Origin of the sequence: Dysgonomonas sp. PF1-14 (genome assembly GCF_029892965.1) — a bacterium.
GTDB lineage: Bacteria > Bacteroidota > Bacteroidia > Bacteroidales > Dysgonomonadaceae > Dysgonomonas.
Genome location: NZ_JARXWN010000014.1, coordinates 57672 through 115342, shown reverse-complemented (window position 1 = coordinate 115342; position 57671 = coordinate 57672). Strand labels below are relative to the sequence as shown.

At 40.1% G+C, this 57671-nt stretch carries 57 protein-coding genes, 1 tRNA gene, 5 pseudogenes and 1 riboswitch (2 of these 64 cut by a window edge); of the genes and pseudogenes, 34 read left to right on the top strand and 29 right to left on the bottom strand.

Annotation, left to right across the window (positions count from 1 at the left end):
- The 4 genes from M2448_RS15815 to M2448_RS15800 form a co-directional block, all read left to right on the top strand.
- Window positions 1-479: the 3' portion of a hypothetical protein gene (locus M2448_RS15815; protein WP_280647083.1), read on the top strand. It extends 520 nt beyond the left edge of the window; 479 of the gene's 999 nt are visible here — the last part of the coding sequence; its start codon lies off the left edge, out of view; the stop codon is at window positions 477-479.
- Between the two features lie 596 nt (window positions 480-1075).
- Window positions 1076-1381 carry a DUF3408 domain-containing protein gene (locus M2448_RS15810; protein WP_280647082.1) on the top strand — a complete coding sequence of 102 codons (306 nt, stop codon included), beginning with the start codon at window positions 1076-1078 and terminating at the stop codon, window positions 1379-1381.
- Between the two features lie 125 nt (window positions 1382-1506).
- Complete coding sequence (locus M2448_RS15805; RefSeq protein WP_280647088.1) at window positions 1507-1668, top strand: helix-turn-helix domain-containing protein; 162 nt, start codon at window positions 1507-1509, stop codon at window positions 1666-1668.
- A gap of 2 nt (window positions 1669-1670) precedes the next feature.
- On the top strand, window positions 1671-1970 hold the full coding sequence (locus M2448_RS15800) for a helix-turn-helix domain-containing protein (RefSeq protein ID WP_280647081.1): 300 nt from the start codon (window positions 1671-1673) through the stop codon (window positions 1968-1970).
- A gap of 422 nt (window positions 1971-2392) precedes the next feature.
- On the opposite strand, the gene M2448_RS15795 is transcribed toward M2448_RS15800, so the two are convergent.
- From M2448_RS15795 to M2448_RS15785, 3 genes are all read right to left on the bottom strand, one after another.
- Window positions 2393-2764 (bottom strand): hypothetical protein, encoded by a 372-nt coding sequence (locus tag M2448_RS15795; protein ID WP_280647080.1) that lies wholly within the window; start codon window positions 2762-2764, stop codon window positions 2393-2395.
- Entirely contained in the window at window positions 2761-4005 is a 1245-nt protein-coding gene (locus M2448_RS15790) for a site-specific integrase (RefSeq protein WP_280647079.1), read from the bottom strand. The genes M2448_RS15795 and M2448_RS15790 overlap by 4 nt, the downstream gene beginning before the upstream one ends.
- A 219-nt stretch (window positions 4006-4224) precedes the next feature.
- Window positions 4225-5250 (bottom strand): site-specific integrase, encoded by a 1026-nt coding sequence (locus M2448_RS15785; protein WP_348523305.1) that lies wholly within the window; start codon window positions 5248-5250, stop codon window positions 4225-4227.
- A gap of 861 nt (window positions 5251-6111) precedes the next feature.
- Here M2448_RS15785 and M2448_RS15780 point away from each other — a divergent pair.
- The 9 genes from M2448_RS15780 to M2448_RS15740 all read left to right on the top strand — a co-directional run bounded on the left by M2448_RS15780 (window position 6112) and on the right by M2448_RS15740 (window position 15122).
- Window positions 6112-6642, top strand: a complete 531-nt coding sequence (locus M2448_RS15780) for a dihydrofolate reductase family protein (protein WP_163304798.1) — start codon at window positions 6112-6114, stop codon at window positions 6640-6642.
- Window positions 6643-6721: 79 nt separating this feature from the next.
- Window positions 6722-6790, top strand: a riboswitch (Fluoride riboswitch).
- A gap of 157 nt (window positions 6791-6947) precedes the next feature.
- The gene (eno, locus tag M2448_RS15775; protein ID WP_163304796.1) at window positions 6948-8228 is read left to right on the top strand and encodes a phosphopyruvate hydratase; all 1281 of its coding nucleotides are present in this window, start codon (window positions 6948-6950) and stop codon (window positions 8226-8228) included.
- A 91-nt stretch (window positions 8229-8319) separates the two neighbouring features.
- Entirely contained in the window at window positions 8320-9570 is a 1251-nt protein-coding gene (locus M2448_RS15770) for a voltage-gated chloride channel family protein (protein ID WP_163304882.1), read from the top strand.
- Between the two features lie 7 nt (window positions 9571-9577).
- Window positions 9578-9931 carry a DUF190 domain-containing protein gene (locus M2448_RS15765; RefSeq protein ID WP_163304794.1) on the top strand — a complete coding sequence of 118 codons (354 nt, stop codon included), beginning with the start codon at window positions 9578-9580 and terminating at the stop codon, window positions 9929-9931.
- Between the two features lie 114 nt (window positions 9932-10045).
- Window positions 10046-10873 carry an RteC domain-containing protein gene (locus tag M2448_RS15760; RefSeq protein WP_163304792.1) on the top strand — a complete coding sequence of 276 codons (828 nt, stop codon included), beginning with the start codon at window positions 10046-10048 and terminating at the stop codon, window positions 10871-10873.
- 427 nt (window positions 10874-11300) lie between these two features.
- Window positions 11301-11660, top strand: a complete 360-nt coding sequence (locus M2448_RS15755; protein ID WP_163304790.1) for a helix-turn-helix domain-containing protein — start codon at window positions 11301-11303, stop codon at window positions 11658-11660.
- Window positions 11623-13668 (top strand): bifunctional DNA primase/helicase, encoded by a 2046-nt coding sequence (locus M2448_RS15750; RefSeq protein WP_163304788.1) that lies wholly within the window; start codon window positions 11623-11625, stop codon window positions 13666-13668. Before M2448_RS15755 ends, M2448_RS15750 begins: the two co-directional genes overlap by 38 nt.
- A gap of 13 nt (window positions 13669-13681) precedes the next feature.
- On the top strand, window positions 13682-13993 hold the full coding sequence (locus M2448_RS15745) for a helix-turn-helix domain-containing protein (protein ID WP_163304786.1): 312 nt from the start codon (window positions 13682-13684) through the stop codon (window positions 13991-13993).
- A 148-nt stretch (window positions 13994-14141) separates the two neighbouring features.
- On the top strand, window positions 14142-15122 hold the full coding sequence (locus M2448_RS15740) for a PDDEXK nuclease domain-containing protein (RefSeq protein WP_163304784.1): 981 nt from the start codon (window positions 14142-14144) through the stop codon (window positions 15120-15122).
- Window positions 15123-15164: 42 nt separating this feature from the next.
- Here M2448_RS15740 and M2448_RS15735 read toward each other — a convergent pair.
- The 11 genes and pseudogenes from M2448_RS15735 to M2448_RS15685 all read right to left on the bottom strand — a co-directional run.
- Window positions 15165-16319 (bottom strand): annotated as a pseudogene (locus tag M2448_RS15735) (DNA methylase); the annotation flags it as partial.
- A 112-nt stretch (window positions 16320-16431) separates the two neighbouring features.
- The gene (locus M2448_RS15730) at window positions 16432-18246 is read right to left on the bottom strand and encodes a reverse transcriptase domain-containing protein (RefSeq protein WP_280647078.1); all 1815 of its coding nucleotides are present in this window, start codon (window positions 18244-18246) and stop codon (window positions 16432-16434) included.
- 610 nt (window positions 18247-18856) lie between these two features.
- Window positions 18857-23326, bottom strand: a pseudogene (locus M2448_RS15725) (N-6 DNA methylase); the annotation flags it as partial.
- Window positions 23313-23759, bottom strand: coding sequence for a DUF1896 family protein (locus tag M2448_RS15720; RefSeq protein WP_163304780.1), 447 nt, complete (start codon window positions 23757-23759; stop codon window positions 23313-23315). The gene M2448_RS15720 and the pseudogene M2448_RS15725, both read right to left, overlap by 14 nt.
- A 165-nt stretch (window positions 23760-23924) precedes the next feature.
- On the bottom strand, window positions 23925-24260 hold the full coding sequence (locus tag M2448_RS15715) for a hypothetical protein (protein ID WP_163304778.1): 336 nt from the start codon (window positions 24258-24260) through the stop codon (window positions 23925-23927).
- Window positions 24257-26347, bottom strand: coding sequence for a type IA DNA topoisomerase (locus M2448_RS15710; protein WP_280647077.1), 2091 nt, complete (start codon window positions 26345-26347; stop codon window positions 24257-24259). The genes M2448_RS15715 and M2448_RS15710 overlap by 4 nt, the downstream gene beginning before the upstream one ends.
- A 29-nt stretch (window positions 26348-26376) precedes the next feature.
- A complete protein-coding gene (locus M2448_RS15705; RefSeq protein ID WP_163304774.1) occupies window positions 26377-27870 on the bottom strand; it encodes a DUF3945 domain-containing protein in 1494 nt (497 codons plus the stop codon).
- Window positions 27871-28054: 184 nt separating this feature from the next.
- A pseudogene (locus M2448_RS15700) lies at window positions 28055-28708 on the bottom strand (TraM recognition domain-containing protein); the annotation flags it as partial.
- A gap of 98 nt (window positions 28709-28806) precedes the next feature.
- The gene (gene ltrA / locus M2448_RS15695) at window positions 28807-30468 is read right to left on the bottom strand and encodes a group II intron reverse transcriptase/maturase (protein WP_280647075.1); all 1662 of its coding nucleotides are present in this window, start codon (window positions 30466-30468) and stop codon (window positions 28807-28809) included.
- Between the two features lie 241 nt (window positions 30469-30709).
- The gene (locus tag M2448_RS15690) at window positions 30710-30913 is read right to left on the bottom strand and encodes a hypothetical protein (RefSeq protein WP_280647074.1); all 204 of its coding nucleotides are present in this window, start codon (window positions 30911-30913) and stop codon (window positions 30710-30712) included.
- Window positions 30914-31114: 201 nt separating this feature from the next.
- Window positions 31115-32482: pseudogene (locus M2448_RS15685) on the bottom strand (YWFCY domain-containing protein); the annotation flags it as partial.
- 197 nt (window positions 32483-32679) lie between these two features.
- Between M2448_RS15685 and M2448_RS15680 the strand changes: the two are divergent.
- Window positions 32680-33345, top strand: a complete 666-nt coding sequence (locus M2448_RS15680; protein ID WP_163304765.1) for a hypothetical protein — start codon at window positions 32680-32682, stop codon at window positions 33343-33345.
- A 7-nt stretch (window positions 33346-33352) separates the two neighbouring features.
- On the top strand, window positions 33353-34306 hold the full coding sequence (locus M2448_RS15675; protein WP_163304763.1) for a hypothetical protein: 954 nt from the start codon (window positions 33353-33355) through the stop codon (window positions 34304-34306).
- Window positions 34307-34322: 16 nt separating this feature from the next.
- Here the strand turns inward: M2448_RS15675 and mobB are convergent, their stop codons facing one another.
- On the bottom strand, window positions 34323-35585 hold the full coding sequence (gene mobB, locus M2448_RS15670; protein ID WP_163304761.1) for a conjugal transfer protein MobB: 1263 nt from the start codon (window positions 35583-35585) through the stop codon (window positions 34323-34325).
- Complete coding sequence (gene mobA, locus M2448_RS15665; RefSeq protein WP_163304759.1) at window positions 35570-36007, bottom strand: conjugal transfer protein MobA; 438 nt, start codon at window positions 36005-36007, stop codon at window positions 35570-35572. The genes mobB and mobA overlap by 16 nt, the downstream gene beginning before the upstream one ends.
- Window positions 36008-36684: 677 nt before the next feature.
- Here mobA and M2448_RS15660 point away from each other — a divergent pair.
- The 19 genes and pseudogenes from M2448_RS15660 (at window position 36685) to M2448_RS15570 (ending at window position 50369) form a co-directional block, all read left to right on the top strand.
- Window positions 36685-37437, top strand: a complete 753-nt coding sequence (locus tag M2448_RS15660) for a ParA family protein (protein WP_163304757.1) — start codon at window positions 36685-36687, stop codon at window positions 37435-37437.
- A gap of 6 nt (window positions 37438-37443) precedes the next feature.
- On the top strand, window positions 37444-37911 hold the full coding sequence (locus tag M2448_RS15655; RefSeq protein WP_163304755.1) for a DUF3408 domain-containing protein: 468 nt from the start codon (window positions 37444-37446) through the stop codon (window positions 37909-37911).
- An 11-nt stretch (window positions 37912-37922) separates the two neighbouring features.
- Window positions 37923-38345 (top strand): DUF3408 domain-containing protein, encoded by a 423-nt coding sequence (locus M2448_RS15650; protein ID WP_163304753.1) that lies wholly within the window; start codon window positions 37923-37925, stop codon window positions 38343-38345.
- A gap of 6 nt (window positions 38346-38351) precedes the next feature.
- Complete coding sequence (locus M2448_RS15645; RefSeq protein WP_163304751.1) at window positions 38352-39110, top strand: DUF4122 family protein; 759 nt, start codon at window positions 38352-38354, stop codon at window positions 39108-39110.
- Window positions 39111-39265: 155 nt separating this feature from the next.
- Window positions 39266-39568 (top strand): DUF4134 domain-containing protein, encoded by a 303-nt coding sequence (locus M2448_RS15640; protein ID WP_163304749.1) that lies wholly within the window; start codon window positions 39266-39268, stop codon window positions 39566-39568.
- 22 nt (window positions 39569-39590) lie between these two features.
- On the top strand, window positions 39591-39923 hold the full coding sequence (locus tag M2448_RS15635) for a DUF4133 domain-containing protein (RefSeq protein WP_146266202.1): 333 nt from the start codon (window positions 39591-39593) through the stop codon (window positions 39921-39923).
- Complete coding sequence (locus tag M2448_RS15630; RefSeq protein WP_163304747.1) at window positions 39916-42411, top strand: TraG family conjugative transposon ATPase; 2496 nt, start codon at window positions 39916-39918, stop codon at window positions 42409-42411. The genes M2448_RS15635 and M2448_RS15630 overlap by 8 nt, the downstream gene beginning before the upstream one ends.
- 4 nt (window positions 42412-42415) lie before the next feature.
- Window positions 42416-42718 carry a DUF3876 domain-containing protein gene (locus M2448_RS15625; protein WP_163304745.1) on the top strand — a complete coding sequence of 101 codons (303 nt, stop codon included), beginning with the start codon at window positions 42416-42418 and terminating at the stop codon, window positions 42716-42718.
- Between the two features lie 37 nt (window positions 42719-42755).
- The gene (locus M2448_RS15620) at window positions 42756-43376 is read left to right on the top strand and encodes a DUF4141 domain-containing protein (RefSeq protein ID WP_163304743.1); all 621 of its coding nucleotides are present in this window, start codon (window positions 42756-42758) and stop codon (window positions 43374-43376) included.
- A 20-nt stretch (window positions 43377-43396) separates the two neighbouring features.
- Window positions 43397-44383 carry a conjugative transposon protein TraJ gene (traJ, locus tag M2448_RS15615; RefSeq protein ID WP_163304741.1) on the top strand — a complete coding sequence of 329 codons (987 nt, stop codon included), beginning with the start codon at window positions 43397-43399 and terminating at the stop codon, window positions 44381-44383.
- A 24-nt stretch (window positions 44384-44407) separates the two neighbouring features.
- On the top strand, window positions 44408-45031 hold the full coding sequence (gene traK, locus M2448_RS15610; RefSeq protein ID WP_163304739.1) for a conjugative transposon protein TraK: 624 nt from the start codon (window positions 44408-44410) through the stop codon (window positions 45029-45031).
- Window positions 45032-45034: 3 nt separating this feature from the next.
- The gene (locus M2448_RS15605; protein ID WP_163304737.1) at window positions 45035-45313 is read left to right on the top strand and encodes a TraL conjugative transposon family protein; all 279 of its coding nucleotides are present in this window, start codon (window positions 45035-45037) and stop codon (window positions 45311-45313) included.
- Window positions 45306-46619: a conjugative transposon protein TraM gene (gene traM, locus M2448_RS15600; protein WP_163304735.1), complete on the top strand. Its 1314-nt coding sequence runs from the start codon at window positions 45306-45308 to the stop codon at window positions 46617-46619. Before M2448_RS15605 ends, traM begins: the two co-directional genes overlap by 8 nt.
- Before the next feature lie 70 nt (window positions 46620-46689).
- A complete protein-coding gene (gene traN / locus M2448_RS15595) occupies window positions 46690-47625 on the top strand; it encodes a conjugative transposon protein TraN (RefSeq protein ID WP_163304733.1) in 936 nt (311 codons plus the stop codon).
- A 2-nt stretch (window positions 47626-47627) separates the two neighbouring features.
- Window positions 47628-48212 (top strand): conjugal transfer protein TraO, encoded by a 585-nt coding sequence (locus tag M2448_RS15590; protein WP_163304731.1) that lies wholly within the window; start codon window positions 47628-47630, stop codon window positions 48210-48212.
- A 4-nt stretch (window positions 48213-48216) separates the two neighbouring features.
- Window positions 48217-48687 carry a DNA N-6-adenine-methyltransferase gene (locus M2448_RS15585; protein ID WP_163304729.1) on the top strand — a complete coding sequence of 157 codons (471 nt, stop codon included), beginning with the start codon at window positions 48217-48219 and terminating at the stop codon, window positions 48685-48687.
- 13 nt (window positions 48688-48700) lie between these two features.
- Window positions 48701-49129, top strand: a pseudogene (locus M2448_RS15580) (DUF3872 domain-containing protein); the annotation flags it as partial.
- Between the two features lie 197 nt (window positions 49130-49326).
- The gene (locus M2448_RS15575; RefSeq protein ID WP_163304725.1) at window positions 49327-49929 is read left to right on the top strand and encodes a M23 family metallopeptidase; all 603 of its coding nucleotides are present in this window, start codon (window positions 49327-49329) and stop codon (window positions 49927-49929) included.
- The gene (locus tag M2448_RS15570; protein WP_163304723.1) at window positions 49926-50369 is read left to right on the top strand and encodes a PH domain-containing protein; all 444 of its coding nucleotides are present in this window, start codon (window positions 49926-49928) and stop codon (window positions 50367-50369) included. Before M2448_RS15575 ends, M2448_RS15570 begins: the two co-directional genes overlap by 4 nt.
- Window positions 50370-50514: 145 nt before the next feature.
- Here M2448_RS15570 and M2448_RS15565 read toward each other — a convergent pair whose 3' ends face one another.
- The 13 genes from M2448_RS15565 to ilvA form a co-directional block, all read right to left on the bottom strand.
- A complete protein-coding gene (locus M2448_RS15565) occupies window positions 50515-50700 on the bottom strand; it encodes an NADH-quinone oxidoreductase subunit F (protein ID WP_163304721.1) in 186 nt (61 codons plus the stop codon).
- An 8-nt stretch (window positions 50701-50708) separates the two neighbouring features.
- Window positions 50709-51389 carry a hypothetical protein gene (locus M2448_RS15560; protein ID WP_163304719.1) on the bottom strand — a complete coding sequence of 227 codons (681 nt, stop codon included), beginning with the start codon at window positions 51387-51389 and terminating at the stop codon, window positions 50709-50711.
- Between the two features lie 4 nt (window positions 51390-51393).
- On the bottom strand, window positions 51394-51618 hold the full coding sequence (locus tag M2448_RS15555; protein WP_163304717.1) for a DUF3873 family protein: 225 nt from the start codon (window positions 51616-51618) through the stop codon (window positions 51394-51396).
- Between the two features lie 2 nt (window positions 51619-51620).
- On the bottom strand, window positions 51621-52103 hold the full coding sequence (locus tag M2448_RS15550; protein ID WP_163304709.1) for a hypothetical protein: 483 nt from the start codon (window positions 52101-52103) through the stop codon (window positions 51621-51623).
- A 12-nt stretch (window positions 52104-52115) separates the two neighbouring features.
- Entirely contained in the window at window positions 52116-52709 is a 594-nt protein-coding gene (locus M2448_RS15545; protein WP_163304707.1) for a hypothetical protein, read from the bottom strand.
- 46 nt (window positions 52710-52755) lie between these two features.
- Window positions 52756-53748: a fusion protein gene (locus M2448_RS15540; RefSeq protein WP_280647073.1), complete on the bottom strand. Its 993-nt coding sequence runs from the start codon at window positions 53746-53748 to the stop codon at window positions 52756-52758.
- 19 nt (window positions 53749-53767) lie between these two features.
- Window positions 53768-54004: a hypothetical protein gene (locus M2448_RS15535; protein WP_185155664.1), complete on the bottom strand. Its 237-nt coding sequence runs from the start codon at window positions 54002-54004 to the stop codon at window positions 53768-53770.
- A 421-nt stretch (window positions 54005-54425) separates the two neighbouring features.
- On the bottom strand, window positions 54426-54953 hold the full coding sequence (locus M2448_RS15530) for a hypothetical protein (RefSeq protein WP_163304705.1): 528 nt from the start codon (window positions 54951-54953) through the stop codon (window positions 54426-54428).
- Between the two features lie 22 nt (window positions 54954-54975).
- On the bottom strand, window positions 54976-55395 hold the full coding sequence (locus tag M2448_RS15525; RefSeq protein ID WP_163304703.1) for a virulence RhuM family protein: 420 nt from the start codon (window positions 55393-55395) through the stop codon (window positions 54976-54978).
- A 6-nt stretch (window positions 55396-55401) separates the two neighbouring features.
- A complete protein-coding gene (locus M2448_RS15520) occupies window positions 55402-55932 on the bottom strand; it encodes an ORF6N domain-containing protein (RefSeq protein ID WP_163304701.1) in 531 nt (176 codons plus the stop codon).
- Between the two features lie 11 nt (window positions 55933-55943).
- Window positions 55944-57176 (bottom strand): site-specific integrase, encoded by a 1233-nt coding sequence (locus tag M2448_RS15515; RefSeq protein WP_163304699.1) that lies wholly within the window; start codon window positions 57174-57176, stop codon window positions 55944-55946.
- Window positions 57177-57446: 270 nt separating this feature from the next.
- Window positions 57447-57531 (bottom strand) — tRNA-Ser (locus M2448_RS15510).
- 127 nt (window positions 57532-57658) lie between these two features.
- Window positions 57659-57671, bottom strand: partial view of a threonine ammonia-lyase IlvA gene (ilvA, locus tag M2448_RS15505; protein ID WP_280647072.1) — the 3' portion only. 1250 nt of this gene lie beyond the right edge of the window; 13 of the gene's 1263 nt are visible here — the last part of the coding sequence; its start codon lies off the right edge, out of view; its stop codon occupies window positions 57659-57661.

Sequence of the window (57671 nt, the reverse complement as noted above, 5' to 3'; positions counted from 1 at the left end):
ATATCACCCAAGAACCGGAAGCTGGTGAACAAACAGAGACAACCCAATCCGACCGGCAACCTAAGAAACGCTCTTATGAACCGAAACTGAACAGTAAGCAATATACATTGCTCGCTGAATGTGTGGAAGATATAAAACTCTTTCGCAGGAAAGTAAAGACCTCCGAACTAAAGAAGCTGTTGAAAGGAAAGTTAACCGAACCACTGGAAGTTACCAATCAAAAGTCATTGGTTTACTTCTTAGACCTACTAAGCGAAAACAAGTATATCAAAGATACATGGATGTCGGTTGCTGACGGCAACCGGAACTTCCTCTCTTTCCGTACCGAAGGGAATAAACAACGTTATGGAAACGAACCCCATTATATTACTATGCAACAATTCCTGAATTGCCGTAACCGGAATAAACGGGAATCTATCGTTGGACTTGTTGAGATAGAAGACATGATTGATGCAATGGAAGGAAACCGGGATAATTAACCCAAAATATTCCCACTTGGAAATATTTCTCATATTTCTTGAAATTATTTTTGTCACCTTCAAAAATTAGTCTATCTACTGAAATTCAGCAGGTTGATTTGTTCGTATAACTATCTTTATTCACTGGTTTTTGTCAATGCGAGTCATACCACTTTTATAAAATCACTTTGATTATCAAACACATGCCACTCCAACCTGTTAGGTAAAGCTGTTATCTAAACAGCGCAGGCATGGGAGAGTTCATATCTTGCACCCGATTTCGGAAACAGCCGTTATGCAGGGTTGCATCTCCGGCTTATCCTTCCGAAGGATTAAAACAGTATGAACAAAACCAATCGCATCAGGGATGACTGAGCATTCTATTTGAAAAAATAAGGATGTACAATCTCAATAAAACTGGCTTTGTCACAAAATAACATTCCCGGACTGTACAAAGCAAAAATCATAGCTTGTGCATCCTTGTTGATTTTACTATGGGATAAAAACAGAAGTATTACTAAAAATAAAATAGAAAGAATATGAATGACGAACTTGAAAATGCTAAATCAGAAATTGAGGAGAAAGAAATATCCGAAGTTATAGAGAACAGTACATGAATGCCAAGCTCCCGGGCAAAACAGACTCGTAAGAAAGACGAGGATGAATATGCCCGGCGTTTTCTTTCGGTACGAAAAGTAAAGGATTACACCCCGGTATATATTGATGTTAGAATGAAAGAGAAACTACAAACATTGGTTTCATCGTTGCAACACATCGTACCGGATATTACACCGACAATCCTTCTTTCCAATATCCTTGCCGACCATTTATTGGTAAACCGTGAATTAATAACCCGTGCTGCCAACGAAGGGCTAAAGCGTTCTCTTGCCAGTACATTTAGTGATAAAGATATAAAAGAGTAGAAATTATGGAAATAATATGTATAGACCTGATGGCATGGGAAAGGCTTAGGTCACAGATAAGCAGATTAACCTCAGAAGTGAGAGCGTTGAAAGAGTTGTATTGTCCTAATCCCCGTGACGGCTGAATAGATTCGGCTGATGTCTGCCGGATATTAGGTATCTCAAAGCGGACATTGCAAACATGGCGGAATAATGGTAAAATTCCTTTCTCCATGTTAGGAGGTAAAGTATATTTTCACCAGTCGGATATTGATAAACTGCTTCAAGAGGGCGTAAATAACAGGTAATTATGGATAAATATATCGGTTTTGAGTCCGAAGAGTTCAAGGAGCTCGAAGGGCAAATAGAGCAAACTCTTGATGATGTACAAAATGTTCGCAACAAATACCGTCCATCGTTTGCTGATAAACGTTATCTGAGTGGGGAAGAAGTCATGGAGTATCTTCATATATCACCCCGCACGCTTCAGAACCTGCGGGATAACCGAATAATATGTTATACCACAATAGGCGGCAAGATACTTTATCCCGAAAATGAATTGGAACAAGTGCTACATCAAAATTACCGTTCACCGGAATTGCCTTTCTAAAGAAAAGATATGTATATGCAGATTCTGAGGAGAGGGAGTTGAAGTTGAAGTTGCTTTCGCATTAATTCAACACACCACCCACTAAAAGAGTAGGTGGATTGTGCTTCGGCTAAAGCCGACCAAAGTATAAGCGTCTAAAGACGGTGGTATTAACCACAACATTTGGAAAATAAAAACAAGCATTCCTAAATAAAATAGGGGATGCTTGTTTTTTTGATGATATGCGTCATCGTCGGGTCGGTCGTTTTCGTTGCTGGGAGGTTTCAATGCTTCCGTAGAGGGCGGAACAGACAAGTCTTGGGAGCAAAAATACTATCCGCATAGCGGTTGGAGATTTTTGTTTCCAACCCAAAGGACTTTGGACTTGATTGTTCCGACCCGGGAAGCAACTTCTCCCTGCAACGAGAATGACTGATCCGGCGTTAATTGAGTATTTGGGGATTATTTATTCTCCCCAGCATCATAAACCTGTTATCCGTTCTATGGATAACCTTTTCTATTATCCATTCCCTAAGCTTCGCTGCATCAGAGGAAGTTAGCCGGAATGATAACGCTATAATCATTTCCAAATCAAAGACTTCGGGCAAAAGTGTTTTCCCTACTTGTCTGACTTCACCGCAAATAGATGGCTTTACAACCCCGGTCTGAATAATCGACTTGATATTTGCCCGGACTGTCTGTTCATAAACTCCAAACAACCGGGCTATCTGCCAATCTTTTAGACGGATTTCTTTTCCTTCACCGGATTCAATAAGTTTTATTAAGCCTCCAACGGTTATTTCTTCTTGTTTCATAGCATAGCTGTTTTTCTTTTTCCTACTTTTCCTATATTTCTGAAATCTGATTGAGGTCTGTTTGTCTCAACCTGATACTTGCCCCCAATCTTATCTGTCAGGGCAGCCATATCCCGGCTGATCTTCTCATTCGTGATTTTAGCGTATATTTGGGTCGTATGAATATTTGAATGCCCTAGCATTTGGCTAACCGTCTCAATAGGAACTCCTTGCGACAGACAAACTGTGGTAGCCATGGTATGGCGGGCCATATGTGACGAAATCCACTTCGTGATTCCGGCTTGTTTTCCAATGCGCCTTAGTGTGCGATTCATATTTTCCGCATTACTCGGAACGGGGAAAATAAACTTATTCTTCGCCACAAGACGGTATTGTTCGATAAGTTGTTTGGCTACAGGTAACAATTTTACATAAAATGTTGTCCCTGTTTTCTTTCGCTTGGCAATTAACCACATTTCGCCATCAAATGACTTTTGGATATCATCAAAGGTAAGTTTCTTGACATCTACATAGGCAAGACCTGTAAACGCTTGAAAGACGAAAATATCCCGTATCTGCCGTTGCTTGTACCGCCGGAGTTCCACCGTCATAAACCGTTGCAATTCATCTTCAGTCAAATAGCCTCTATCCCGAGTTTGTGCTTTGAAACGGAATCCCGCAAAAGGATTGATATGTACATAGCCTTTACGTTGGGCTATCAGCATAATCTGTTTTAGTTTAGTAATGGAAGTTAGGAGCGTACTTCCTGCCAGCTTCCTTTCCTCAAGCAGATAGAGGTAATAATCTTGAATGAACTGGGGCTCTATCTCTTTGATAGGTATATCAGATAGTTTATACCTGTCCTTAAGGAACATTTCAACACGCTTGCGATTAATCAGGAGTTGCTCATAAAACTCGTCAGCGACAGATAATAGGGTACGGTATTCTTCTCCAAAACCAAGATAGCCATTCTTGACTTTTTCGGCAGTCACAAAATTATCCCTGTCGCAAATACTTTGATACTGTTTGCCGATTTGTGTACGGATGTTATCCAGTTTCTGATTTATCTTCTGTGCTTCGAGGCTTTTGCCTGACGCTTTATTTGCCCCCGTATCCCAAAGGTCGGGTTTGATATTTAGCTTACAGCTAAATTGGGAAATTGAACTATTTACGGTGATCCTTCCCATGATGGGAGCTTTACCGTCCGGTTTCAGATTGTTTCTTTTCAGGTAAAACAAAACCTTAAATGTACTTCTTGCCATAACTCTAATTTTAATGGTTACAAATTTAGTTTACTTAGAGTTATCCTGTACTATGCAAATTTACGCAAACTACTGAACAATAGCACTGTACAAAGAATTGCAAAAAGATATTCAGGTAACGATCTGGTAACTGAAATCACCGCCAACTTTGCTTTTTTATGCTTTTATTCCCAATATTTCAAAAAGAATCATATCTATAACACGCTGATTACATTCTCATTACACCCTTTTGCTTTCCCTCTCAAAAACGGCTGCTGTTTCTTTCAGGTAAGAATTTGTCTTTTGGTTACTCAAAACTGGGAGTAATTGTCCGTTCTTTAGTTTGCCTCTATACTTTTTCAATATCATTGATGGAATTTTCAAGAGAGGTACATTAACTGTTGTACTTGTCTTTTGCCGTTTAGTCATAATCCATAGAGAGCCATCAAACGATTTACGGATATTTTCTTCTTTGAGATTCTTTACATCTATATAAGCAAGTCCAGTGTAGCAGCTAAAAATAAAGATATCCCGTACATGTTCAAGTCTTTCGGAAGTCATATTCTTCTTTATGATTTCGTGAAGTTCATCTTCTGTCAGATAACCGCGATCAACTCTCTTTATCCGAATTTTATAGTTTGCAAACGGATCGCCAACAATCCATCCATTGTTTCGGGCTATAATTACAATTCGTTTAAAGAACTGCATAAATTTCGCCGTCGTGTTTTCGTTGCATCTACAATCAACCCGAAGATACGTTTCAAAGCCTGTAATGAAACTATGATTGATTTCCCTGAGACTAATATCAGAAACCCGATGACGAGTTTCCAGATAATCTTTCAATCGGTTGTATGTCCGTTCGTATTTTTCCAAAGTAGCTTTGGTCTTACCTATGCCAACCATCTTTTTTACTTCTACATTGTGTTCGGCAAAAACGGTCAGTAAGGTTTGCTGTTCGGTAGTGTAGCCAAGAAAAATATTACGGATCTTCTCTCCGGTAACATGCTCTTTTTTTTCGACATCATAATAAGTGGTTGTGAGGGAAGTTCGGATATCATTCAACAGTTGATTTAACCTTAGTATAGTCGTTGATTTTCCTTTTCCTCTTCCGGCATTTGTGTCCCATAATTCAGGCTCAATTTCCAGTTTAGAACTAAATTGTGTCCTTGTTCCGTTAATGGAAAGGCGTACCATAATGGTGCATTTTCCATTCTTGTTTACTTGATTTTTCTTGATGTAGAAAAGAATCTTAAATGAACTACTCATAATTTTTAATTTTTTGCACCTAAATCTCATCGAGACAAAGGTAGGGTAAATAATAAAATTACAAGCTGTTGAGTCGCGGACAATATGCGACAGTTCAAGGACTTATGCGGAAATTGGTTACTATTTTTTCGGCCTGATTTTGAGTAACCTTTTAGTAACCCGACGGTGTCTATTTTTGTCCTTTTCGGGTCTTTCAGGTGACTTAGTTATAAAAGAAAAAGTCCTGTAAAACCTTGATTTTACAGGACTTATCTCCTTTTGTCTGTTAGAAGTCTTTGCTTCTCAGCGGAGAGAGAGGTACATGAACCTTTCTCGGTATGTCTTGCAAATCAATTATTTACATAAGGATAAGAGGTCATAGGTTACGAATTAGCAAAAGGTTGTTGATTCCCTTTTATGACCGCTCTTGGCTGCTATTTGTCTGCCTATCTCTTGGGTTCAAAGATACAACTATTTTTTAATATACAACTATTCTGAATAAGAATCATTTAGGATTAGTGCAAGGTGCAAGTCTATCTATTATATAGATACTTGCACCTTGCACTAAAGATTGACTTGTCCTAAGTTTTATTACCTTAAACATATTCGCTATCTTTGCGGCAGATAAATAGAATTTTGACGGATTTGTCCGTTTAGATATAACATAGCGTTCGCTGAACGTCTCAATGTAGAAAACTGGTAATTTTCATTTGAAAGAGACTGATAGCGCAATGTTCATGCTATACGAAAGTATGGCGTGGGCTTGCCTGTTTCTTTCAAGGGTATACCAGTACCTCTACATTGGAATTGTGTAAGTTCCACGCTTTTTTGCGTGTTATCTGCGAACTGGAAAGAAGTTAATAACACGTAAATATTAGCAACATGAAAAAAATTATTCTCTACATTGCTGCATCGCTTGACCAACGTATTGCCGAGCCGGACGGTAGCTTGGAGTGGCTTATTGAATTTCCAAATCCAGAAAAGACAGATTACGGTTTCAAGAAACTATTAGCTTCAACTGATATTGTTATTATGGGTGGACGTACTTACCGTGAGTTTCTGAATATGGATATAATTTGGCCGTATTCACGCCAAATGACTTATGTTGTTTCGCACCATAATTGGGGTGAAAAAGAAAATATAAAATTCATAACAGAAAACACTATTGAAAGAATTTCCGAACTTCGTAATCAAGAAGGTAAAGATATATTATTGGTAGGTGGTGGTGAATTGACTTCAAAACTTCTTACTTCGAACTTGATTGATGAAATGTATATAACTTACATTCCTGTTATTCTCGGTAAAGGAGTTCCGTTATTTCCGGAACAGTCCAAAGAATCACAATGGGAACTTACGGAAAATAAAATCTACAATTTAGGAGTTATGATAGTCAAATACCAAATAATAAGATAATATCTCTTAGCACTTCAAATATAAATATATTATTCAACCTTAAATATATTGATAACTTTTACTTATCTTTGTACCGTTATTCAACAAAGGGGATGGAACTCCCCTGTTATAAACCGCTAATAAAGTAGCTGATAGTTCCTGCTTAACTTAATCAACAATGGTTATGAGCAGGATTTTTATATTTATATATCTACTATCAGCAAATATTTTCCCTAAGGATAGATATACATCATCGCTCATGCAGTTTCTGTATGGGCTAAATCTGTTTATGTTCAATAAGTATTCACATATAAAGAATTAATGTTATGAAAATTGTAAAAGTAGAAGCATTGGAAATTCTCGATTCAAGAGGTAATCCCACAGTTGAAGCCAGTATCACACTGGAAGATGGCACACAAGCTCGTGCGATGGTTCCCAGTGGAGCATCCACAGGCGAAAGAGAAGCAACTGAATTGCGTGATGGCGACAAAAAACGTTATGGGGGCAAAGGCGTACTAAAAGCTGTCGATAATGTAAATTCAATTATCGCAAATGAAATTGTCGGAAAGAGTTTTCACTCTCAACGTGAATTGGATTATTTGATGATTGATTTGGACGGCACAAACAATAAATCAAAACTTGGAGCAAATGCCATTTTAGCCGTTTCAATGGCGTATGCACGGGTAAAAGCATTAAGCACCCAAACACCTTTATATCAATACTTAGGTGGCAGTAACGCTTATTTGCTACCTGTCCCCTGTATGAATGTAATAAACGGGGGTAAACACGCCGATAATAATGTCGATTTTCAGGAATTCATGATAGCTCCACACAATGCCCCTTCATTCCGTGAAGCTATCCGTATGGGCGAGGAAGTATTCCATTCTTTAAAATCTGTACTGAACAAGAAAGGATTAAGTACAGGTGTGGGAGATGAAGGCGGTTTTGCTCCCGATTTGAAATCGAATGAAGAAGCCGTCGAAGTTATCCTCGAAGCTATAACAAAAGCAGGATACAAGCCCGGCGACGATATTAGTATCTGCCTTGATCCTGCTACAAGCGAATTGTGGGATGACGGCAAATACAAAATGTTTAAAAGTACAGGCAAGCTACTCACAAGCGATGATATGATAAAGCTATGGGAATCGTGGGTACGCCAGTATCCGATAGTCTTATTAGAGGACGGACTGGCAGAAAACGACTGGACGGGCTGGCAAAACCTTACTAAAACACTTGGCAACAAAATAGAACTTGTGGGCGATGATATCTTTTGCACGAACAAAACCATTCTTCAGGAAGGCATCGACAAAGGTGTTGCCAATTCGATACTGATAAAGTTGAATCAGATAGGAACAGTAAGTGAAACATTGGAAACGATGGAACTGGCTAATAAGAATGGCTACAATACATTTATCTCGCACCGTAGTGGCGAAACGGTAGATACTTTCATTGCAGACCTGACCGTAGGGCTTAATGCCGGACATATAAAGACAGGTAGCGGTTGTCGTGGTGAGCGTATTGAGAAGTTCAACCAGTTCATGCGTATCGAACATGAGTTAGGCAAGAACTCTTTATTTGCGGGCAAAAAAACATTCAAAAACAATTAAGGATCTCACATTGAAAGGCGATTATCAGCTAATCGCCTTTCTTTCTGTTTAATAACTATCTATGCACAAAATCAATTCTTACAAAAGATTAATGGTCAAAGTGGAGCAAATTCCACTACTGTTTTATCTTTTGAAATGGCTTTTAATTACAATCATAGCAGGGGCGTTAATTGGTTCGGCATCCGCCCTGTTACTTGTATCACTCGATTTAGTAACAAATTACAGAGAATCGCATTTATGGATAATTGCCCTGTTACCGATTGCGGGTTTGCTTATCGGATTGATGTATCATTATTGGGGAAGCAGTGTTGTAAAAGGGAATAATTACCTGATTGAAGAAATACACGCCCCAAAAGATATTATTCCGTTTAAGATGGCTCCGCTTATCTACATCGGAACAGTTATAACACACCTCTTTGGCGGGTCGGCAGGTCGTGAAGGGACAGCCGTACAAATGGGGGGAGCGATAGCCGACCAGTTTTCCCGCGTATTCAAACTAAAACAACGTGACCATAAAATAATGGTTATGGTTGGTATCAGTGCGGGATTTGCGTCGGTATTTGGAACACCATTAGCCGGAGCGGTCTTTGCATTGGAAGTAATTATCGTAGGAAGAATGAGATACGAAGCTATATTACCGAGTTTTTTAGCAGCAGCTTTCGCTCATTTGACTTGCCACCTGTGGGGAGTGGCTCATACACATTACAGTATTCCTTTCGTCCCCGAACTGAATGTAGTAAATATACTGCTTGTAATAGCCGTTGGTATCTTGTTTGGACTTACAGCAATGCTGTTTTCCCGTTCAGTACACCTTTGGAGTAAACTGGCAAAAAACAAAATAAAATATGCTCCGCTTCGTCCGTTTATAGGTGGAGCAATAATAGCCCTTGCCGTTTGGGGATTAGGCACAACAAAGTATATTGGACTTGGAATTCCTACCATTGTCGAATCTTTTTCTATACAGCAAGGTTGGTATGACTTCCTTGCTAAAATTCTTTTCACAACATTTACTATCGGCGTAGGATTCAAAGGAGGGGAAGTTACCCCATTGTTCTTTATCGGAGCAACATTAGGCAGCGCATTATTCGGTATAATACCCTTGCCAATGGCATTATTGGCGGGAATGGGATTTGTTGCCGTGTTTGCCGGAGCCACAAATACACCTATTGCCTGTACACTTATGGGAATAGAATTGTTTGGGGCAGAAAGTGGTATTTATATTGGCATTGCCTGTGTCGTTTCTTACTTGTTTTCAGGGCATACAGGTATTTATGCTTCGCAGATAGTCGGAAGTCCCAAACACCTCATTTATGGAAAAATCAAAGGGCAACATTTAAAATAGATAAACAATGAACAGCAATATTACAGTACGAATATATTTTGAACATGGTAGAAGAGTAAAAGGACTTACTTTTAGACAAAAGTTATTTCATAGCGGTTTTTCTTATTATATGCTGAAAAAAGCAAAACTGGCAGAAATAAAACAGGCTATATGCTTTAATATCTCGGCAGGTTATTTATCTACCCATAAAAACATACAATGGGGACATTCAGAAGTAACCCCTATCCGGCATCCGCAATGTATCGAGCTAACAGATAGTGAAGAAAAAATCTATGGTTTTCTGAAAGAATATGAAGAGCAATTAAAGGATACGGAAATCTTAATCGTAAAAAACGAAGTCAATTTATTTATATACAATTAAATACAAGGTGCATTTGATGTTCTATTATCGTGTAGTTTTCTGGTAAAGAAATGATAGCTTTTCAAGTGAATCAGTTGCCAAAAAAGGTATAAAGAAAAGAGGAAGAGAAAAAATATGATTCAATTTACTACCCGTCTAAAAAAAGAAGTAGATGCAAAGATTGAACAAATAGAATGTTCGGAAGTCAGTATGATAACGAAGTCTTTAGAGGCTTCCCGTGTACTTCTCGAAGCATTTAATCAATTAAAAGCATTTTTCTTATCATACAATTTTAAAGATGAGGATGAAGAAATCTTGTTTTTTAAGGAAGTAAAACCCAGATTGGGTTCTCACTTAATATACTATCGAAAAGTTTATAACTTTGAAATGAATCGACCTGCGGGTATAGACAAACAACGAGAATATTTGTGTGAATTACTAAATGACATAAACAAATACAACAATAAACGGCTCGACTTTATCCGTTATTACCGTTCAGGCTCCTCTCGCTTAGATACTATTTATTTTCTGCGAAATAAGCCCGATATGGAGCAATACCTCGAAACATTTAATTATGAATTTGATTCCAATTTTTCAACAAATTGCGATTTCAAAGTAGCTAAAATTTTAGCAAATGATATGCTTTCCGCTTATTTGATGCACGAAATGGAACTTTTGAATGATAACGGCTTAAAAATTGGTTCTTTTGGGTTTCCTGCCACCAAACTAACATGGAAAGGAACAAAAGTAGAATTACAGGAACAAATTATTTCATGGGACAGTGCCGGAATATTCGGAGATGTGCCATTGACACAACTTTACAGCTATATTCAGAATGTTTTTAATATTCAATTAGACAGCAACTTATCTCGTAGTTTTAGTGAATTAAAAATACGAGTATCTCCTACACCATTTCTTGATAAATTAAAAGACACCCTGTTGCGGCGCATGGGACGGAAATAATAATATTGAAGGTTGAACACCCGAATTTGATGCTTAATTAGGTCAAATCGGGTGTTTTAGTTTATAATTCACTCTATACCGACCTTTATATATTTTTCCCTCTTGTTCTCCAAAGAAAAACACAATCGTAACACATTACAAATAAGCAGTTTGGGTAAAATGTAAAAAAGAGTTATACAGAGGTCGGTATTGAGTTGATACTACTCTGTATATACTCTAAAATATCCGATTTTGATGCTTATTTGAGTCGGAATTTACCCTATACCGACCTTTTTTGTTTTTTTCTTTCTGTTTTAAGGAGAAAAATACACTTGTAATACATTGTATATAAGCGATTTTAAAAAAATATTCAAAAAAACTTATACCGACCTCTTTATCAACAGCCAAGAAACACCCGAACTTTGCAGCGAATCAAATAGTTGCAAGTATGGAAGTGATAACAATAGATAGTCAGGCATACAAAGAACTGGTATCTAAAATCAATGCAATAGCAAAATTCGTCATAGATCATCAGGACGATGATACTGCCAATCCGGACGAAATGTGGGTGGACAGTTACGAAGTTTGCACATTCCTTAAAATCAGCGAACGCACACTCCAACGTTTACGCAGTAAGCGGTTAATATCCTATTCTATTATCTCCGGCAAATCATATTATACCATTGCTGAAATTAAACGGATGCTCAATGAAAAGAAAATCCGCAGTACAGATGAATGTATGAATGATCTTATAAACAATCATAAACTCCATGCTGAACAAAGACGAACTATTAAGACGGACAAATAATGGTTTGGACGTATTCAAACACTATATTTCATCGGTACAATGGAAAATAGGACGTAATTTTCTCAATCCCTTGTACGAAGACCGTAAAGCATCATGCAATGTGTATTTTGACCGCCGTAATGGTGTTTACAAAATAAAAGACTTCGGTAATGATGATTATAGCGGAGATTGCTTTTTCTATGTAGGTAGACTAAAAGGATTGGATTGTAGCAATGGAGCGGATTTTGTTGAAATACTGAAAACCATAAATAGGGATATGTCTTTAGGATTAGACAGTTCAGATTATACAAGTCATGCTCCACAGTCCACTCCGCAAAAGAACAATCCTACTAACCCCGAACCACAAAAAAACAAGCCCTATAATATCATACAACAAAAATTCACGCAGAAAGAACTGGATTTTTGGATGCAATCAGGTATTACGTCCGAAATATTGAAATTCTACAAAACAGTTTCCCTGAAAGAATTTAGAAGTGAAAATAAAGAAAATAAACCATTTTACTATACTTCATCAGAAAGTGAGCCGATTTTCGGATATATGGGCAAACGGTATATGAAAATCTACCGCCCATTTTCGGACGTTCGTTTTCTATACGGTGGTAACATTGGAGATAGCTACTGTTTCGGACTGGAACAATTACCCGCCAAAGGAGATACGTTGTTCATCACAGGCGGAGAAAAAGACGTAATGACACTGGCTGCACATGGATTTCATGCTATTTGCTTTAATAGTGAAACTTCTACAATTCCTTCAGGAATAATCTACAAACTAACATTCCGCTTTAAACATATCGTATTGCTCTATGATGCAGATAAAACAGGTATAGATGCAGCGATAAAGCACGAAAAATCATTGACGGAATATGGCGTAAAACGACTTATCCTGCCCCTTTCAGGAGAAAAAAGGGATAAAGATATTACGGACTATTTCAGTAAAGGAAATAACCGGAAAGAGTTCCGCCAACTATTCATTGATTTTCTTGATAATCTATATAACGAAACAATGACCATGCTAAAATCCTGTGAAATTGATTTCAACAATCCTCCGGCAAAAGCAGAAGAAGTTATATCGGCAGGCGATGTACCACTGGGAACGCAAGGAAATATTCTTTGTATTACGGGCGGAGAAGGTACAGGGAAAAGCAACTATGTTGCAGCCCTCATTGCAGGTTCGATAATCAAAGACAATCGTACCATAGATACATTAGGCGTAAATGTCCGGGATAACTCCGATAACAAGGCTGTCCTACTCTATGATACGGAACAATCCGAAGTACAACTTTTCAAAAACGTATCAAATCTCTTAAAACGTGCCAAACTGAACGAAAAGCCGGAAGAACTACGAGCTTTCTCCCTTACGGGAATGTCTCGGAAAGAACGGTTGCAAGCCATTGTTCAGAGTATGGATAAATACCATTACGAATATGAGGGTATTCGTCTGGTTGTCATTGACGGAATAGCGGATTTAGTATCATCGGCAAATGATGAAGTGGAAAGTATCAGAATTATGGACGAACTATACAGATTGGCAGGAATATACCGTACCTGTATAGTATGCGTACTTCATTATGTACCTAATGGCTTGAAATTACGAGGACATCTTGGTTCAGAACTGCAACGCAAAGCTGCTGCCATTCTAAGTATAGAGCTTGACGGTGATCCTTCAATATCAGTAGTAAAAGCACTCAAAGTAAGGGACGGTAGTCCTCTCGATGTTCCATTAATGCAATTCTCATGGGATAAGGAACTGGGAATGCACATCTACATAGGCGAAAAACCGAGAGAAGAAAAAGAGAAACGGAAAGAAAAAGAACTGACAAATGTTGCCCGTGAATTATTTGATTCACAAAAACATCAGACCTATATCGACCTATGCGACCGCATTCAACAAATAATGGATGTAAAGGAACGCACCGCCAAAAGTTACATTAAATATATGCGAGAGAAAGAAATAATCATAAAAGATCCGTCCAATCAGAATTACTTCATGATAGGGCATATCATCTAAAACCCGAATAGTTATGTATATAAGTAAAGAAGACTTTGAAGCGTGGATGGAACGAATCATGTACCGCTTCGATAAACAGGAGAAAACTCTTGATAAAATGAGTAAACGGAGAAATATGTTAGACGGAGAGATATTGCTTGACAATCAGGATTTGTGTCAGTTACTCCATATAAGTAAACGAACGTTGCAACGCTATCGCAGTACAGGCGAACTGCCTTTTCAAACAGTTTACAAAAAAACCTACTACAAAGAGAGTGATGTCCATAAGTTTATCAGGGAGAATTTCAACAAAGGGAAAAACGATAAAAATTCAGAAACCCCGTGAGAGCTGTACTATTTCCATTTTGTAATTTTTATTATTGTACAAAAGTCCGTACCGTCGTGATGACAGGCACGGGCTTTAATTTATTGAAAATGTAATTATAATGAGTTACAGATATTTATTTGTATTTTTGCACTTTAATTAGAATGATATGCAGTTAAGCCAACAACAAAATTTTTCCGAAATTGTATTGATGATCCGGCAGGCACAATACAACGCTATGAAAACCGTAAATGCGGAAATGATAAACCTATATTGGAATGTCGGGGAATATATAAGTAAACAGTTGGATAGTTCCAAATGGGGCGAATCAGTTGTTAAAGAATTGGCTGTTTATCTATCCAAGCATGAGCCTGATTTGAAAGGCTTCTCTGATAAGAACCTTTGGAGAATGAAGCAATTCTACGAAACATATAAGGATTATCCAAAACTCTCAACACTGTTGAGAGAAATTAGTTGGTCGCATAATTTAGCCATTTTTTCAAGATGCAAAACCGTTGAAGAAAGAGAGTTTTACCTAAATATCAGCAAAAAAGAATCATATAGTTTTAGGGAATTAGACCGCCAAATATCATCGGGACTTTTTGAAAGAACGATGATAGGAAACGCAAAACTCTCAACAGTGTTGAGAGAAATTCATCCCGACATAACAAACAGTTTCAAAGATAGTTACATACTGGAATTTTTAGGTTTGCCAGAATCTCACAACGAAAGTGAACTGCAAAAAGGGCTAATTAGTCAAATGAGAAATTTTATCCTTGAATTAGGTAAAGACTTTTTATTTGTTGGCGAAGAATACAGAGTGCAGGTTGGAAATAGTGATTTTTACATTGATTTGCTCTTTTTTCACAGAGGATTGCAATGTTTGATAGCGTTTGAATTAAAGGCAGATAAGTTCAAACCGGAACATTTAGGTCAATTAAATTTCTATTTGGAAGCATTAGATCGGGATGTAAAAAAGCCTAACGAGAATCCGAGTATTGGGATTTTATTATGTAAGGATAAGGATACCGAAGTCGTAGAATATGCTTTAAGCAGGTATTTATCTCCAACAATGGTATCCGAATATAAAACCCAGTTGCCTGATAAGAAAATACTTCAACGGAAACTTCATGAATTGTTTGATAAATAAACGCATATAAAAAAGCGACTAATTACATTAGCCGCTTTTTTCTTAGAGTTTAATCCCTTTAGAACTATCTTTCTTTTCTACTTTTGGCGGACTACTGCCCACCGAAGCAATAACAAGCCTATCGCCCATGATTTCTTTCACTCCCTGTATTGTGTTCGGTAACGGAGTGTCCTGGACAAAAGAAGTTTCGGTTTTCCCTTGTGATTGAATTTGATTGCCTACCGAAACGGAATTGTCCTGCACGCTCTCCTTTCCTTCGGTTTCCTCAATTGGTTTAAGTGATAGTTGAATTTCACGGTCTAACTTAATTAAATCGTCTTTCAGGGCTTTCAGTTCTGGTTCTTTTCGCCAAGTACCTTCAACCACTTCTTTAAGAACGGGAATATCCTTTTGCAATTTCTCGTTATCCGCCTGATACCTCTCTAAAAGTTTAGGCATGGTATCAAGTGCGTTCAGGAAATTTTGTGCCGCCGTTTTTGGATCGGAAGCCATTACTCCATGATTATAATTGTAAAGAATATCGCCTTCTCCCTTAATAAAGAAGCGGTTTTGTATCACATCGAAACCGTCTTTAGCTGTGGTTTCGGACTTTACCATTAAATCAAAACCGTAAAGCGTACCGATTTTCTCATGCGCTCCATGTGTACGGGCTTTATCGGCTATTTCATTCAGCTTCAGCCCGACTTCTTTAGGGTTGCTACCCTGCAATCCGTCCAACTGAACAGGATTCAGGCGGGTAATTCCGTCCGGCTGATACTGAACACGGGAGTTAAACGCTTCAATATCCTTAGATATGCGGCTAATAAATCCGTTGTTTTTCTCTACATCAGCCACAACACTCTCCAATTTGTAACGAGATGAAGACTTGCCACGCATGAACGCCTGCCGTTCGGATTCCAAAGAAGCGATTTTCTTTTCTAAACGTGCTTTCTCCAATAGTTCGGTATTACCTGAAAGAATTGCCACATACTCGGAAAAGTTCATGCCGCCTTTTTCGTCCATACTGCCCTCGTCAATGGTACGGCTGCCCAGTGAATTGTTTTTCAACTGGCGAATGAAAAGCTGTTTGTTATGGAGTAAACCAAACTTGTACGCATCCAATGATTTTTCAACCGCATAGATAAGAACATCTACTTTATTATCAGCATACAGCTTTGCAATATCGTTGCCTTTACGAATGCCCCGACCGTCCCGTTGTAGGCTAAGTACCCAACGCCTTACCATATTACTATGGCAGGTTTCCAGATACTCGCCCCCGAACCGTACGTACACGTCTCCGTGTATACGGCTCTCCACCAATGTTATCAGTCTATTTCCCATGATGAATTTTTGTATGACAATCCAAACATACTGCAATTGTTTTCCGCTGACGTGCAATCATTAATTTCTCCCAATAGTCTTTTCCTATGAGATTTTTCAATTTTCGCACATGGTGCATTTCCAAAATACAGTTTTCTGTACCGCACAATTCACATTTATTCGCTTTAAGCCTATCCATAAGGCTTGTTGAACTCCTGTAAATGACTGTGTTCGGTAACTGGTCGCATGAACTGTTATAGTTTACATCTTTCTTTCTCTTAAAACCATCATTATAGAAAAACCGTGTTTTTTCTTCTCCTTTCTTATTATGATATTTTACGGCAAATTCTTTTCCCAGCCGATATTTCTCAATAATATTATGGACAGAAGTACGGTATTTTGTTCCGTATGTTTTGTACATACTGTATTCCATAATGTAGTAAAATGAATTTATTAACGAACTGTTGTTTGCAATGGAGTAATAGTTGTAGAACCCTCTGATTTCAGCATTGTATTGTTCCAGAATTTCAAGGTCGTCATTGTCTTTCATATAGTATCTGCCCTTAGGTTTCCATACTTCGTTGCCATTATGGTGAACCATTTTGACTACTCCGTAATCCAAGAGCTTCTTCCTGATAGTCTCCATAGTGACTGCCAAGACAATTCGTCCCCCGTAATTCCTAACCAATCTGCCCGCTTTATCCCTTTTGGGCAGGTCGGATTTTCTTACATAAATATCGTATCCAAGAAATTTGGCAGGTCTTTTCGCATTGGTAATCAGTGTCTTTTCTTCCGATAATTCCAGTTTGAGGTTATTCAGCAAAAACTGCTTTATTTCCTCTTTAACTGTTTGACTATCTGATTCACTACCGATTACACCAATCAAAAAATCATCTGCGTATCTCTGATACACGATTCTTTTGTAATTTTCATCCAGAGATATGCCGTACGGGATATCATTGCGTTCTTTTTCTATCTCCCTTAGTTTTTTTACCAGTTCATTCTTCTTGTCTTCATTCTTCTCGGTTTTAAGTTTACTGACCACATTGTTTCTTTGGACTTCAAGTTTGCGGTATTCAGGATTTCGTTTTCGTTCTTTCCCCTTGTCGAATTGATTTTTATACATCACCATATATTTATCCAGTTTATCCAAATAAATATTGGCTAAAATCGGACTGATAATTCCACCTTGCGGAGTACCGCTTTGTGTATTATGGAAAGTCCAATTTTCTATGTATCCTGCTCTTAAGAATTTTCTAATCAGGCGAATAAATCTGTCGTCTGCAATACGTTCTTTAAGGATGTTTATCATAACATCATGGTCTATATTATCGAAAAATCCTTTTATATCGCCTTCAACAAACCATTTTACACCTGTGAAAGTAGTTTGGATGGCTTTCAGCGCAGTATGACAACTCCTCTTCGGTCTGAAACCGTGAGACGTATTCTCAAATGAGCTTTCATATGTTGCTTCCAATATCATCCTGATAACCTCCTGTAATAATTTATCTCTAAAAGCTGGCACTCCTAACGGACGTCTTTTCCCATTTTTCTTGGGAATATACACCCGCCTGGATGCTTGGGGTTGATAGGATTCGTCTTTCAACATTCCTATCAGTTCATTAATCAGAGATTCGCCTGTACCGTCGATTGTCCGACCGTCAGACCCTTTAGTCATGTTACCCTCTTTTGCATAAATGCGTTGGTAAGCAACATAATACATCTCTTCATTAAACAAAATCCTGTAAAGCCTTTCGAACTTGTAATCTTTAGATTTACTGTGTTCAGCCAGACTGCTTAATACTTTCTCTGGACTTCTTTTCATGTCTCTCACATTTTCCGTTAATTGTATTAAAAAAACATTAGCTGTCTCCCTTCGCCATGTACAAGGCTTTCCCTTGCTCGGACTACTACGGAGACTCCGTTACCATATCGAATATTCAGGAGCTGACTCCATAGCCTTACAACTGGCTTTTCGACTTAGGTAATCCCCATTTAGCTGCATAATAACTATGAGACTATATATAGCCTCCGGCACGGCAGATTGTCGGATATGACTTCCGTCCTTTAATGCTTATTGCAATTGCGCTATGGTTTGTTTATGCTTATACTCCTGAACAGCGGAATATAAGTACCATAGTATGGCGATTAAGAAATCCTCTGTTTGTCAGATTCTTTCTCATAATTACCTTACGCCATAGTCCCGACACAGACCACTTGGACTATCATTCAATCAGTAAGGACTTTATCCTCATATCTGCCTTTTCGTCTCCCCATTCAGTCGCAGTATGGTAACTAACTGACTTATGGCTTTTCCGCAGTGCTATGTTCCCTGATATTTGATTTCTCTCACAGGTCAGGCGGATGACGATAGACTTATAAACACACGTCTACTACTTGCCAAAGTAGATTTATTATGCTGCCTTTATGGGCGCACGCTCCAAATCTGACGGTCGCCAAGGTGCATCTAAATGGTGGATTGCAACGCATCGTTTTTGAGCGTTTACGCCTGTTCCTAACATTTCGGTAGAGCCGAACAGTACACGGATTTTGCCTTCGTTCATGTCTTTAATCATGGTTTTACGAGCCTTATCCGTTTTGGCTTCCTGAATAAAGCGTATTTCGTGAGCGGGGATTCCATAGTCATCCACCAGTTTACGCTTTATCTCGGAGCATGGATTCCATTCTCCGGGCTTGTAAGTTCCTAAATCGGAGAAAACGAACTGGGTTGCTTTGTGGTCTTTGAATTTTGTGTAGTAGTCCGATACCATTTTAGCAACGTGCGAAGCCTTGTTGTCCACATGATCGCCATATTTAACGGGATCAATGAGCCGCATATCGAGCGACATTTTACGAGCGTAGTCGGTTGCAATCAACATTTTTGCTTTTTCTTCCTTTTCTGACAATGGCGCACGTTCCAATATTTCGCCTTTGCCTGTTTTGGCGAACTCTACTAACTTCTGAATAAACTCCTGTTGGTCGGGAGTAGGTGGAATATTATGCAGAATTTCGTTTTTAACAGGTCGGTCGATACCAATATCCTCCGCAGAACGATAGTCGGTGATTTCAGCATAAAAAGCCGCTAATTCGGGTACTTTGATAAAATACCGGAAGCGTTCTTTCTGAACTATCTCATTGGTAACAGAAAATTCGTAGTCTATCGACTTTTTGGCGAAAATGGCTGCCCACGCATCAAATGTATTAATGCCTTGTCGTTCCAGTTCGTTTGGCCGGAGATACTTGAAAAGCAAGTATAACTCCGTCAGCGAATTGGAAATGGTTGTACCTGAAAGAAAAGTTGCTCCCAAATCTTTGCCCGTCCTGTCCTGAATGGTACGCAGGGCAAAAAGCATATTCAAGGCACGTTGTGAGCCTTCGGCATTACCCAAACCTGCAACCCTGTCGTGTCGGGTTGTAAAGGTAAGGTTCTTGAATCGGTGGCTCTCATCGACGTACAGGTGGTCGATACCCATTAGACGAAAATCTACTGTATCATCTTTTCGGTTCTCAATCTGATAGGTAATATTTTCCAGTTTGGCTTCAAGGTTTAATTGTCTTTTAACTAAGCCTTTTTCCATAGCACGGGAAATCTCCTTGCCCTGTGCCCGTAATACTTCCAGATTTTCTTCAACGCTATCCAGTTCCGCCTGTAATATACGTTGCTGTATTTCGGGCGACTGGGGTATCATGCCGAACTGTTCGTGTGTTAAAATAATAGCGTCCCAGTTGTTATTCTTCATTTCGTTGAAGATCTTCGCCCGTTTAGTGGGTGTAAAATCTTCTTTGCCCGGATACAGCACTTTCGCATTGGGGTAAGCCGTACAGAAAGTTTGGGCTATTTCGTGTACATTGGCTTTGAGAGCCATAATAAGCGGTTTGTTTACCAATCCCAAACGTTTTTTCTCGTAGGCGCTTACGCACATTATCAAGGTTTTACCACCGCCAACCTCATGGTCGATTATGCCCCCGCCATTGAGTTTATCAAGCCAAACAGCATCCTTTTGGCTCTTGTACAGGTCGGGAATACCCAACCCTTTCAAATCAAGTCCGGGAAATTCTTGGTGGCTTCCGTCATACTCCGGACGGACGAAACAATTAAACGTGCGGTTATATTTATCCGCCAGTCTGTCTTTGAACTCCGGCGATTGTTCGTTAAGCCATTCAACGAAACCGTTCCGTATCTCGTCAATCTTTGAATTGGCGAGCTGTATAGATTCGGAATCACGCACCTTGACCTCTTTTATTTCCCCGTCAATCAGCTTATTGACTTTCTTGGTAATATCGGGCGAGGTATTATGCAGTGCGTGTTTCATAAGGGCAATGCCGTCGAAAGTCCGGCTTGTTGCCTTAACAGCGTACTGATCCCATATTTTGATATTTTTGCTGTCGGCTTTCAAGGTGTACTCATCACGGCTTTGAGCATAATGCACCGATACATTCGTATCAAACAAATGTGAAGCGTATTTGCTGTAAATGCCCGACGGAATCCACCGTTCCCCGAAATTAAAATCCAAATCCTCAAATGCTATCGGACGGGGTATTGCTTCTTTCAGAGCTTTTAATGATTCTGTTGCCGCTTCATGGTCGGAGTGGTTCTCCAAATATTGCTCGACGTATTCTGCTTTGGAAATAACGTTGCCGCTTATGAACTTGTCTTTGATTTCATAAGCGCCTATCATCGGATTGAAGAATACCTGCCCTTTTAGTTCCTCCAGTATTTTATCCGAAGTACCACCCGTTAGCCCTGCCATATATTCAAGGTTTACCGTTGCATACTTATTGAGCGAAGCGGTCAGGGCTTCCCGTGCATTTTCAGCGGACGTTATTTCATTCGGATTGAAAGCAACCGGTTGTTGGAATATATCAGCTTTGACAGCTTTGCCGTTTACATAGCGTTCCAGAGAAAGAATTTCCGTTCCTCCGGCATCCATTTTAATAAGGCTTAGATTTTTCGCATCGTTGATATTTCCGAAACGACGGGTAAAATCATCATATAGTCGGTTAAGCATTTCCCTTAATGCGGGATTGGCTTCCAACCTTGTCGCTTCGTTGCTATACAGGTGGTGATAAGTGTCCCGTATTTCAATGTAAAGGGACGCTTTCGCCTGCTGTGTTCCGGTGAGCTGAAGCGGATGGAACATCGGCTGAAATCCGTTCAAATCACGTAAATAACCGATACGATTATTTTCGTCCGTTACCAGTGAGCCTTCCCGATAATGGGGCGGTATATCTTCCAATAGGAAAGGAACAGGTTTCATGCGTTCCTGCTGTTCCCGTTCGGCTTCTTCTTTCAGCCGTTCCAGTTGTTCTTCCCGACGGGCATCGAATACGGGATAGGCTTCGGCAGTTTCCTGTTGTAGCTTTTCCCGTTCTTGTGCGGTGTTGTGCGCCATTTCTTCCCGCCAGTCCATAAATGGCAGTTCTTTGGGTTTGCTTGCTTGTGATTTAGACTTTTTACCTCGTTTTTTAGGTTTGCTTACCTGACTGCGTTCTTCTTGGGTAAACCCGAAAAGGTCATAGAGTGTTATTAACGGCTCCTGCGTTACGGACTGGGTTTTCGCCTTCGTAGTCGGCTCTTTTTTAATGGCAGGATCATCCATATCGAAAAGAGTACCTGAAAACTGTTTTGGTTGTTCCTGTTCCTTAATATCAGCCAGTTGTTCATCCGAAAGAACATCTTCAAAACCCAGTGCATTTTCTTCCCAATCGAGTTGAGCTGTACTTTTTCGGGATATGTCCGATTCTTGTGCATAGCTTTGATAACGCTGTAAGTCTAAATGTTGGGAGAAGTCTTCTTTCAGCATTTGCCGTAGGTCTTTGGCGATACCGTCCACTCCACCCTCGTGAGTAAAAACAATAGCGGGTTTACCGTATGGATCAGTATCTATCTTTGAACTGGTCTGCACAACCCTGTCAAAATCACGAAATAGGTTATTAATGGATATTCCATTAGATAACTTGCGTGATTCGATAAAATCCTGTTGCCTTTGGCTCGGAACGATATTTTTATTATTCCGTTGCAGGATAATAAGGTCGCTACCGACTTCTGTTCCGGCATGGTCGGAAAACAGGTTATTGGGCAGGCGTATGGCTGAAACAACATCGCAGGTGTTCATCAGGTATTCCCGTATCGGTTTGTTTTGTTCCGAATTAAGTACGCCCTGACTGGTAATAAAGGCGATTATCCCGCCCTCTCTGGCCGACATAACACTTTTTACAAAAAAGTAGTTGTGTATCGCCTGTGTCGATTGCTTGACGGCGGGTATTTCATGGTTGGATAATAACGGATCGAATACCGAAACATCGCCAAAAGGTATATTGGATGCAACCACATCAAAATGCTGTGAGTACCGTCCTTCCATTTTTTCATAACCCTCAATCCGAACTTTGTCATCGGGATAGAGGTGTGAGAGGATTTTACCTGTCAATAAATCTTTTTCAAAACTGGTTACTTTGGCTTCGGGTGCAGTTTCTTTGAAAGAAGAAATAAAAGCACCTGTTCCGGCACTGGGTTCTAAAAAACGTGTCGGTGTTATGCCGCTATCTTTTAGTGCATCCGCCAACGCATCAATAACAGGCTTAGGTGTGTAGAATGCTGTAAGGATAGAAGTTTTCAGGGAACTGACATAGCGTTTGTAGACTTCCGGTGTGGGCGAACTTTCACGGAGTACCTCGTGGAGTTCCTGCACCAACGGAAAAAGCTCGACTTCGGATTTAGACCACCGCTGAATATCTTCGGGTTTGTCGGCAGGGTTAAGGATTGCTTTAATTCCTCCGAAGCCTGAATATTTGGCGAGTATTTCCCGTTCTTCAGGAGTTGCCTTTTTTTGTTCCTTGTCGAGCCTTAACGCTAACTTTATTGCATCAATATTCTGACGCAAATGAGTTCGCTTATTGTAACTCATTTTCGAGCAATATCAGGATTGTGCCGACAAGCTCCGTATAGAGCGACTGGTACTCGGTCGTTTCGGCATAATCATCATTCAGGTTGTATTTGGCAAATACCGCCTGACATTCAGGTAGTAATTCTTTCGCCTTTGTTTGGGCTTCGCCCGGAGAAACTTCGTCGAAAAACTCATTCCAAAGAATTTCTACAATCACATTATAAGGAGAAAAATGTAAGCCTTTGAATAAGGCTTCGTTTGCGATTTCGGCTGCCTGAATATGGTCTAAGCCGCTTTTAACGGCTTCGCTGTACGCTTCGGCTGCCATATCCCCACGTCCGGCAATAAATGAAAGATCATTGGCTTTGTTGGGGTGGGAATCTCGTAAATAAGATAATAGATTGAGCCGGAAGTACGACATTTCCGCAGGCTCTAAATTTGAATTGTATTTCATACTATGAATTTTTAGTGGTAAAATTATTGATATGGAAATGTAAAAGGCACTGGGGTATCCCTCCCCAGTGCCACCACTAAAAAAATTCAATAGCACCTGATTTAACAATTTCTCATCAAACCTGTGGCGTATGAACTTTCTTAGTGGCAAAGATAGCACTTTATCTTATTTTTTCATTTGCACTTCGGAACATTCAACGGTACAGCTTTTAAGACAATGACTTACTCCTGTGACTTTAAAAGTTCCGGTTTTTAAAACGGAATAGATTTTATTCCACACTTCACTTTCGGAACAAGGCTTTTTGTAATCTTTATTTTCAAGCCATTTCTTAATCAAGTCTTCTGCAACGATTTCTTCCCCTATTCTGGGAATACATTGGAACTCAAAAACATTATCATCACAAAATTCCGAAAAACAATCTAATATATCGGAAGTTGTCTTTTCATGTTCACTCTCTTGCTTCTCGTTATAAGCGAAATAGACTATCAGATTTACTTTCATTTCTTCCTCTTTTTAGAATTATCAAATTGAAATATCGTTTTATATTCTGCATCAAAAGCTACGGCAGCATCGAAAGGCTTGTTTTCTTTACTCTTAAAACCTTTGATAGTTCCCGTTTTACCTTTGGTAAGCAAGTCTTTGAGTTGCCCGTCGGTCAGGTCTTTACCCGACTTATTCCGGAACACGGTTAATCCGCAATCTTCCTTATTACATTTGGCTACCTTCTGAAAGAAAACAACCTGACCGTTTTTGCATTTAGGACATGGGCAGCTCTCACGCTGATTACCCCCTTCGATTTTACTTTCCAGTAATTCAGTCGTTATTTGTGCTGCATATACTTCAATACCCTTGTGGAACGTATCGGCATCCATTTTCCCCTCTGCTATTTTATTCAAAGCGTTTTCCCATTCGCCTGTCATGCTGATATCCGCAATCTTTTTATTACGGACAGCCAAATAGACAACCAATCCTTTATTGGTGGGAACAAGAGATTTCTTTTCACGCTGAATATATTCACGGGAAAACAGTGTTTCTATGATACTGGCACGGGTGGCAGGTGTTCCAATACCTGATTCTTTGATAGCTTCCCGTTCTTCCTCGTTGGTAAGATCTTTACCGCAGGTTTCCATAGAAGAAAGCAGACTACTTTCCGTATGTAACGGGCGGGGCTTGGTTTGTTTCTCCAATAAATCCGTTCCGTTAACGGGAAGTACATCGCCATTAGATAAAGACGGGAGTGCCGGAGCATCGTCTTCGCCTTTTTCTTCATCGGGAGCGTTCAATACGGCACGCCAACCGGGAATAAGGATAATACTGCCTTTGACCGAAAACGAAATGCCCGAAGCATCCAAAGTAATACTTGTGTTCTCTTTGGTGCATTTGCCCGAAAATGCTTCCAACAGGCGGGCGGCAATCATATCATATATGATACGTTGGTCGGCTGAAATACCGTTCGGCATATTTTCCGTGATAATCAGGGCATGGTGGTCAGTAACTTTTTTATCATTTACCGAACGATTGTTTAGGTTTGCTCCTAACAATGTTTTTGCATAGTTACCGAATGGAGCGTAACCGGATAATTGACCGATAAGGGCAGGTATCTCGGCAAAAACATCATCGGAAATATAACGGCTTCCCGTTCTCGGATAGGAAATGAACTTCGCTTCGTAAAGCGACTGGGCTACCGACAGGGTTTTGTCTGCCGAAAAACTATGACGGCTGTTCGCTTCTTTCTGCAATGTGGTAAGGTCGTAGAGCAAAGGCGGCTCCTGATTGGCTTCTTTCTTTTCGACGCTTATCACGTTTACGGATTCGGCGGAACGGACACGGTTTACTATTTCGTCTGCTTCCTGCTTTGTGCCAAATCGTTCTGTAGAAATAGCGGCGAACTGGGTTGCATCTTTTGCCGTATGAAGTTTTACCTGAAAATAGGTTTGCGGTTTGAACTCTGTATTTTCGAGGTATCGGCTGCATATCATGGCAAGTGTGGGAGTTTGTACCCGTCCTAACGACCATACCCCGTACCCGGCAGAAATAGAAAGGGCTTGTGAAGCGTTTATTCCGACAACCCAATCGGCTTGGCTCCGGGCTTTTGCCGAACGATACAGGTTGTCGTATTCTTTTCCCGGACGTAGATTCTCCAAACCTTTGCGGATAGCCTGATCCGTGAGCGAACTTATCCAAAGACGGTCGAAAGGTTTGGTACATTCAAGATAATCAAATATATATCTGAATATTAACTCTCCCTCGCGCCCTGCATCAGTCGCAACTACGATACGCTCGCATTTACCAAATAAATCTTTGATAACTTTAAGTTGCTTCATTGTGCCCGGATCGGGTTTGTATTCCTTTCCGTCTTTGATTTGACGGGGCAGCAACTTAAATTCTGTGGGAAGTATCGGTAGGTTTTCAGCCTGAAAGCCCGTGATACCATAATCCTGTGGCATTGCCAATGTTATAAGGTGTCCAAACGCCCACGTAACACAATACCCGTTACCCTCTAAATAACCTTCTTTGCGGTTACTCGCACCAAAGATAGCCGCTATATCACGTGCTACGCTTGGTTTTTCTGCAATTATTACTTTCATTTACTATTGGATTTTTTTAGTGGTTGATATTACATTTTGTGTCCTGTGGATTTTTTCACAGGCTTTTTAGCAGTTTGTTGTTGCTTCTGTTCTTTATCCTGACTCTCGGAAGGCTTTTGCTGACCTTGTTTCAGGGGTTCCTTTACATTCTTGGTAGCTTCATTGGTTTTGCCTTCGGAATTAACTGCTACCTGTGTTTTATTTCCTTCAGCAACTTTCACATCCGCACCTTGCTTTTTAGCTTTATCAGGATTCCATTTGAAAAAGTCGAGTTTACCTTTTTCATTGTTTACCTTTACATACGCATTGAATGGCTGATCTTGTCCGTCTTTCATCATGCCCTGAACATAGACAGCTTTACCCTCACGGAGTGAGTTCTGCTGCTTTTCATCCAAATCAACGCCTAAGAGTTTTTTAGGAATGCGGACTTGGTTCTGTTGCTCCCCATTTTGATTTTGTTCCTGTTTATTGTTCTGTTGGTACTTATTGCGGTCTAATCCGTCATAGGAAAAATCATAACCGCCTTTGGCAGCATTGAACTGAACGTAAGCATCAAACTTTCGGGGATTATCTGTACCGATTGTGTTTTTAGAGGTCATGCCCTCGACTAATACTTTCTTTCCCTCTTTTAGTGCCTGTTGTTGTTCAGGAGATAACTCAACACCTTTTAGATTTTGGGAAACTGTAAGTTTATCAAGTGGTACGGCTTCCAAACGATTAGTCAGCTTGTCAATAGAAATAAGCGATGGTACTTTTTCGCCCGGTCTTGGTTCCAGTTCGACCACACGACCACTGTTACCCGTCGCCAATAAGTTTTCCTTTACATCGTTCGGGAGCATAATACCCTGAAACGGTTTCTCCAAATCTACCTGCTGTTGCTGCGGGTGGGGAACAAATTTCAGACTGCCGTCCGGCTGTTCTTCCAATGACAGACGGGCTTTCATCGGATAGTCCACACCCTCTATTTTGGGGTTAATATCTACCAAGTGCGGGGATTTGTATCCGTAACTCATGGCTTTGAGTTCGCCCTCCAAATTTTCGGGCTTGATACCGTATTTCTGATATTCACTTTCAGGAATACGGCTTGTGTCGAATTGCTTAAATTCAGTCTTCTGCTCGGTTGTTGAATCCATTTTTTCTTCTTTTTTTTCGGGTACGACTTCTTTTTGAGTTTCCTTTGTTGATTGCTCCTGTTCTTTATTCAGGTAATCTCTCGGATCAATACGAAACTTTTCCAACTCCTTATCACTAAGCGATAGAACTTTATCAAGCATATCAACCGTAACTGCATAAAAGCCTGTATGCGACGGGTTCTTTGCCTGATTAAAAAAGTTCTTGAAAAAGTTTTCGAGAGGATCGGCGTGCTTGTCAATTTTGAGAAAATCGGTTTCTTTCGCCTTCATGGGATCAACGGCATCAATCTTTCCTTTCTTATCAATGCCTTTCACTACTTTGAGTTTGTTACCTTCTCCTTCATCCCGCATCAGGAGAACTTTGTCTTTCGGATTTAATTTTTCATCCATGATTAAACTATTTTTTGTTCTGCATCAATATTAATGCAGAATAAAAGTAGTCCTAATCAGCAGGGTGACAGTCGAATTTTATAAGGGTGGCAGTATGTGGCTTCGATATGGCAGCATGTGGCGTTATGGAATAAAAATAAAGAGCCGAATTTCCGGCTCTCTTACATTATATATATGTATAGGATTATTCCTGCTGCTGTAATAAATGAGCCAATGCCGGATCGTCCTTAATTCTTTGCAATTCTTCAGCGACAATCTGTTTCGTTTCCTCTTTGATACGATTGTAGTTGAGTTGAATTTGTTCTTTCATCTGATTAACTCCATTTTCGTCCGTAAAATCGGTAATAATTGGAATGGATTGATAAGCCTTTGTTTCAGCAGCTACCTTTGCATTATCCACAACAATTTCACAATGGAAAATCTTCTGCTCGATACGCTCATCGAAATTGTCCGCAATCGCTCCGACAAACATCCCTTGTGTTAAGTTGCTGATTTTTGACGGTGGAATCAGGCTATCCATTTGTGTAGAAATAGAAGTCGATTTATCGTTACGGTTGATAGTCATAGACTGGCGTTTCTGCAATACTTTACCGAAACGGTCGGAAAGTGTTTTTGCAGTTTCGCCAACCACTTGACCGGAGAAAAGATTTCCTACGGTGTTCATCACAACTTTCGCTTCCTTGTCGCCGTAATCCCTTGTTAATTGAGAAAAGTCCTGAAAGCCTAAAAGTACCGCTACTTTATTACTACGGGCTGTTGCTATCAAATTATCTAAGCCCTTAAAATAGATTGTGGGCAGCTCGTCAATTACGACCGAACTCTTTAACTGGTCGAGTAGGTCGGCTCCCTTACGGGAGCTTTCCCCTCTAAGAACCGTACATGATACTTTCGCATCATACGGCTCAAGCAATTCTAAGTTTATTTTATAAAACCGGCTCATAGTAAATTCCAATTATTTCTGTTAGTGATTCGACTGCAATTGTCATGCACCAAAATTCTGACCTTTTTATTTTTCACAGGCAATGCTATGATTTTAAAAGGTGTTTCTTTTGTAATGTGTTTACCACATACAGGACAACACCTCATCTGTTTTTCCCATTGTCGGCGAATTCTCTGTTGGTTATTAAAGTTATTGAACATCTTTCTTGTCCAATGCTTTTCAAAGTACTCCGTCCAATCGATATCATATGGATTTGCTTCGCTACGGATTTTGACATGCCGAACAATCTTTGTACTCGTTAATCTTTTCAATGAGTGGAATTTTTCTCCATCTTCACTTTCCAACTTGACTGCAAATGTCCAGCTTCGACCTTTCACCGTATGAAAGTATTTATTTGCTATCCAATATTTACCTTTCTGCGGATGTCTTCTTTGTGACCATCGCCATACTTTATAGAAAATTTGTGCATCTGCTTTTCGGAAAGTTTCCGAAGCACAGCAACTCCTGTAATAGTTTGCCCATCCCTCAATAATGGGATTTAATAACCTTATTATTGAGTGTTGCTTAGCCGCTTTATGCTGACTAATGATGGTACGAACTTTATCTAAAAACCTCTTTTGACTTTGCTTCGATGGCTTCGTTATAAATTTACCCTTGTATTTCCTTATATTAAATCCAAGAAAATCAAAACCTTCTTCGATATGAGTTATCTTCGTTTTCTCTTCTGATAGGGTAAGCCCCCTTGCTCCAAGAAACTCTATGATTAATGGTTTTACTTGATTTTCTAATATTTCTTTGTTGGCACCCGTGATAATAAAATCATCGGCATACCTTACCAGATTTACTTTTGGATTAAAATAGTTCTTCCTTGAGAAATTTATCACAAAATTATCTGACAGTAACTTTTGTAGCCCGTCCAGAACCATATTAGCCAGAGTTGGAGATATTATACCACCTTGTGGAGTACCTTCTTCTGTCGGAAACAATTGTTTGTTGAACATAAATCCACATTTGAGCCATTTGTGAAGCATCACCTTATCCATAGGGATATTGTTTAGTAGCCATTCATGACTAATATGGTCGAAACAACCTTTTATGTCTCCTTCCAGAATCCATTCGGGCGAAATGTCTTTAGCCAAATCATTAAAGCATTGTTGTATAGCATCTATAGTGCTTCTTTCTTTTCTAAATCCGAAAGAATTACCATCTGCTGTAGTTTCTGCTACAGGGTCTAATGCCATCAGATATAATGCTTGCATTGCTCTGTCTTTCATTGTCGGAATCCCTAATGGTCGAAGTTTTCCATTACTCTTTTTAATATGTATCCTTCTTAGAGGTTGTGGAGTATAGCCTTTTCGTTTCAGATTGGCTATTGCACTCATCTTTGCTTCTGGTGTTTTCCATGTTTCCATATCCACACCAGCCGTTTCACTTCCTTTGTTGGATGTTACTCGTTTCACGGCCAATGCTTTGGCATAAAACGAATGTGTAAGCGTCCACTGTAAGGCTTTCACCTTAGCGTATCTACCTTCTTTCTGAGCCTTTACAATACGTGCTTGTAGCTTTTTAACCGCAGTTTCGCAACTGAGCCAGTTGATACTGTTCCAATTGCTTGATATACGGTCAGTTGATGCACACGATTTTTTAATGTCGTTCATTTGCTTTTCCACTTTAAAAAGTTCTAAAAGTTTCTTGTAAAGAATTACCTTTTACGGAAGTCTGCCCACTTTCGTGTGAAATGATGTTGCTCCATTTATACATAAACAGTACTCAATTTCTATCCTGCTCATTACAAGCAGGCATTCGCTTTTTCCGCTATCCTATATCCGCATTCCATTCGGCTTCTCTTACGATTTGCTTACCTGTTCTCAAACAGGAGAAATACGGACTTACCACGTTTCACATACAATAACCGAATGGGTTAGGTTCCGTCTCTACACCGGCAGTGCTCCGTTCGCGTATCCTCAAAAGGTTGGAGGATATCCGACTGCTTTCCATTTTGGACTGAAGCCTATCAGTATCTTTGGCTTCTTCAACATTACGATGTTTTACCGACGATTCGCTTACGCTAACCATACCATTCAAGCCAAGCTCCCCAATCACATGATACTAGTGATTATTGTCTTTCCCTCGCGGTTCCGACTGCTCCTTTCGGAAGGGTTACCTTGTCAGGACAGCTTAATACATAAATATTACTATTAGTGCACCTGCCCATAGGCTACCGTTGGCGACACAACGGGTTTAGTCAAATTGCTGCTCTCTTACAGCAGTTAGCCAAACAGTTATTTATGCGGCTTCGTGTCGCACTCCCTTTTTGTTTATTAGCTTCACAATACGGGAGTTATAAAGCCCTAACGCTGCTCCGTAGATATTTTGCCTATCAGGATTGTTCCCGACAACCAACACTTTCGGATCGTCAGGATTGTTTATATCCAAAGTAAATTCATCGCCACTCATAACCCAATACAACTGGGGTGAAATCATACGGGATAGTGGGATTTTGGCGCTGGCTATCTGCCCCATTAATTGGTCAGCCGCACCGCCCAACCACGCATCCATGAAAGGACTTAGATAATTTTCCAGTTCGGGATATGAGGTCAAAATAGGGAAAATATCTTCATATCGTTTGTTTAGAAACTCTATCGCATGAGGAAAAGTACAATACTTTCCGTCCTTATAAATGCGGAGATACCAAATTATCGAAGCAAACAAAATAATCGGAGATTCCACAAAGAAGTCTCCCTGCTTCTGCACCCACGTTTTATTGAGGTTAAGCATAATTGTATAACTCGATTCGTAAGCATCGCTAATGTCTTCCATGAAAGACGGGTTGATAGGATTGCATCTGTGCGAGCGGGACGGATCGTCGAAGTTTATCACATAAAACGTTGGAATTTTCTTGTAGCCTAATTGATTATTTAATAAATGGTTATAGGCGATAGTAGAAAGGTCTGGAAATTTAAAATCATACAAGTACATCGAAAATCCTTTTTCAATTTGCTGTTTTATATACTGATTAACAACGGCGTATGATTTACCACTACCCGGAGTACCTAACACGATACTGGCACGGAAAGGATTTACTACGTTTATCCAACCCCGCCATTCCTTTTTCTTGTACCAAAACTTTGTAGGCAAGTTCACAGAATATTCACTCTGCAATAACCGTGTTTCCTGCATAAAACTCTCGTTCTCCAAATTGAAAACGTCGTCGAACATATTGTTTTTTAGCAAACGGCTCATCCATAATCCGCCAACCAATAGGAACAGATAACCTGCTGCCATTGTCAGGATATAAAAACCTATTGTTGCCGATGCGGGTAACGGCAGGTCGAGTATCCACCAGTTCATAAAGAACAGGATAAAACCGATTGTCAGAAAAACATAGATTTTCGGCCAAGTGATTTTTTCCTCTTTAACGCCCTTAGTTCCTAAACAGGAAAGGGCAAGGAAAATAATGGCGAATAATTTCGTGTAGAGAATATTGCCGAATAGTCCGGCAGTCCGGTCAAAGTTCAGTAGTATCTTATCAACTACCGAAATGTTTATTCCCCATTCCCGCAATGCGAAATAGCAGAACCAATAAATGTTTATCACTACAAAGATTATGCTGATTGCTCGCATAAATTCCATGACTTTGGCAAGTCCTCTTAAATCGTCTTCTTGTTGCATTTCTATAAAATTTAAAATGTTTGAAATGCGAAATTATAGGGTATAATCCGAAGATTGGGGAGTTTGAAACAAGCTGGCAGCATGTGGCTTCGGTTTGGCAGTGTGTGGCGTTGATGTTGGAAACTAAATACTTAAAACGACAGTTAAGTTCCTGCTATGTTGTATCTTTGTAGAAATTAAGTGAAATACGATCAAGCATGGAAACAATCAAAGAAATAATACTCTCCAAAGCAAAATTTTTCAATGATAAAATTATTAAAAACACGGCTGAACTGAATCCATTTTATGAATATCATTTTATTTTATTCTGCAACTTAAATACTTTAATTTATGAAAATCTAAATTGTTTATTATTGGAATTGAATCAATCGAGTATTTTTACTACCAATCATTTATTGGAAAGGATGATTAAAGTTGCTTTAATGGACTTCTATATGAAAGGATATTATATTGGCAATCCTGATTTTGAGATAAAACTCGAAGAAGCCAAAAAGTTATATGACGGGAAAGTATTACATGAAACCATAAATCTCGCTGTCAAAAAAAATATCATAACAGAAGATGAACGAAAGAAATTGGTGAATCTCAAAAACGAATTTCGCAATCCTTATTCTCATGCAGAAGCAGCAAAAATAATTAAAGATGCCCCACCTACATTTAGTGGATTTATGGGGAACCTAAATGATGCAAAAGAAGCTATGACAAAAGGAGAATCAATTCCAATACAAAAAATAAGTGTTCCGTCTTTCGCTTTTGCCCAAACGCATCAGTTTGAGATAGCAAAATCAAAGGCATTTGATTACTTCAAACAGATCTTTGATATAATGGTAGAAATAGATAAACGCTACCAAAATTCTAATTAGAATAGATATGAAATGTAAATTATGTAATGAAAAAGAAGCCGATCAGACAGGGTCACATATAACTTCTGCCTTTTTGCTGGCATCACAAATCGGAAAACGTGGAGAGGAAAATGGTTATTTAATAACGACTAACCCTGAACAGGATTATAGCAAAAATCAAGGAGACACTGGAATCAAAGAAGATTTTATTCTTTGTAGAGGATGTGAAAAAAGATTAGGAGTTGTTGAAAGTATTTATGCAACAGAGATAACTCAAAAGATAGAAGATGAAAAATATGAGCAAAATTTTGAGAGGATTGATTTTGAAAATGGACATTACAAACTTAACTGTAAAAAAATATCATCAATTGCTTTTCAACTTTTAATTCAATCCAATATTTGGCGAGCTTCAATCTCTAAGCAACCCGTATATGCACATTTCCAATTATCTCCTGAATTGGAAGAACGCTTACGATTTAACTTGGATTTATTCTTGCCTACCTATATGAATAACAAGATTTCACAAAGTGAAAAAGACTGGATTAAGATGATTGAAGCATGCAAAGATATATTTGATTGTATTCCATTAGCTACTATTAAGGCAGAGAAAATTGAAAACAAAGATGCAACATTTGAGTTTTTTGATAACTTATCAAAAAATCCATATCACATAATATTAAATGAGTATGTAATTTATCTTTTCAACAATTCTTTAGATTGGTATGATGACTTTTTTGAATTGAAAGATGAATTTATTTTGAATGAGATTATCAATGACGTGCCAGAAAAAGCAATAATTACAATTATTTCAAACGAACGTTATATGCAGATTGTTGAAAAAATCAGGGATTTAGCCGTCAAACAAAGAATAAAAAAAATAGAAAAGCAATGCATTAAAGAACTCCTTTCAAAAGGAGTTCAAATTACGCCAGATGTTTTAAAACAAATGGTAATAGAGAAAGTGAATGAGATTAAAATGTAAGCCCATTTACCTATCTCTACATCTGCCGACCATACCTACGCTTCTTCTTTTTCTTACGGCGTGGTAATGGCATATCATCTTTCGGGTGATTTTCCGGTTCCGGAGCAAGAATTGAGAAAAGTCCTCCCGTTATACTATCGGAATTGTGGCTATTCTCATGTTGCGTACTTGGCTGTTCGGTGTTTTTGTAGACATCGGAAAGACGGGTGTCTTTAACTGGCTCTTGTGCCTGTTCTTGTTTTCCACCATACAGGTCGTTGAAAACATTAGCGGAATAGTCTTTGCCCAGTCGTGAACCGTTCAAAACGGTACGTGTCGTATGGTCTATGAAAGTAGTACCATAAATCCGACCTTCGTCGTTGCGCCTGAACAGAACATCAATACCCTGCTGCCTTAACTTCGCTCGGAACTCGCTTTCATTTTGGCTGCCCTGTTTAGCTTCCGACACCGCTTTCAGCGTATGCGCCTTCTGGTTTTTAGTTTTTATGCGTTCGGCTGATTTCTCCATACGTTTTTCAAGCCCGTCATAACCGACCGATTTGCCGAAAATAGAAGACTTCAGCGGATTACCGACCTTATTGCCCTCGCTGTCCATTGCCGAATACAGTAATCCCCGATACGGTTTCCCTTTTGCTTCGCCTTTCAGTTCCTCTACATTAATATTATATAAGGAAAGAACTGCTTTATATTCTCCCATACTCTGAAAGTGATACATAGAAGCTAACGGTTTGATAACCGAAGCAATCTGCTTTTTCAAATCGCCTTTTGAAACATCAACAGGGGTAAGTTCCCATTGCTCCCCACGTTTCTGTCCCTCCGCAGGATGCAGATTATATTTACGTTCCAACTGTTCGGTTATCTCCTTGCTTCGTTCATGTTCTTTGTAGCCGTCGATTTTCTTCCCTTCGCTATCTACCCGAAGCGATACGATATGTATGTGTTCCCGTCCAATGTCCTCATGCTTGAAAATAAGGTAGGGTTGATTGCCGTATCCCAGTTTCTCCATGTATTCCCGTCCGATGTCCGCCAGTTGGTCGTTTGTCAGGCGGTCATCAGGATGCGGGTTTATTGATACATGGAAAACGGGCTTTTCGGTACGGAAGTGAGCCGGAATAAACTGCATAAAATCTTCCATACAATCTGAAACATTGAATTGTCCGTCGGCAGGTTCAAACACAAGGTTGCTCCCCAGTATCTTCCCCAACCCCTCGTCCACTTTCTCCTGATTGTATGCCAACGCACCGTACAGGTTGCTTCCGATGTTTATTTTTGCAACCATTTTTCCTTAAATTCTTCCGATAATTCCAAAATATTCTTCCCGATTTCGACCAGTTCTATGGTCGCTTTCTCCAATTTGTAGAGAAGTGCGAGTGCTTTTTTCTCCGAAAAATTGCTGTGCAATTCCTTTACGACTTGGTTGTAATTTGTTCCAACGGAGCGGAATTGTGCGTAAAAAGAAGTGAGTTTGGTAACATATTCCATAGCGGAACGGTCTATTTTTACCACACGAAACTCGTCCCCGAATACACGGGCAGCGATAAAACGTGCCATAGATTGCAGCCCTGATTGCTCAAACATAGTGAGGAACCGGGCGTGTTCGACAGCCGTGAAGTTTACCGAGTAACGGTAAGCAGCCGGATCATTCTTGGGGGAACGCCCCCCTTTTCCCCGTTTCGGGGAGTTTTTTGCATTTTCATTCATACGTCGGATTTTTTTAGTGGTACAATCCGTCGTTTCGGCATCCGCCGCCAATCAATCATTGCCCGAAATGATTCTTTAAGCAACCCGACTTCGGAGGGTTTGCGTCCCCCTTGTGGGGCAAGCATTTTTTGCTGCAAAACGGTTTCCGTGCAGCAAAAAATACAGCTTGCTATTTGCCATGTCGCAAATAAAATCTGTCCTGAACAGGGACAGATATGAATGCGAGGGAAACGAGCTAAAATGGCGGTCGAATACCTCCCGACGTTTCATGCTGCAAAGTTACAGGCTAAAGTAACGTGCTGTATTCCACGCATCGACGCCACTTGCTGCCATACCGACGCCACTTGCTGCCACCTCGTGAAAAAGTAGTGTGCGGGAGAATTTTTAGGCGTTTATTTGCCCAGTGATTTATTACTCGATAGCGTAATCAGGCAATAAGACGATTGTAAAATCAATTATTCGGGCAATCAAAAAAGTAAGCGATTAATAAATAGACCGAGCGATTTTCCAATCGACTGATTTTGCAAATAATCAAACGAGCGGTCGATTGATAGATTGATAAACTGATAAAGCGATTGATTGATTTAGCAATTAAGCGGAAAATCAAACAGTCAATCAATCTGTCGAATGATTAATAAAACGATATATCAATGTTCAACAATTAAAATTTTGAAGTAATGGAAAAGAAAACTTTGAACGTGGCTTTCAGCACCCAAAAGGGCGGAGCCGGAAAAACAACCCTGACTGTGTTGGTAGCTTCTTACCTGCACTATGTGAAAGGCTATAACGTAGCCGTGATTGACTGCGACTTCCCGCAACACTCGATTGCGGAAATGCGTGAGCGTGATATAAAAATGTCGATGGATGATGACCATTACAAGCTCATGGCTTACGAACAGTTTTCCGCATTGGGTAAAAAGGCTTATGAAGTTATAGAGAGCAGCCCTGAAAACGCAATGGAAGATGCACAGGAAGTAATCGAAGTATTGAAGCCTGACTTCGTATTCTTCGACCTGCCCGGAACAATCAACAATCCGGCGGTTGTACACACACTTTCACTCATGGATTACATTATTGCTCCGATCAGTGCTGACAGGTTGGTACTGGAAAGCACCCTGCAATATGTAATTACGGTTAATGATGCCCTGATTACGCCCGGCAAAGCAAAAATCAAAGGGCTATATCTACTTTGGAATCTCGTCGATGGTCGGGAGAAAACCGAACTCTACGAAGTTTATGAAGATGTGATTGATAAATTGGGTTTCCCGCTTTTCAAAACATTCCTGCCCGACAGTAAACGGTTTCGTCGGGAGCAGTCGGTAAACCACAAAGCCCTGTTCCGTTCTACATTATTCCCTGCGGATAAGGCACTGGTAAGGGGGAGTAACCTCGATGCCCTGATAGATGAAATGTTGGAAACTCTAAAATAATAGGTTATGGCGAAGAAGAAAGAAGAAGTAAACCTGAATGAGATTGACGCAAGTTTTGTCATATCCTCATTTAAGAATAAGGAACGCCGGAACAATCCGAGTTCCATACCCAGAGCATTAGTTCCTGAACACGAAAAGAAACAGGAAGCGGAAAGCGTGGAACCTGAAAAAACGGAAGTCGTTCAGGAAGAAACTCCTCGTGAGGAACCAAAGCGTAAACGGAGTAAATTGCCCGATTACGAAAGCCTGTTCCTTACGGATGCAGGTATCCCTACACGAAGCGGAAAACTGGTCAGTATCCGTGAGAAATACCACAAACGGATAGCAAAGGTTGTACAGGCATTAGGTAAGAAAGATGTTTCGATATTCAGTTACATTGATAATGTGCTGTCGCATCACTTCGACACTTACCAAGATGAGATAAAAGAGATTTATAATAAAGATGTTGAAGACGACGATTACTTAACCCCTTAAAATCAAAAAATATGATACTCAATCCGATTTTATACAACGATAACACGATAATGATAGGTGTTATAGCGTGTTGCCTGATAGTGCTTGCAGTGGTAATGATACCCAAAGCAATCAGGCATAGAAAGCAAATGAAACAAAATGAGAGTGAAAAACCTGTTCAGGACGAAGAACAGGAAGTGCAAATGATTGTCGTGCCTAATGATGAAAACAAGAAATTGAGTTACAAAGAAAAATTCATCTGCCGGAATGAAATTAAAAAACGGGACTGCGTGTATATCAGCCATGATACCCATTCCAAGATAATGAAACTTACCAAAGCATTGGATAACATTACCATTGGCGGATATGTAGATACCGTGCTGAAGGAACATCTGAAAGAATATAAGGATGAGATAAACAATATCTATTCGGAATCACGAAAGGACTTATTATAACCAATCATGGAAAAGATATTCATAACCGTAGTTGTGCTGTACGCCCTTTTCGTTGGAATTTATTTTCTATGGGCAAGAGCCGGAAAAAAGCGAAAAAAGAACATTATCGGTCAAGGTTCTACAATCCAAGAAACAGGGCGATTGAAGTCGGATATTGTCGGAAAAAGCAGGTTTGATTTAAGTGCATCGACGCCACTTGCTGCCATATCGGAGCCACACACTGCCACCTCGCCAAAATCTGAGAATCAGGAAGAAAAACCCGATATATTTGCTCCGCCTAACGAGGTGAATCTGTCGCCGGAAGTACCGCAGGAAGAATTGGACGAAGCGTTTTCCGATACTCCACCGGATGAAGATAACGAACCAATGAATATAGATTATCCGCTCGAATATGAAACGACGGAAGTAAACAAAGATGAGCCGGAAGACGAGGAAGAAGAAACCGAAGAAGTGGAAGGAACGGCACAAGCCGTACTCGCATCAGGTGTTCAGTTCGACGATTTGGGAAATGCTATTCGCACAGTAAATAAAACGGACGAAGCAACTCCCGAACAAAAGCAAAGGGCGGGAAATACCCTGTTGGAAATACGACAGACCGATATGTTTGAACAGGTGGTTTCAGGTAAGCCCGATGCAAAAAGAATCGTTACCGACCTTATGGCTGAAAGCCTTTCGGCTTTCTATGAACGGAAAGATAAAGAAGCCGGAACAACCGGAAGCGGAAAGAAAGCTCCCGATAATTTTAATATCAGGGATTTTGCATAAGCGAGTATTAATAATGTAAAAACAAAGAAAAAATGAAAGAAAGAGATTACGGCTAAAGGAGATAGCCACCACTAAAAAAATTCAATAGTAACAAGATTTATCAACCCGGTATCGGGACTATCCACCCCGATACCATTTTTAAACAATTTCTCATTATGACAAAGAAAAAAATTCTTATGTCGGCAGCCTTCATCTTGGCTGCTGTTTCAAGCGCATTCGCACAAGGTAACGGGATTGGCGGTATTACCGAAGCTACCAACATGGTAACCAGTTATTTCGATCCGGGGACGAAATTGATTTACGCAATCGGAGCCGTTGTAGGCTTAATCGGGGGTGTAAAGGTGTACGGAAAATTCAGTTCCGGTGATCCCGACACAAGCAAAACCGCTGCCAGTTGGTTTGGTGCTTGTATATTCTTGATTGTAGCCGCTACCATTCTACGTTCCTTCTTCCTTTAATCAGCTTCATACAGAAAAAGTTATGGAGTTCAATATTAATAAAGGAATAGGCAAGAGTGTGGAGTTCAAGGGTTTGAAATCGCAATACCTTTTCATTTTTGCAGGGGGCTTACTTGCTGTTTTCGTGGTTTTTGTCATCATGTATATGGTTGGCATTGACCAGTGGATTTGCATTGGCTTCGGTGTAATTGCTGCATCGGTATTGGTATGGATGACCTTTAACCTGAATCAGAAGTACGGGGAACATGGCTTAATGAAACTCATGGCTGTCAAACAGCATCCCCGCTATTTGATTAACAGGAAAACTCCGCACCGCCTTTTCAAAAGAAAAAGAAAGGAGGTAGCGTATGCGTAATATAATGAAAGCGGCGACTATCGAAAGTAAGTTCCCATTACTGGCTGTCGAACATGACTGCATTATTTCCAAAGATGCGGATATTACGGTAGCCTACCATGTGGAACTGCCGGAACTGTTTACCGTGACCAATACCGAATACGAAGCGATTCATTCGTCTTGGGCGAAAGCGGTAAAAGTCCTTCCCGAATACTGTGTGGTGCATAAGCAGGATTGGTTTGTGCGTGAAACATATAAACCTGCAACCGATAAGGACGATATGAGTTTTTTATCCCGTAGTTTTGAAAAGCACTTCAACGAACGACCGTTCCTGAATCACTCGTGTTTCCTGTTCCTGACTAAAACAACAAAGGAGCGTATGAGAATGCAAAGCAGCTTCTCATCGCTTTGTCGTGGAAACATTATTCCCAAAGAAGTCAATAAGGATACCAGTGTGAAATTTTTGGAAGCCGTCGGGCAGTTTGAGCGGATAATGAATGATAGCGGATTTGTTACGCTTACCCGTATCAGTTCGGACGAGATTACGGGAACAGGCGAAAAGCCGGGACTTATTGAAAAATATTTCTCCTTGTCGCTCGACGATACAACTTGCTTGGAAGATTTGGAACTGGGAGCTGACGGGCTTCGTGTGGGAAACAAACACGTTTGCCTGCATACGCTTTCGGATGCGGAAGACCTGCCGGGACGGATCGGAACGGATATGCGGTATGAAAAACTATCGACCGATAGAAGCGACTGTCGTTTGTCGTTCGCTTCTCCTGTCGGGTTGCTCTTGTCATGCGACCATATCTACAACCAATATCTGTTTATTGAAGATAGTGCGGAAAACCTGCGAAAGTTTGAAAAGAGTGCAAGGAATATGCAGTCGCTATCAAGGTATAGTCGTGGAAACCAAATAAATAAAGAGTGGATTGACCAATATCTAAACGAAGCACACAGCTTCGGGCTGACTTCAATCAGGGCGCACTTCAACGTATTGGCGTGGAGTGATGATGTAGAAGAACTGAAACATATCCGTAATGACGTGGGTAGCCAGTTGGCTCTTATGGAATGTAAACCACGCCACAATACAGTGGATGCCGCTACTTTGTACTGGGCAGGAATGCCCGGCAATAGTGGGGATTTTCCGGCGGAAGAAGCGTTCTATACATTCATCGAACCTGCCCTTTGCTTCTTTACTGAAGAAACAAACTACCGGAGTTCGCCCAGTCCGTTCGGTATCAAAATGGCAGACAGGGTTTCGGGTAAACCGCTCCATGTGGACATTTCCGATCTGCCCATGAAAAAAGGAATTATTACGAACCGTAATAAATTCATTCTTGGGCCGAGCGGAAGCGGTAAATCTTTTTTTACCAACCACATGGTACGCCAATACTATGAGCAGGGAACGCACATAGTCCTTGTTGATACCGGAAACTCGTATCAGGGTTTATGTAACCTCATTAACAGGCGAACCAATGGTCAGGACGGGGTATATTTTACGTACACGGAGCAAAATCCGATTGCATTTAATCCATTTTACACCGACGATAATGTCTTCGATATTGAGAAGCGTGAGAGTATAAAAACGCTGATCCTTACCCTGTGGAAAAGGGATAACGAGCCGCCTTCACGGGCGGAAGAAGTTGCCCTTTCCAATGCTGTCAGCCAGTATATAGAAAAGTTGAAAAGCAACCGCAAGTTGGAGCCGTCTTTCAATACATTCTATGAGTTCGTCCGTGATGACTACCGGAAAACACTGGAAGAAAAGAACGTACGTGAAAAGGATTTCGATATTGCCAACTTCCTGAACGTGCTTGAGCCGTACTATCGTGGGGGCGAATACGACTTCCTGTTGAACTCGGATAAGCAACTGGATTTATTATCTAAACGCTTCATTGTCTTTGAAATAGACGCGATAAAAGACCATAAAATCCTATTTCCGGTGGTTACGATCATAATCATGGAAGTGTTCATCAATAAAATGCGTCGTTTGCAGGGCATCCGTAAGATGATATTAATCGAAGAAGCATGGAAGGCGATTGCTAAAGAAGGTATGGCAGAGTACATTAAGTACCTCTTTAAGACTGTTCGTAAGTTCTTTGGCGAGGCAATCGTTGTTACGCAGGAGGTCGATGATATTATCGCTTCGCCTATCGTAAAGGAGAGTATTATCAATAACAGCGATTGTAAAATCCTGTTAGACCAACGCAAGTATATGAACAAATTTGATTCAATACAAGCGTTGCTCGGATTGACCGAAAAGGAAAAGTCGCAGGTACTCTCTATCAATATGTCCAATGTTCCCAGTCGTAAATACAAAGAAGTCTGGTTCGGTTTGGGTGGTGTGCAAAGTGCTGTCTATGCTACGGAAGTAAGTTTGGAAGAATATTACACGTACACGACGGAAGAATCCGAAAAACTGGAAGTGATGCAACTTGCCGAAAAACTGGACGGAAATATGGAACTGGCGATTAAACAAATTGCCGAGAGCAAACGACAGGAGTAACGCCATGAAAAGAAAAACAAGTAAGCCATATTCGGCACTGCAAGTGCGTACCCAATTTCCAATCTATGAGATATGCGGAACATGGGAAAGTCTTTGCGGTTCCCCCGGACTTAAAGTATTCCATGACGGTAGTCGATTCCGGTTGCAGTTTATTTACAAACACGATACGGCGTTTACCGTCCCTTTATGCCAAAGCTGGGGGATTACCTTTTTCTATTTCTACGGTATGATACGCATTGCCTACGATGATGAGCGGGATATGCTTCTGCTTACTACCGAAGGCGAATACAAAAGAGTGTACGATTAAGGTACACAAAATCAATAATCATTTAAAAGTAAAAAGTATGAAACGAATATTTATGTGCCTTGTAGTGGCACTTAGCCTATTCTCCTTTCAGGCGAAAGCACAGTGGGTAGTAACTGATCCGACCAATCTTGTACAGAATATCGTAAGTGCAGTGCAAGGAACTACAACAGCTACCAACATGATAAACAACGTACAGGAAAGCATCAAAATCTACAAACAGGGTAAAGAATATTACGATGCTTTGAAGTCCGTTCACAATCTGGTTAAGGATGCCCGAAAGGTAAAAAAGACTATCGAAATGGTAAGCGAGATTACCGATATCTACGTTACCGGATTTAACAAAATGGTGGGTGATCCAAACTTTACTCCGAATGAACTGGCTGCAATCTCAACAGGTTACGCTAAACTACTGGAAGAAGGGGGCGCATTGGTAACGGATTTGAAAAACATTGTTACCGGAAGTAATGGGCTTTCACTATCTGATAAGGAACGTATGGATGCGATAGACCAGATTTATAACAAAATGTTGGATTATCGTAACCTGACGAAGTATTATACCCAAAAGAGTATATCTGTTTCGTATATCCGTGCCAAAGAAAAGAACGATACAGACAGAGTATTATCGTTATATGGCAGTCCTGCCGAAAGATATTGGTAATCAAATAAATGTAGTTAGATATGAATTTTGATAATCTACATCAGATTCTTGCGAATCTGTACCAAGACATGATACCTCTTTGCAGCAACATGATTGGGGTTGCAAAAGGGTTGGCAGGACTGGGTGCATTGTTCTATGTGGCTTACAGAGTATGGCAGGCATTAAGCCGTGCAGAACCTATCGACGTATTTCCGTTGCTCCGTCCTTTTGCAATCGGTCTATGTATAATGTTTTTCCCAACCATAGTTTTAGGTACTATCAATGCGGTAATGAGTCCCATTGTGAAAGGCACAAATGGTATTTTGGAATCCCAGACACTCGACATGAAAGCATATCAGCAGCAAAAAGACCAGTTGGAATATGAAGCTCGTGTTCGTGAGGGTAAAGCATGGCTTGTTGATGACGAAGTGTACGACCAAAAAATGAAAGACCTCGGTATTACCGATACGCCTGAAATAATTTGTATGTGGGGCGAACGGCTTTGGTATGATATTAAGGCATGGTTCAGGGAGGTAATAAGGGACTTTTTTGAACTGCTGTTCAATGCTTCCGCATTGGTCATAGATACGATACGGACATTCTTTCTTGTCGTGCTTGCCATACTGGGGCCTATCGCGTTTGCCTTTTCCATTTATGACGGATTTCAGGCAACGCTGACCCAATGGCTTGCACGCTATATAAGTGTCTATCTGTGGTTACCTATTTCGGATATATTTTCTTCGGTTCTCGCACGCATTCAGGTTTTGATGCTTCAACAGGACATTGCCCTGTTGCAAGATCCAAACTATATCCCTGACGGCTCAAATGGTGTCTATATTGTATTCCTTATAATTGGAATTATCGGATACTTCACTATTCCGAGTGTTGCGGGTTGGATTATCCAATCAGGCGGAGCAGGTGCATACGGAAGTGCGGTAAATAAAACAGCAGCTAAGGCAGGCGGTATTGCAGGAGGCGTTGCTGGCTCGGTAGCGGGTAATGTCGGTGGTCGCTTGCTTGGTAAGTAATCAATTTATTAAACTAAAAAAGTAATGGAATTTAAGTCATTAAAAAATATTGAAACAAGTTTCAAGCAGATAAGGATTATCGCCATTGTGTTTGTCGTACTGTGCGCCGGAATTACCGGATATGCAGTCTGGAACTCATTCAGTTTCGCAGAAGCACAACGGCAGAAAATCTATGTTTTGGATGAAGGGAAGTCGCTTATGCTTGCTCTTTCACAGGACTTATCACAAAACCGTCCAGTGGAAGCAAGGGAGCATATCAAGCGGTTTCATGAACTATTCTTCACTTTATCCCCTGATAAAAGTGCCATTGAATCAAACATCAACCGGGCACTCTTTCTTGTGGACAAAAGTGCTTTCCGTTATTATCAGGATATGCAGGAAAAAGGTTACTACAACAGGATTGTGTCGAGTAATATCAATCAAATTATTCAGATCGATTCTGTGGCGTGTAATCTTGATGTTTATCCCTATAAGGTGATAACCTATGCCCGGCAAATGATTATCAGGGCTAGTAATGTAACAGAGCGGAGTCTTGTTACACGCTGTGAGCTGATAAACTCTGTTAGAAGTGACAATAACCCTCATGGTTTCACTATGGAACGCTTTGAAATAATCGAAAACAGGGATTTACGAACAATAGACCGATAAGCCATGATAAAGGATAAACTTACAGCCGTAAGAGACTGGGTGGAAGACGGTCTGCGGTCATTGTTAGGGCAGATAACGCCCGACGGACGGATTATCATAATCCTTGTAATGCTTTTTGTCTTCGGTGCGGGTTCAATCTACATGACAGTTTCTTCCATATATAATATGGGGAAGAAAAGCGGTCAGGAACAGATGCAGATAGAACATATCAAACGCTTGGAACTGGAACATACGCAAAAAACAGATAGTATAAACCAAATAAACAGATTTGATTATGAGTAATGCTAATGAAGGTAACGAACCGAAACCGGATGTTACCGAAAAAAAGAAAGAGAGTAAGCCTAAAAAGGAGCTTACCCCACAAGAGATTCAGAAGCGGAAAAAGATGCTTATCTATCCCTTGTTTGTTTTGCTGTTCATCGGGTCAATGTGGCTCATTTTTGCACCTTCAGGAGATAAGGACGAACAGCAACCCGACGGTTTCAACTCCGAACTGCCTATTCCCAAAGATGAAGCAATCGTAGGGGATAAGCGGACGGCTTATGAGCAGGAAGCCATGCTGAATAAGCAAAATGAAAAAATGCGGAATTTGCAAGACTTCGCTTTTATGCTCGGAGAGGAAGAAAACCGTAAGGCACAGGAAGTAAACACTTCTATTCCGTCCGACAATCAGGAAGTACCGGGTAATAATCGCACTCCACAAACGGGAATCCAATCGTCGGCAAGTGCTTATCAGGACGTAAACCGACAGTTAAATGACTGGTACGAGCAACCGACAACGAAAGCGAACGACCAAATACAGCTTGAAATGGAAGGGCGCATTCAGGAATTGGAAAAGCAACTGGCTGAAAAATCCGAAGCCGACAAGCAACTGGAACTGATTGAAAAATCCTATGCGATTGCAGCGAAGTATATGCCTAATACACAGGAACAAGCTCAAACAGCACCAGTGACCGATATGCGTGAGAAAGTTGTTCCGAAGCCTGTTTCACAGGTACATCAAAGCGTGGTTTCGCTTTTGGCTGCTCCAATGGATAATGATGAATTTTTAGAACAATACGGTAAGCCCCGAAATATGGGATTTATCACGGCTGCCGGAAACGAAGCGATAATAGATAAAAACAGCATCAGGGCTTCGGTATATCAGACTGTAACAATTTCCAACGGAAAAGAATTGCAACTACGGTTATCAGAACCAATGCGAGCCGGAAATATGCTAATTCCTGCAAATACCATTCTTACAGGAAGTGCAAAAATTGGCGGGGAACGCCTGCACATTACCATTACTTCAATCCAGTATGCGGATAATGTGATACCTGTTGAAATGGAAGTGTACGATATGGACGGTATGCAGGGTATTTTCGTTCCGAACTCGGACGAACTCAATGCAGCTAAAGAAATTGCCGCTAATATGGGTACGTCGATGGGCAGTAGCATAACCATAACAGACGATGCAGGTTCACAGCTTGCAGCCGATTTAGGGCGAAGTCTGATTCAAGGGACATCGCAATTTTTCAGTAAGAAAATGCGTGAGGTAAAAGTTACACTGAAAGCAGGTTACAAGGTCTTGTTACTCCCTAAAGCATAAAAAAACAATCAGGGCGAAAGCCCACCACTAAAAAAATCCAATAGTAATTAACAATTAAAACAATTTTCGTATGAAACGATTTCTTTTAATGATTGCGGTATCTGTATGTGTATTTACCGCCAACGCACAGGAACACGAAGTTTCCACCAATCCCTCTACGGGCGATTATTTTGAAGGTCTGACACGACCGCTGACCTTTAACCGGATGATACCGCCGTATGCACTGGAAGTTACTTTCAGTAAGACAGTGCATATCATCTTCCCTTCGGCTATCCGCTATGTGGACTTAGGTTCTGCCGACCTGTTGGCAGCCAAAGCAGACGGAGCGGAAAATGTACTCCGTGTAAAAGCCGCCCTGCGTGATTTTTCACGGGAAAGCAATCTGGCGGTTATTACCGAAGACGGTGCATATTATACGTTCAACGTGAAATATGCCGATGAGCCTGTAAAGTTGAGTGTCGAAATGACCGACTTCATCCACGATGGAGAAGCCGTAAACCGCCCGAATAACGCAATGGAAATATATATGAGAGAATTGGGTAGCGAATCGCCGTTACTGGTTAAACTCATTATGAAGTCCATTTACAAAAACGATAATCGGGAAATAAAGCATATCGGCAGTAAAAGGTTTGGCATACAATACACGCTCAAAGGGGTTTATACGCACAACGGATTGCTTTATTTCCATATGCAACTCAAAAACTCATCCAATGTGCCGTTTGACGTAGATTATATTACGTTCAAAATAGTTGATAAGAAAGTGGCGAAACGTACCGCCATTCAGGAACAGGTAATTATCCCACTAAGGGCACACAATAACCTGACGTTGGTAGGGGGCAAGAAAACAGAACGTGTAGTGTTTACCCTGCCGAAGTTCACTATTCCGGATGATAAGCACCTTATCATTGAACTGAATGAAAAAGAGGGCGGACGGCATCAGTCGTTCGTGGTTGAAAATGCCGACCTCGTAAGAGCCAAAGTTATTAATGAACTGAAAGTTAAATAACCATGAAACGGCTATTACTTATACTAACGTTTGTGCTGTGCCTGGTCTTTGCAGACCAAGCCCACGCACAGCGTTGTTTACCGGGAATGCAGGGCATTCAGGTAACAGGTGGAATGGTAGACGGATTCCATTCGTCGGATAAAAAGAATGAACTGGGGTATTATTTCGGGTTATCTATGGCCACCTATACCAAACATGCTAATAAGTGGGTATTTGGTGCAGAGTTCCTGAATAAATACTACCCCTATAAGGAAGACAGGATACCTGTCAGCCAGTTTACGGCAGAGGGTGGTTATTACCTAAAATTCTTATCAGACCGCAATAAGGTTGTTCTTTTTTCTTTGGGCGGATCTGCACTCGCCGGATACGAAACAAGTAACTGGGGAGAAAAAACGCTTTTTGACGGCTCCACGCTCCGGAACAAAGACAGTTTTATTTATGGTGGTGCTATTACGTTGGAAATGGAAACATATCTATCCGACCGTGTGGTGTTACTCCTGACTGCTCGTGAGCGGGTGTTGTGGGGAACATCGACGGGACATTTCCATACCCAGTTCGGATTGGGACTGAAATTTATAATCAATTAGTGCCATGAAAGAAAATGATGAATGGTATACCCCACCGGAGATTATTCATTCTTTGGGAGAATTTGATTTAGATCCGTCATCTTCGGAAGAAGCATTTCGGTTAAACCAGTCGGCAAAGAAAATATATACTGCAAAAGAGAACGGACTGATACAGGATTGGCACGGTAGGATTTGGCTAAATCCGCCATACTCTAACCCGTTATTGCAGGATTTTCTCAAAAAAATGGCTGAACACAATCAGGGTATAGCCTTAGTTTTTTCAAAGATTGAAGCAAAATGGTTTCATGATATTGTGTTTGAGTATGCCACTGCCGTAAAGTTCCTGTATAATAGAATCCAGTTTTTCAAACCTGACGGAACAAAGGGAACACAACCTCGAAACGGCTCCATGCTTGTTGCCTACGGAGAGGAAGATGCAGCAATACTTTCAAGAAATCGGATAAAAGGTAAATTTCTCTATTTAATAAACAACTAAAAGTAAATTCAAAATGAAAAAGTTCTTAGCATATTTTTTATACACGCTATTGCTATCGGCAATAGTCTGTGCCTGTAGTGACGATTTGGATGTTCAGCAGGTTTATTCATTTGATCTTGTTACTATGCCCGTCCAGAAAAAAATCGTTCAGGGCGAAAGTGCGGAAATTCGATGCCAACTGGTAAAGGAAGGCGACTATGAACAGGCTCGGTTCTTTATCAGGTATTTCCAAAGTGATGGGAAAGGCGAGCTGCGGATGGATGACGGAACGGTATTTCTACCGAATGACCTGTACCCGTTGGATAAAACGACATTCCGACTTTACTACACATCACACAGCACGGATCAGCAGGTTATCGACATATATATAGAAGATTCATTCGGTCAGGTCGTGCAGAAAACATTCAGTTGGCAAAATGACAGGGGGGATGAAGACGATGATGTAGAAGAAAATATGGTTTCACAAAAAATATCAGGCAATGATTTTATGCGGTTATATCGTGTTCAACGCCCTTTGCTGGCTATGGATAGCCCATACGTTGAATAATGCTCCGACAGATATAGAGCTGTGGGGAAAAGAAGTTGAATAAGTAAAGTACCCGGAGCAATTCGGGTACTTACTGTATTTACAGATTGATTATGAAATATATAATAACATTCTTCATTGCGTTGCTTCATTTAACTGCATGGGGACAACCAAACAGAAAATCGGAAATAGAAAAATGTACGGAACAGGCTTATTCTGCAAAAGAGTTTCAACGAATAGCCGATTCAATGCAAATGACTATCGAAGAATTATCCGACTATCCCGTAGTTTTTCCGATTAAAAAGCCGTTACGAATTTCATCGGGCTTTGGTATGCGTTATCATCCTATTTATAAAAGGCGAAAATTTCATACAGGAATTGATATAGCCAAACCAAAGGGTACTCCCGTGTATGCCAGTGGCAACGGGAGAGTAGTTCGTAAGGGCTATTGTTCGGGATATGGGAATTACATTGAGATTGAACACGCAGGTAATTTTCATTCATTCTATGCTCATTTGAGTAAGATAATGGTAAATATAGGGGATTCGGTTAGTATTACTACACAGATTGCTTGTGTGGGTAATACGGGAATAGCAACAGGCAGCCATTTACATTATGAAATCAGGAAAGGGAAACGTTTCTTGAATCCGTCTGAATGGTGCTGTTGTCTGATTGAAATATGGAACACACAAAATTTAAACGAAAAAATAGCATGAAATTTCTTAATACATATTTACAACCCGGAGAGGACATAATGTACAGGGCACGGATACATATATTCTTATTCCTGCAACCTGCCATATTATTGACTATCGGGTTTATGTGTTATTTTGATGATGTAAAAATAACACATTATTTAGGGATTACACTTCTGTTCTTGGGATTGGTTTCCCTTGTACAGCGTGTGTTAGTGAAAGTAGGCTCAATCTATGCCGTAACCAACAAACGAGTGATTATAAAAACGGGAGTAATAAGTCGTCGGACTGTTGAACTGGTACTGGTTAAATGTGAGGGTATTCAGGTGGTACAAGGTATTGCAGGGCGTATCTTCGGCTATGGTTCTATCGTGGTTACTACGGGTGGAGCTACCAACTGTTACTATTATGTTGCCAATCCGTTCCGGTTCAAGAAGGCAATAAATATACAAATTAGATAGTTTTTGATAGTTCTAATTTCTATTACAAAAGCAATCCGAAGCTAATTAAACGTTTCGGATTGTTTGTTAATCGGCTTTTTGTTACTTTTTCTCCCGCCCATTTTTTTGCTCATAAGAATAGTAACGGGCGAAAATCGCCCGCTTATCATTTTTCTTGTCCCTCTTTTTGTAACTTCTCAAGCTGTTTCAGCATAAACCGATGGTTTTCGCCAACCGTATGCCCCGAAGCCATTTTGTAAGGACTGTCGGAACATTCAATACATTGCTGTATGGCTGCCTTCAGATCTGTTACTTCAATTCTGTTTCCGTCAATATCCTTTATCGTTGTCATATCCTTTGTTATTTAGATGTTTGTACTTGTATCGGGGAAACATACCAACTGTCTTGATACTTGTCGCCAATCAGGTTAAAAACGCCCGATAATCCGCTATCGTTGGCGTGTTTCTTGGCTTCGCTGATTGTACCGAACTCGCCTAATTTGTTGAAGCCGATAAATAGTTTGTATCTATCGTTGTTCTCCTTATGTTTTTTTACTTCTTCCTGTAACATCACATACATTTTTTGATAGTTGTCTTTCTTCTGTTCCAATTTGTTGTAAGCCTTCAATAACTGTTCATCCGTATCTGCATTGAAAAACAGATCATTGTGCTTTTTGTAGTCGATATACTGGGCAATGGCTCTTTCTACTTTTGTTATCTGTGCTTTTGCGGATGCAACTTTACCCAACAAAAAGTCAAAGCCCGTCTGTAAACCTGTTCGCTTGTCGTAAAAACAATGATATATCTGAACTCTTTTTCTCGGATATTTGCACACTAATTTTGCCTTACGCCATTCGATAAGCCACCGCCAACGATCTAACATATCACGGGGAATGTCTATTTTGTGTAAAACTTCCCGGCTTCTGTCCTCGTGGCGAATTTCAAAAGTGATATATACCCAATGTTCAATACCCAGTTCCCGTTCCGCTTTTGCAAGGTCTTTCGCATACTGCATCCAATCGTCCATTCTTTCCTGTGCCATGATGTTAGATGTTAATGTTATCGTTTTTCTTGGTTAGCCATTCATCCCGACGGGTACGGCATTCCTCCAGAGTTGGTGCTACGGTTGAAAATAATTTCCCGTCTGTATGCCTGTAATCGTATTGATAAAATGTTTGTTTCGGACGGTGGGCAGGACGAAACGTTGTATAGTTCTCTTTACCTTGTTCACATACAGAACAGCCGTTATGATTGATTGAATTTGTTTTCATTGTCATTTTGTAATATATTGATATTCTTTAATATAATCCTGTTCTTTTAGCCACTTGATTAGGTTCTCCATATTATATTCGGAGGTAATGATTGCCGAATCCCTTGAAAATTGAGTGAAACGACTGCTTTCGTAGTTGTCTATCCACTCTTTGAGGTTTACTGCTCCCCAAGTACTGTAATCCTGTGCAAACATTCGGTCAATCTCGGCTATCTCTTTGTTGAACTCCACCACGATAGTTTGGTATTTGTCGTCAATGATTTCAAGATGATGTAGTGAGCCGAACTCGTCGTGTAGGCGTGCGGAACTCCAATCGCTTTTGTAGGTATGATTTCCCCACCTATGTGGTTTATCGAAACGCACCTTTACCTCTGCTGTGTATTCGGTTATCTTGATTTCTTCGATAATGCCTGTTACCATTAAGCCTGTAAAAATGCTCTTACAACGCTTGCCTATAATACTATCGTTTACTTCTGTTGTTTTCATATCTATTGTTGATTAAAAGAATGATAATGTTAATTGTACTGCTTTGCGTCCTGTGATTTCATCAAACAGGCTTTTCGCTTGTTTCAAAACGGATATAGCGTATTTGTCGGTCTTACTGCTGTCTTTGTCAAGTCCTTTCATCATTTCATTGAGGGCTGCGGTAAGGCAATCTTTTCGATTGTCGAATATCTTACCCCATACGCCTAAGCCATAACCTGCTCCGCCAGTGCTGTAAGAATAACTCATTCCGTATGTCCATTTTCCGTTTAAGCCTTTACCCAGTGTAATATGGTTGCTTACCGCCCAACCGTCCCGATGGGGGAATTGTATTTCTTCACGTTCCAAAAAATCAGGTCTTTCCAACCAACCATATTCGTTAAATCCCTTTTTGGTAAAGCCGAATAGCAAATGTTTTTCATACTCCCGTTTATTCATTAATAACTGGCGTGGGGTATCTCCAAAACTCTCGTATTCCTCAATTATAGCCCTGTCGTTATGTCTTAGTGCGTTCAGATATACGGCTACATTGTGGCGTTCTACCCTGCAAAAATTGATATCCTGTATCTTTTGTAATTTTTCGTATGCTGATAAATCTTTGTATTTCATGACCATTCTTTTGTGGGGCAGGGTTACTGCCCCGTGTTACTACTTATTAATCCAATCCGAAATAATACGCTAACCGTTGTTCCTGTGATTTCGGAAAAATCCAACCTGCTAACTTCTTGCCGTTGAATGTCAATCGGCTGTTGAAGCGTCCGCCCATTGCTTTGAGTTCGTCTTTTATGGCTCTCGTTTCTCCGAATACCGCTACCGCTTTGGCTGAATACTCTACCAATGTGCAACCGCCTTTGCTTTCTTCTGTCGGCTTACTGGGTGGCATTGTGTCGGATTTGCTGATATGTATGTTATCGTCATTCCCTGCTGTGTATGCAAAATCTTCAATCGTGCGTTTACGGTCATATACAGGCACTTTTTCGATTATCCAACCGCAGTATTTGCTTTCGCCTAAATAGTAGCCGTCGCCCATACTGTATTTTTCACGGTGTTCGTAGTCCTCGTTAGGTTCGGCTAAATAGGCGGTTTCATCAAAGTTGGATGCGTGTTTGCGCATTTCGGAAAAGATGTCCCTTTTGTGTTTGGAAAAGCCTATAATAACCGTCCTTTGTGTGCTGTGTGCATAGTAGTCGGTCATTCGGTCGCTGTCGTCTTGCTTCAATCGTGCCACGATAACGCCTAAAGCATCTTCGGGGAATATCTCGGCAAAGCGTTTACGCCCGATTTCCTTAACCTGCTCTACTCTGGTTTTTTCCTGTTCGGATTCGTCTTCTTCTGCTTTCTTCTGTTTCTGTGCTTGCTGAAGAAGCATTGCAACTTCAAAACTGTCTATAAATTCAGGGTTCTCGCTGTCATAGTAATAACCAATACCGAATTTTTCATTCAATGGTCTGATAATGTCGGCTGTATGAAAATCCTTTGTCCGCAGGTTAATCAACTTGTAAGCAATGCCCCAATCGTTTTTACGGATTTCATACACTACATATCTGTCATAGCTGTAACCCTCCATTCGGATAACCTGATTGACTTCTACCACTTGTTTGGCTCTGTCTATCTCCTTGTTTGCTCCTAATAAAAATACTTTGCTCATAACTCTAAATTTTAAGGGATTATAAAAAGGTCAGCATTGCGAGAATAAAGAGGATTATAGCACCCAAACCCACGAAGAAGGAGAGGATACCCCGAATAACAGGAAGAAAGAGATACAAGCCCACTAAAGTCCAAATAAACCCTGTTCCCCACACACAGAAGCCCAAAACCGCCAAAACGATTTTTACAACCAATTTTATGCTAATTGGAAGGTAGGCTGTCGGTCGTTGTTTCCTATTTTTTTCTATACTTCTCATAATTTCTGACTTTTTTTTTATGCCGTATCGGAGCCGGTGAGGTGTGATCGAGTTTCAGGTGCAATTAGAAAGTAGTGTTTAGCCACTGCCAGTTTTTTACGAATAAATACGCTCGCCTGAAGAATGAGGGAAAGAGGAAGATTTTTCGTAAAACCCTTGCGGCTTGAACTTGCTGTGGCGTTAAGAACACGGAAATACTTTCGCAACTGATACTCGATTACTCCGAGCCGCTTTCCGTGGCTTAGTAGCTAAATGAGGAAGGAATTATACCGAGGGAAGTGTAGAAAAAAGAAAATTGAGTTTGATATACTTTGCGTTTATCATCATAAAACGCTGCACTTTCCCCACAGAAAGGAAAGCTATAAACATAAAAAAAGCCTGTATCATTTTGACACAGGCTCATTCGTATTATTGGTAATTATTATATTCCTTTTTTACCGTAGCATTTACTACCGTCAGGGGATAGATAGAAATTGAATGTTTCTTCTTTCGGAGTTCCCGACAGTTGAACAGAATACTTGCACCTGACAATGACTGCAAGTACATCATTTGCGTTTCTGCTGTCATATCCTTGCAAGTTATCAGGAACAAGGTTTTTAAGCGAATCTATACGGGTGTTCATTACGGCGATATCAGCATTATACTTGTCAATATCGCTTTGTTTTTTAGTTTGAGCCAATAAATCTTCGCTCATTTTTCTTGCAAGTTCAATACGACTAATAACAGATTGTTTTTCCTTTCTGAACTCATCGGTAAGATAAGCAACACTATCAGCAACCGTAACATTTCCAGTTTCGTTCAATTCAACAATTTTGAAGTTGAGATTTTCTTTTGTATCACTACCTTTTAACAGGTTATCAGTAATGGTTTTTTCATAATTACTCGTTGATGAGTTTGAACCGCAGGAAACCATAAAAACAGCGATAAGTAAATAAAATACGTGTTTCATATCTGAATGTATTAAGAGTTTATTAATTCATTGAAATAGCCGGAAGTTTTGAATGCAGGTTATATACTATCAGAACTTCAGTTGATTTTTTATTATCATTTCGGGTATATTCGGTTAATGCTTTCATTACCCATTCCCGAAATGCTTTTGCTTCAAAAGATGCTACACGGTAGCTGACAAATATCAATGCTTCAAGATTATACAGTACCGTTTCACATGAGCGCCCATTATTCTCGAATTTATGTATTCGGGTAACATCTTCTTCACGAAGTAAGCCTGATTTGAATATGCTCCGAAGGTTGTTACCAATCGTATTGACGAACACATTAAACAAATCGGCAACCTCATGTTTCGTTAGCCACAGGGTGCAATTTACGAGTTTTGCTTCAACAATTAGTTGATTTTCATCGTTTTCTTTAATTTTGATATATCCTCGTTCCATATTTTGCTATTCTTCATCATATTTAACATTAAAGCCTATACGCTTACGGGGCATATTTTCCTGTTCTTTTTGTGATGCCAGTTCGGTAAGAGCCTGATAAATATCGCTGAACTGCATATTTGTTTCTATCATAAATTCGTCCAATTTACGATTTAATTCTGCATAACCGAGTGCATATTGGCGTAAAGCAACAAAAGCCCGCATAATAGATATATTTACCTGAATAGCTTTCTTACTTTTCAATACGGATGAAAGCATAGCCACTCCGAGTTCCGGGAACGCCATTATAAAGGAAGAGCCGACGTTGTATCCGGGGGGTATCACATTTTGTGACACCCCTAATTTGATTACTTCGTCGCTTTCTTCCCGTGTCAATTCAAACATGAAGTCAGGAGCCGGAAACCTGTCTATATTTCGTTTGACTGCCTGTTTTAAGGCTCTTGTTTCAACTTCATACAATTTTGCGAGGTCATAATCCAACATGACACGCACACCTCTGATATCGTATATCTTATTTTGAATGATTTGTAGTTCCATGATATTATTATTTATTGATTAACTACTAATTTATCCTCCATGCTTTTAACTTTTCCGGCAAAAGCATTCATATCGTGGCTTATTTTTGAATCAGTTATTCTCGCATAAATTTGAGTTGTTCTTATATTAGTATGCCCTAACATTTTACTAACACTTTCGATAGAAACGCCCTTACTAAGTGTCAGAGTAGCAAATGTATGGCGTGCAAGATGGAATGAAATTTCCTTATCAATCCCACATAATGTGCCGATTTCCTTCAGGTAAGCGTTCATCTTTTGATTACTTGGTACAGGGAGTATTCGGTTATCCGGCAAAGTGCCTTCATATTTTTCTAATATTCTTTTGGGAATATCAAGTAAGGGGATTGAAAACGTTACATCTGTTTTTTCTCTTTTACCAATAATCCACAGATTACCGTCGAATGAGGTTCGAATGTTTTCTTTGCGCAATTTCTTTACATCTATATATGCTAATCCGCAAAAACAAGAAAACACAAAAATATCACGCACGTGTTCCAATCGTTTTGTAGAAAACCTTTTTTCCATTATAGATTCGACTTCCTCTTGTGTCAGATAGCCTCTATCTACTTTCTTAATACGAATTTTGTAATTGACAAATGGATCAGCTTTAATCCAGTCATTGTTTTTTGCGATAATGACGATGCGCTTGAAAAACTGCATGAACTTGGCTGTTGTATTTGAACTGCAGCCACAGGTAGTTTGTAAATAGACTTCAAAATCTGTAATAAAGAGGTAGTCAATTTCTTTTAATCCCACATCCGAGCGATTGTATTTCTCCTTAATAAAGTTGGTTAGATGTTTACGTGTTACCTCATATTTCTGATAAGTAGCCTTTGATTTGCTTATGCCCACCAATCTTTCAACATCGTCATTATGCTTTTTAAATAAGTCTAAAAGCATCTGTTGTTTAATTTCTACTCCAAAGAAGATGTTTTTAATACGTTCAGGGCTTACGGTAGTTTCCCGTTCCTGTAATTCACGGTAGATCTTTGTCATAGTAGCCTTGATACTTTCAAGGATACCGTTGAGTTCTATTACTTCTTGTGTTTTGCCGACAGCTTTTCCTGATTTCGTATCCCAGATTTTGGGATTGACTTCTGTTTTTGCTCCAAACTGAACAGCTTCTCCATTGACGGTAATCCGTCCCATAATCGGCATTTTGCCATTTGCTTTTACTGCATTCCTTTTAACATAGAAAAGGATGTTGAATGTACTCTTTTGCATAACTCAAAATTTAATTTCAAAATTAGTTTTAACAATCAAATAATGAGATAAATACAGACTGCCAATAATGGACAACACACTGCCAATTTCGGACAATTCGTAACCTATTTCTAATTTTGGAGAGTAGGTTACGAATTGGTTACGCAACTATGTCCAAAATTGGCTTTTTTATGGCTTTACACCCAGACACTCTTAAATGCAAAAAGTCCCACAAATCATTGATTTGTAGGACTTGTCTGCTGTTTGTCGCCTTTTGTCTTAGGCTTTCAGCGGAGAGAGAGGGATTCGAACCCCCGGAACCTCGCAGTTCAACGGTTTTCAAGACCGCCGCAATCGACCACTCTGCCATCTCTCCAGTGCTTAAGCACCGCGCTTTTCGTTCAAAAGCGATGCAAATGTAGCTGTTTTTTTTGTTTCCGCAAACAATTTCAACAACTTTTATTCACCTATTTTATAAGACTCTCTCTCTCAGCATATAGCTGCTATACAATATAA

Excerpts from the sequence above, each read along its gene's own strand:
- M2448_RS15810 (WP_280647082.1), top strand. The coding sequence starts at position 1,076 with ATGCCAAGCTCCCGGGCAAAACAGACTCGTAAGAAAGACGAGGATGAA.
- M2448_RS15800 (WP_280647081.1), top strand. The coding sequence starts at position 1,671 with ATGGATAAATATATCGGTTTTGAGTCCGAAGAGTTCAAGGAGCTCGAA.
- M2448_RS15795 (WP_280647080.1), bottom strand. The coding sequence starts at position 2,764 with ATGAAACAAGAAGAAATAACCGTTGGAGGCTTAATAAAACTTATTGAA.
- M2448_RS15790 (WP_280647079.1), bottom strand. The coding sequence starts at position 4,005 with ATGGCAAGAAGTACATTTAAGGTTTTGTTTTACCTGAAAAGAAACAAT.
- M2448_RS15785 (WP_348523305.1), bottom strand. The coding sequence starts at position 5,250 with ATGAGTAGTTCATTTAAGATTCTTTTCTACATCAAGAAAAATCAAGTA.
- M2448_RS15780 (WP_163304798.1), top strand. The coding sequence starts at position 6,112 with ATGAAAAAAATTATTCTCTACATTGCTGCATCGCTTGACCAACGTATT.
- eno (WP_163304796.1), top strand. The coding sequence starts at position 6,948 with ATGAAAATTGTAAAAGTAGAAGCATTGGAAATTCTCGATTCAAGAGGT.
- M2448_RS15770 (WP_163304882.1), top strand. The coding sequence starts at position 8,320 with ATGGTCAAAGTGGAGCAAATTCCACTACTGTTTTATCTTTTGAAATGG.
- M2448_RS15765 (WP_163304794.1), top strand. The coding sequence starts at position 9,578 with ATGAACAGCAATATTACAGTACGAATATATTTTGAACATGGTAGAAGA.
- M2448_RS15760 (WP_163304792.1), top strand. The coding sequence starts at position 10,046 with ATGATTCAATTTACTACCCGTCTAAAAAAAGAAGTAGATGCAAAGATT.
- M2448_RS15755 (WP_163304790.1), top strand. The coding sequence starts at position 11,301 with ATGGAAGTGATAACAATAGATAGTCAGGCATACAAAGAACTGGTATCT.
- M2448_RS15750 (WP_163304788.1), top strand. The coding sequence starts at position 11,623 with ATGCTGAACAAAGACGAACTATTAAGACGGACAAATAATGGTTTGGAC.
- M2448_RS15745 (WP_163304786.1), top strand. The coding sequence starts at position 13,682 with ATGTATATAAGTAAAGAAGACTTTGAAGCGTGGATGGAACGAATCATG.
- M2448_RS15740 (WP_163304784.1), top strand. The coding sequence starts at position 14,142 with ATGCAGTTAAGCCAACAACAAAATTTTTCCGAAATTGTATTGATGATC.
- M2448_RS15730 (WP_280647078.1), bottom strand. The coding sequence starts at position 18,246 with ATGAAAAGAAGTCCAGAGAAAGTATTAAGCAGTCTGGCTGAACACAGT.
- M2448_RS15720 (WP_163304780.1), bottom strand. The coding sequence starts at position 23,759 with ATGAAATACAATTCAAATTTAGAGCCTGCGGAAATGTCGTACTTCCGG.
- M2448_RS15715 (WP_163304778.1), bottom strand. The coding sequence starts at position 24,260 with ATGAAAGTAAATCTGATAGTCTATTTCGCTTATAACGAGAAGCAAGAG.
- M2448_RS15710 (WP_280647077.1), bottom strand. The coding sequence starts at position 26,347 with ATGAAAGTAATAATTGCAGAAAAACCAAGCGTAGCACGTGATATAGCG.
- M2448_RS15705 (WP_163304774.1), bottom strand. The coding sequence starts at position 27,870 with ATGGATGAAAAATTAAATCCGAAAGACAAAGTTCTCCTGATGCGGGAT.
- ltrA (WP_280647075.1), bottom strand. The coding sequence starts at position 30,468 with ATGAACGACATTAAAAAATCGTGTGCATCAACTGACCGTATATCAAGC.
- M2448_RS15680 (WP_163304765.1), top strand. The coding sequence starts at position 32,680 with ATGGAAACAATCAAAGAAATAATACTCTCCAAAGCAAAATTTTTCAAT.
- M2448_RS15675 (WP_163304763.1), top strand. The coding sequence starts at position 33,353 with ATGAAATGTAAATTATGTAATGAAAAAGAAGCCGATCAGACAGGGTCA.
- mobB (WP_163304761.1), bottom strand. The coding sequence starts at position 35,585 with ATGGTTGCAAAAATAAACATCGGAAGCAACCTGTACGGTGCGTTGGCA.
- mobA (WP_163304759.1), bottom strand. The coding sequence starts at position 36,007 with ATGAATGAAAATGCAAAAAACTCCCCGAAACGGGGAAAAGGGGGGCGT.
- M2448_RS15660 (WP_163304757.1), top strand. The coding sequence starts at position 36,685 with ATGGAAAAGAAAACTTTGAACGTGGCTTTCAGCACCCAAAAGGGCGGA.
- M2448_RS15655 (WP_163304755.1), top strand. The coding sequence starts at position 37,444 with ATGGCGAAGAAGAAAGAAGAAGTAAACCTGAATGAGATTGACGCAAGT.
- M2448_RS15650 (WP_163304753.1), top strand. The coding sequence starts at position 37,923 with ATGATACTCAATCCGATTTTATACAACGATAACACGATAATGATAGGT.
- M2448_RS15645 (WP_163304751.1), top strand. The coding sequence starts at position 38,352 with ATGGAAAAGATATTCATAACCGTAGTTGTGCTGTACGCCCTTTTCGTT.
- M2448_RS15640 (WP_163304749.1), top strand. The coding sequence starts at position 39,266 with ATGACAAAGAAAAAAATTCTTATGTCGGCAGCCTTCATCTTGGCTGCT.
- M2448_RS15635 (WP_146266202.1), top strand. The coding sequence starts at position 39,591 with ATGGAGTTCAATATTAATAAAGGAATAGGCAAGAGTGTGGAGTTCAAG.
- M2448_RS15630 (WP_163304747.1), top strand. The coding sequence starts at position 39,916 with ATGCGTAATATAATGAAAGCGGCGACTATCGAAAGTAAGTTCCCATTA.
- M2448_RS15625 (WP_163304745.1), top strand. The coding sequence starts at position 42,416 with ATGAAAAGAAAAACAAGTAAGCCATATTCGGCACTGCAAGTGCGTACC.
- M2448_RS15620 (WP_163304743.1), top strand. The coding sequence starts at position 42,756 with ATGAAACGAATATTTATGTGCCTTGTAGTGGCACTTAGCCTATTCTCC.
- traJ (WP_163304741.1), top strand. The coding sequence starts at position 43,397 with ATGAATTTTGATAATCTACATCAGATTCTTGCGAATCTGTACCAAGAC.
- traK (WP_163304739.1), top strand. The coding sequence starts at position 44,408 with ATGGAATTTAAGTCATTAAAAAATATTGAAACAAGTTTCAAGCAGATA.
- M2448_RS15605 (WP_163304737.1), top strand. The coding sequence starts at position 45,035 with ATGATAAAGGATAAACTTACAGCCGTAAGAGACTGGGTGGAAGACGGT.
- traM (WP_163304735.1), top strand. The coding sequence starts at position 45,306 with ATGAGTAATGCTAATGAAGGTAACGAACCGAAACCGGATGTTACCGAA.
- traN (WP_163304733.1), top strand. The coding sequence starts at position 46,690 with ATGAAACGATTTCTTTTAATGATTGCGGTATCTGTATGTGTATTTACC.
- M2448_RS15590 (WP_163304731.1), top strand. The coding sequence starts at position 47,628 with ATGAAACGGCTATTACTTATACTAACGTTTGTGCTGTGCCTGGTCTTT.
- M2448_RS15585 (WP_163304729.1), top strand. The coding sequence starts at position 48,217 with ATGAAAGAAAATGATGAATGGTATACCCCACCGGAGATTATTCATTCT.
- M2448_RS15575 (WP_163304725.1), top strand. The coding sequence starts at position 49,327 with ATGAAATATATAATAACATTCTTCATTGCGTTGCTTCATTTAACTGCA.
- M2448_RS15570 (WP_163304723.1), top strand. The coding sequence starts at position 49,926 with ATGAAATTTCTTAATACATATTTACAACCCGGAGAGGACATAATGTAC.
- M2448_RS15565 (WP_163304721.1), bottom strand. The coding sequence starts at position 50,700 with ATGACAACGATAAAGGATATTGACGGAAACAGAATTGAAGTAACAGAT.
- M2448_RS15560 (WP_163304719.1), bottom strand. The coding sequence starts at position 51,389 with ATGGCACAGGAAAGAATGGACGATTGGATGCAGTATGCGAAAGACCTT.
- M2448_RS15555 (WP_163304717.1), bottom strand. The coding sequence starts at position 51,618 with ATGAAAACAAATTCAATCAATCATAACGGCTGTTCTGTATGTGAACAA.
- M2448_RS15550 (WP_163304709.1), bottom strand. The coding sequence starts at position 52,103 with ATGAAAACAACAGAAGTAAACGATAGTATTATAGGCAAGCGTTGTAAG.
- M2448_RS15545 (WP_163304707.1), bottom strand. The coding sequence starts at position 52,709 with ATGAAATACAAAGATTTATCAGCATACGAAAAATTACAAAAGATACAG.
- M2448_RS15540 (WP_280647073.1), bottom strand. The coding sequence starts at position 53,748 with ATGAGCAAAGTATTTTTATTAGGAGCAAACAAGGAGATAGACAGAGCC.
- M2448_RS15535 (WP_185155664.1), bottom strand. The coding sequence starts at position 54,004 with ATGAGAAGTATAGAAAAAAATAGGAAACAACGACCGACAGCCTACCTT.
- M2448_RS15530 (WP_163304705.1), bottom strand. The coding sequence starts at position 54,953 with ATGAAACACGTATTTTATTTACTTATCGCTGTTTTTATGGTTTCCTGC.
- M2448_RS15525 (WP_163304703.1), bottom strand. The coding sequence starts at position 55,395 with ATGGAACGAGGATATATCAAAATTAAAGAAAACGATGAAAATCAACTA.
- M2448_RS15520 (WP_163304701.1), bottom strand. The coding sequence starts at position 55,932 with ATGGAACTACAAATCATTCAAAATAAGATATACGATATCAGAGGTGTG.
- M2448_RS15515 (WP_163304699.1), bottom strand. The coding sequence starts at position 57,176 with ATGCAAAAGAGTACATTCAACATCCTTTTCTATGTTAAAAGGAATGCA.